Raw genomic sequence first — 57,671 nt, forward strand, 5'->3', positions numbered from 1 at the left:
GATAACCTGGGGTGGGCAATTTGAACAATTGCAATCGGCCTCTCAACGACTACAAATTGTAGTGCCTATTACCTTATTGGGCATTTTCCTACTGCTGTTTATGAGCTTTGGTAGAGTAAGAGATGCGCTTTTGGTGTTTAGCGGCATTCCTTTAGCATTAACAGGCGGTGTACTCGCCTTATGGTTACGGGGGATCCCCTTATCCATTTCCGCGGGAGTCGGGTTTATTGCCTTATCAGGAGTTGCGGTGCTAAACGGCTTGGTAATGATTACTTTTATCAATAAACTACACGAGCAAAAAAAAATGTATTTAAAAGACGCGGTATTGCAAGGCTCACTGGCGCGTCTTCGTCCGGTATTAATGACAGCCTTAGTGGCTTCTTTGGGCTTTGTACCAATGGCATTAGCGACCGGTACAGGCTCTGAAGTGCAACGGCCTTTAGCCACGGTGGTGATTGGCGGTATTATTTCTTCGACTTTCCTGACTTTGTTGGTATTGCCTGGTTTGTATTATGTGTTTCATGAGCGACGTAAAAAGCCATTGATGAAGAAATCAGGCGAGGAAACCTAATTTATGCTGAGAGATACACAGTTTGTAATATCTGAGTGTTTTAGAGTTAATAATTAGAATTATCTTAGTAATTTATAAAAAATCGAGGATTAAAAAATGGAACATATTAAATATGGATTTGGAAAAAAAGTATTATATTCTTTTGACGATACAGTAAAAAAAGTTACAGAAGGGCTTCAAAAAGAAGGATTTGGAGTCCTGACCACTATAGATGTATCAGCAACGCTGAAAAAAAAGTTAAATCAAGATATGCCTCCTTATCAAATTCTTGGTGCATGCAATCCTCAATTTGCTCATCATGCTTTAGCTAAGGAACCCTCTATAGGTTTGCTTCTACCTTGTAATGTAGTCGTACGTCAAGATAACCTTGGCAACGTATATGTTGAATTTATGGATCCTAAAGCAGTATTGGAATTAGTCAGCAATTCGGAGATAAATCATATTGCTCTTGAAGTGAAGGAACGACTCGAGAGAGTATTGAGTGCAATGTAATCAATAAATTACCTCACTAAGAAAATAAACACTGCTTAGATACGTCATTGCAGTCAATGTGGGAAATCATTATGACAACACCTTTAACCTTAACGACCTTTTTTGTTGCAGGGCTTGATTGTCCTGCTGAAGAGCAATTAATTAGGCGACAATTACAAACAATTCCGGAAATCGAAAAGATGGATTTTAACTTCATTGCCGAAGAAGTGACGATTCATCATCGTTTAAATACGATTGAGCCACTCCAGAGACAAATTGAAGCATTGGGCATGAGTGTTCGCACCAAAAGCAGCACTAAAAGTGATAGCCCAAAAGAGGCCAATGATTTTTCTTGGTGGTGGCTTGCTGTAGCTGGATTGTTGGCTCTTTTCTCGGAAGTGCTCTCCTATTTATTTGGGACCGAGAAGTCAGTTTGGGTAGCGGCATTGGCATTAGTGGCTATGGCCATAAGTGGACCGCCTACCTTCAAAAAGGGTTGGCTTGCTCTGCGCACGAAAGCCTTGAATATCAACAGCTTGATGATGATTGCAATAACAGGTGCCATACTCATCGGCGAATGGCCGGAAGCGGCGATGGTCACCGTGTTATTTGCATTGGCTGAGCGTATTGAACGCTACTCATTGGATAAAGCACGATTAGCCATTCGAAGCCTGATGCAGATTGCACCGGATGAAGCAACCGTCAAAACGACGGAAGGAAAATGGCAAAAATTAGCGGTCGAGAACATCAAGTCAGGTGCAATTATCCTGGTTAAGCCAGGTGAGCGGATTGCCTTGGACGGCGTTATTGTGAGTGGCCAAAGTAGCGTTAATCAAGCGCCCATTACTGGTGAGTCGATGCCTGTGAGCAAACAAACAGGAGACAGTGTGTTTGCCGGTACGCTCAATGAGCGAGGCTCCTTTGAAGTGAAGGTGACCAAAGAATCAGGCGATACCCTGTTGGCTAAAATTGGCAAAGCAATAGAACAAGCACAAGCAGAGCGGGCACCAACCCAGCGATTTGTTGATGAGTTCGCCAAATATTACACGCCAATCATGGTGCTCATTGCAGTAGCCGTTGCTCTGATTCCACCAATTGCATTGGGGTATCCTTTTTATGATTGGCTGTATAAGGCACTCACCTTGCTTGTAATCGCTTGCCCTTGTGCGTTGGTTATTTCAACGCCTGTGACCGTAGTAAGTGGCTTGGCAGCGGCAGCTCATCACGGACTTCTTATCAAGGGCGGAAGTTATTTAGAAATCGGCTATCAGTTAAAACTCATTGCGCTGGATAAAACGGGAACACTGACTGAAGGAAAGCCGGTGGTCACGGATTTTATTGCCTATGAAAGCACGCAAACCAAAGGTGATTTACTGCTCTTGGCAGCCAGTTTAGACAGTCACTCCGAACATCCTGTTGCCCACGCTTTGGTCGAATACTGGCGAGAAGAACAACCAACGGGGTCGTTATTGACGGTGAGTCGGTTTGAAGCAATTCCTGGTCGGGGCGTCATGGGGAGCGTCAATAATGAGCAGTATTTTGTTGGGAATCATCAGCTGGCTGAAGACAATGGGGTGTGTAATTCCGGTATCGAAAAACAACTTGCTCAGTTAGAGCAAGAAGGAAAGACCACAGTTATTTTAAGTAATGACACAACCGTGTTGGCTATTTTTGCAGTAGCGGATACCCTTCGTTCAACCAGCCAATTAGCCATCCAATCCTTGCATCAACGTGGCATCAAAACAGCCATGTTAACTGGAGATAATGCCGTCACCGCTGCCGCTATTGCCAAAGAGGTGGGAATTGATGAAGTCAATGCCAATATCTTGCCTACAGAGAAGCTGAATGCCATGAACGCCCTGTTGGCTCATTACCACACCGTGGGTATGGTTGGTGATGGCATTAATGATGCCCCTGCACTTGCAAAGGCAACGATTAGTTTCGCGATGGGAAAAGGGACTGATACCGCACTTGAAACAGCGGATGTGGCCCTGATGAACGATAATTTAGCGATGCTGTCTTTTTTTATCGATTTAAGTCATAAAACAGCTCGGGTGCTACGTCAAAATATCAGTTTATCGATTGCTATCAAGGTTGTTTTTTTCATCTTGGCTTTGGCTGGGTTGGCGACACTTTGGATGGCGGTTTTTGCCGATATGGGAGCAAGTCTCATTGTTGTTGCGAATGGTTTGCGATTGTTGAATTTTCAAAATAAAAACACCAGTTAAAATGGTAAGAGGTTGTTTCCTATCATGCCTCTGGAGAGATTCATTTAGGGTTTCGTTAAGCAGGACATCATAGGATTCAGTATGTTATGATGACCGATGCAACGATTTTTATTTGTGGAAATGGAGATGTAAATGAACCCTATCGGATTTAAAACAATTTTTGTTTTTATTGGCTTACTCATTTTAGGATGCGGTTTAATGTCTTGTAATAAAACAACCCCTGCCGAGACTCATCCTGAAGGAGCTTATGAGGGTGGTTTTGGTGGTGATGGTGGCCATATACACCAAAATGGATAACAAGGGATTTTATAATCTACTCAGGGATGAATAATGGAACTCAATGCATGGTTTATAGGCGTTTTGGGTGTATTTGTTATTCTGTTAATTGGCCTCATGTTTCTCTTTAGAAAAAAGAGGCATTTGCGATTTGTCATCGCCCTATTCATTTTCCTCATCTTAGGAGCGATTTTTTTGCATGGTGTTTCCTTTACGTTGCATTAGAGTGTGTGGCAGGGATTTTTAATTAAAAAATGGATGCACGGTACCGTAATAAGGATGTGTATGAGGCGGATGCTATTACTGTTTTTATTTTTAACGGGATTATAATCATTTATCTCAATGAAAAATAAAATGAAGCAGTTTTTCTAGAGATAAGGAAAGGATTAAAATGGCCTTGTAACAGATGGCCTTATGTTTAAAATTTATTTTACCGATGAAGGGTAACCTTACATTACTCGTTGCCTCAGTTAAATCAGATACCTGTGCATGGAATTGTTTGGTTACATGGACCGTTATATCTGGTTTATAAATGGCTTGCCGGAATACAAGGCCAAACCGATTCTGATAAAAAGACGTTTGGATTTATCGATCATCAAATACACCAAGCCTTGTGGAGATTGGTTCATCGTAGACGCCCGAGAAAAAGTACAGCATGGAGGGAAAAGAAGTACTTTCGCTCTCAGGGTGCACGAGATTGGATATTTACTGCGAGAAACCCAAATAAAGATAGCAAAAGCACCTATATGGATTTATTTTTAATGAGTTCTGTTGCTATTAGAAGACATACCAAAATAAGGGTAGAGGCAACACCCTATGTTCCAGCCTATACAGAATATTTTAAGAAGCGCCAGCGCTACTTGAAACTATAGCGGCTAGAAACAAGGGATAAAGCATCAACCTCCTTATTATCATCAAATGAAGTAGACTGGATGGTTGGGTCAACCAAAGTTGGCCTTGCGAAGGCTTGAGCGGAGTGCGGCTAAAGTCGCATGCTCCGTTCTTATGGGACGGGGCTACAGTAATGTAGTCCTGTTACCAGATAGGACCCTGGATTTTTTAATAATTTATCTGCAGGTCATCATTTTCAAATAATGGAGTTTGCTTAATTTCTAAATTTCTTTGTTGTAATTGGTCAATTTTCACATAGGGACAATAATATGCATTAGCTATTACGGAATGGATATTAATAGTTGTTAAGTTTTTTGATCCCCTTACATATCTCTTATGAAATTCCCTTGGTGTATGTGTTACAAGAACGATAACATTTGCTCCTAACTTCGCGCCTTCATTTTTTAAAAAATTATTATCATCTTTTTCTAGATCTTTTAAAGAGGAGCGGATATCCATAACTTCATGTACATTTGGATTTTTAATAATCCCTAAGAAACGGCAATTTCCTGTAGGATAGGAAAAATACAAGTTAACATTTTTCGCATCTTCATTTACTTGACGTAATCCTCCACAGCCCGAATTCAAAAGAAGAATCATAAAGCTAATTATTAAATAAACAATTTTCATATCTATAATTCCTTTTATTTAGCGTGCTTTTAACATACCCATATAAGACTATTACTTACTTTGATTACGAATAAAAGTATTAATTGTAAAAATATAAAATTAATGTCGCTTTCAATTGAGTAAAATAAATTCACCATTTTGCATAGTGATGGCTAAGATGCATACCTGATTTGCGAGCTAAAGTCACTTGTCACCTGCTATCATATTTTCGGCTACTTCTTCCTCTTGTTTTTGATAGGTGGTAATAATCTGCTTAAAATAATTAATCCGCTATTGCAATAAATTGCTTTAAGGTATTTAAATGGCTTAATAAACCATTGACTATAGTCCATAGTCAAGAAAGTGATCATTACTACCAAGCAAGGAAAGAAATAGCTAAAGTTCCTCAAAGTGTCATTATTTAGCATCCCCATACAAGAATAGATATCCCCTGAACTGAATGGGTAGGTTAAATATTCTGCTATTATTGTATGTATCTGATTGATTATCTACTTATATAATGCCAAGGATATAGGCCATGAATGGACTAGAAAAGCAATGCTGTCCCAAGAAAATCCTATTAACTCAGCAGGAAGAATCTTCAGAAGGTTTAGATTCTTGTTGTGCACCCAGTGATGCAGACGCTACTGATAATGCCTTTGCTTTTTTCGGTCAGTTATTTCAAGCAAACCTTGCTAAATGGACTGCGGGGATAAGTCCTGCAGCGCTAGGCTCGTCCTATTCCACATGGCTTTGGCAATTGGCACAATCTCCAGAAGTATTATGGGAACTGGCCTTTTATCCTGTCTTTCATGCTAATGATTGCATTAATAATATCATTTGTGTCGATCGTGCTGCTGGTGGCAAAGACGTACGTTTCAAAAAAGACAGTTGGCAGCCTATGCCTTGGCGCTTATATGCGGAAGGATTTTTGCAGGTAGAGGATTGGTGGCGACGTGCCACAACCAAAGTTCCTGGGCTACCCAGCCAAGTGGAACGCACCGTTTCATTCTGGGCACGCCAATATCTTGATGCCCTGTCCCCTTCCAATTGTGTTTGGTCTAACCCTGATTTGTTTCATGAAGCCATTCGCACTGGGGGACTTAATCTCATTCAAGGCAGCCAAATCGCTATGGAAGACTCCTTAGAAAAGCTAACGGGCGCACCACCTACAGGCTCTGAACATTTTATCCCGGGCAAAGACGTGGCGATTACCCCAGGACGAGTGGTGTTTCAAAATCATTTAATCGAATTGATTCAATACGAAGCTCTGACTAAAACCGTGTATAAAGAGCCCATACTGGTTCTCCCTGCCTGGATTATGAAATATTATATTTTGGATTTATCGCCTCATAATTCCTTGGTGAAGTGGCTCGTAAGGCAAGGCCATACCGTATTCATCATTTCTTGGCGTAACCCCGACAAAGAGGATCGTGATTTAGGAATGGATGATTATTATCGCCAAGGCGCCATGGCTGCGATTGATGCGGTATCAGCCACTCTGCCTCAAACAAAAATTAATCTGATGGGCTATTGTTTAGGTGGCACACTAGCCATGATTACGGCGGCCGCGATGAGTAGAGATAAGGATGAACGCTTAAATAGCCTCACCCTTCTTGCAGCCCAAGGGGATTTTACTGAAGCCGGGGAATTAATGCTTTTTGTTACTGAAAGCCAAGTGGCTTTCCTTAAAAACATGATGGGAGAACAAGGGTATCTTGATACCAAACAAATGGCCGGTTCCTTTCAAATGTTGCGTGCCTACGATTTAATTTGGTCCAAAATGGTTCAAGACTACATGCACGGGATGCGGCGTGGGATGATTGACTTAACCGCTTGGAATGCGGATGCCACGCGGATGCCTTATAAAATGCACAGCGAATACCTTGAAAAACTGTTTTTAAACAATGATTTTGCAGAAGGCCGTTATACCGTGGAAGGAAAGCCGGTGGCTGCTGAAAACATTCAGTTGCCCGTCTTTGCAGTCAGTACTGAAAAAGACCATGTGGCGCCTTGGCAGTCTGTTTATAAAATCCACCTGATGACGGAGGGTGACATTACCTTCGTCCTCACCGGTGGCGGACATAATGCAGGGATTGTGAGTGAACCGGGTCATCCGGGGCGTTCTTATCGGGTTCATGAGAGCAAGAAAGGTGATGCTTATCTCAATCCTGAGAGTTGGCTCGCGATTGCAGAAAAACAAGAAGACTCCTGGTGGCAAGAATGGCATGATTGGTTAGTGCAACAGTCCACCAAAAAACGCGTTCCTGCGTTGGTCATAAATGCCTCACTACCCGCTGCACCAGGTACTTATGTACTGCAGAAATAAAAGGGAAGAAAAATGGACAAGGAGTTTCTTGAGAATGTGACTTTTGATGAGCTTACGGTAGGCCGGCAGGCGAGTCTAAGTAAAACACTCACTCAAGACGACATCAATTTATTTGCTGCCATGTCGGGTGATGTGAATCCTGCTCATATGGATCCGGTGTTTGCCCAAAGCGATATTTTTCATGGTATTGTGGGTCATGGCATGTGGTCTGGCTCGCTGATTTCAACACTTCTTGGTACTATTATACCTGGTCCAGGCACCATTTATCTTAAACAGGACATTCAATTTAAAAAGCCAGTGCGTTTAGGGGATACGCTCACCATCACCATCATCGTCAAGGATAAGGGTGCCAATAAGCCCCGTGTGATTTTTAATTGCAAGGGTGTGAATCAGCACGGAGAAACGGTCATCGAGGGCTTAGCAACCGTGCTTGCGCCAACGAAAAAAGTACGGGTTGCACGAACTCATTTACCGTCTATAGAAATACATAACCACGATCGCTTCGAGGCGATAATCAAAGCGTGTCGCTGTATGGGCGCTGTTCGCACGGCCATTGTGCATCCGGTTAGTATGAGTGTCATGGAAGCGGTGAACGATGCGGTAAACGCAGGACTCATTATTCCCATTTTAATTGGCCCTTTGGTCAAGATGAAAACTGCAGCTTTGGAAGCAAGTATTGATTTATCACAGTGGGAAACGATTGATACAGAACACAGCGATGCCGCAGCAAGCAAGGCTGCCGAATTGGCAGCTTCCGGCGAGATTGATGCCATCATGAAAGGCTCATTAAGCACTCATGAATTAATGGGGGCTATTGTACCCACCGCCTCGGGCTTACGCACGCAACATCGTGTGAGTCACGCCTACGTCATGGATATCCCTTCGTACCACAAACCACTCATCATTACAGATGCTGCGATTAATATTGCCCCTACTGCCACCGACAAAGCGGACATTTGCCAAAATGCCATTAATCTTTGGCGAGTATTGTTTGGCGAGGACAAGAAGCCCAAAGTAGCCATCCTTGCCGCCATCGAAACCGTCAACCCTAAGATGCAAGCCACTGTCGATGCCTCTATTTTATGCAAAATGGCTGACCGAGGACAGATAAATGATGGCATTCTTGACGGTCCCTTGGCTTTTGATAATGCGATTAACAAGGAGGCAGCCAAAGAAAAAGGGATTATTTCTTCTGTGGCAGGCGATCCGGATATTCTTTTGGTTCCTGAAATCGAGTCCGGGAATATTTTGGCCAAGCAATTGACTTTTTTAGGCCATGCGGATGCTGCCGGAATTGTTTTGGGTGCTCGTGTTCCATTCATTCTGGTGAGCCGAGCCGACTCACTTAGAACGAGGCTCTTCTCTTGCTCCCTGGCTGTTAAACTGGCGGCAGCTCGAAAGGAAGGACGAATCAAATGACCCAAGTACAAGAAGCCAGTATCCTTGTGATTAATGCAGGCTCTTCCAGTGTCAAATTTCAGCTTTTTTCAAGACAATTAAACCCACAACTGTTGGTTCAAGGGAAAGTATCTGATATTGGTAACAAGCCTTCATTTACAGCGATCGGTGCAATACCAAATCTCGGCAATACAGAGGTTGATAAAAAAAGCCTTTCTGATGAGTGTACGCATGAAGAAGCCTTACGTCTTATTTTGAACTGGATTGAGGTTTTGAGTGAACAATGGCAGGTGACTGCAGTTGCTCATCGCATTGTCCATGGCGGGACTCTCTTTAAAAACAGTGTGATAGTCAATCCACACGTCATGCAGAAATTATGGGCATTAGCTCCATTGGCTCCTTTACACCAACCCCATAATCTCAAAGCCATTGAATTCATCAGTACCCTGAAACCAGAGGCACTTCAAATTGCTTGTTTTGATACAGCGTTTCATGCCCATCATAAGGCTTTGTTCACCGAGTATGCATTGCCACAAAAGATAAGGGAACAAGGTGTTCGTCGTTATGGGTTTCATGGATTATCGTATGAATGGATTGTTCACACCTTGCGGCGGTATGAGCCTTCATTAGTTGAGGGACGGCTTATTGCGGCCCATCTTGGCAATGGAGCAAGTTTGTGTGCGATGCGTAATGGAGTAAGTATTGATACGACGATGGGCATGACTGCCTTGGATGGATTACCCATGGGAACTCGTTGTGGGAACCTTGATGCCGGCGCTGTAACGTTTATGATGCGTCATTTAGGCTTATCTACCGATGAGGTTGAGCGTCTTCTTTATAATGAATCTGGACTTCTTGGCTTATCAGGCTTAAGCAATGATGTGAAAATCTTGCAAGACAGTGAGGATACAAGGGCACAATTTGCATTAGATTATTTCTGCCTTAAAGCTGCCCAATTCATGGGGATGATGGCAGTAACCCTGGGTGGGATGGATGCCATCGTGTTTACGGGCGGTATTGGTGAGAACTCAGCCTTTGTGCGAAACACTATCTTGCGTCATTTGAAATTTCTTAAACCTTTTGAAACACGGGTTGTTACAGCTAACGAAGAGCGCATGATGGCAATTCATGCCATGTCACTTCTTGAGCGTCAAACGGGAGTAAAAGCTGATGGAGAATAAAAAAGGATTGATTGTTGGAATTGCCAATGAGTACTCCATCGCATGGGGTTGTACTAAAGCATTGCATGAAGCGGGCAGCGAATTGGCAATCACCTATCAAAATGAGAAAACCAGGGGCTATGTACAGCCTTTGGCTGAAAAAGTGTCATCTCCTATTGTTATGCCTTTGGACGTGACGGATAAGGAACAATTTGATGCCCTATTTCAGAAAATAAAAGACCGCTGGGGTCGTCTTGATTTTGTTATCCATGCGATTGCCTTTGCACCAAAAACTGATTTACAAGGTCGTGTTGTCGATTGCTCGAAAGACGGCTTCATGATGGCGATGGATATTTCTTGTCATTCGCTCATCCGATTGGCAAAAGCCGCTGAACCACTGATGGTCGATGGAGGGAGTATCATAACCATGAGTTATTATGGTGCCGAAAAAGTGGTCAAAAATTACAATCTCATGGGGCCTGTTAAAGCGGCTTTGGAAACCTCAGTACGCTATCTCGCCATGGAACTTGGCAGTAAAAAGATTCGAGTCAATGCCATTTCTCCAGGGCCAATAAGCACTCGTGCAGCCTCAGGTTTAGCTGATTTTGATACGCTGATGGAACAGGCAGCAAAGGAAGCGCCCTTGCATCAACTGGTTACAATAGAGGACATTGGTGAAACAGCCTCATTTTTGGTATCCGATAAAGCCGCCTCCATCACTGGTCAGACTCTTTATGTGGATAGCGGCTACAATATTAAGGGCTAATAAACCAAAAGTCATTTTTTCTTTAAAAGTATTCTTGGTCATTTAGTAATTACATGTATTGTCCACCATTGATATCAAAGTTAGCACCCGTGATAAAGCCACTTTGTTCATCAGCAAGAAAAGCAACGACCCGAGCAATTTCCTGAGGTTTGCCTAATCGCCCCACAGGAATTTGAGCGACAATGGCTTCTAAAACATCATCCCTCATCGCGGCAAGCATCTCCGTATTAATGTAGCCAGGGGAGACCGTGTTCACGGTAATTCCTTTCTTTGCGACTTCTTGCGCCAGGCTTTTGGTAAAACCATATAACGCCGATTTACTGGCGGCATAATTACATTGTCCGAACTGCCCTTTGCGCCCATTAATGGAGGAGATTGTGATAATACGCCCATAACCATTATCCAGCATGTTGGATAATACGGTTTTCGTCATATTAAAAACGCTATTTAAATTAGCATTAATGACTTCTTGCCATTGTTCCGGTGTCATTTTTTTCAAGCTGGCATCATGAGTAATGCCTGCATTATTAACTAGAACGTCAATTTTGCCGTACTTCTCTATCACCAAATCCGTTAATTTTTCACAATCATTGAAGGAAGAAATATCCGCATAGGCAATGTCGATATCAAATCCTTGCATGGATTGTTTTTTCTGCCATTCTCTTGCTAATTCGTGATGGCCATGTTTGAAGTAGCAAGCAATCACTTGATAATTGAGGTTTTGCATTTCTTGACATATGGCTGTTCCAATGCCACCAGTTCCTCCCGTTACTAAAGCAATTCGTTTGTTCACCTTCCTTCCTCCTTGATTTGGTTATTTAATTATTTAACGAGTTCAACGTCCTCTGCTTGCGGCCCTTTTTGTCCTTTGCCTACTTTAAATAGAACGGTTGCCCCTTCGGGAAGGGTTTTAAAACCGCTACTTTGTATAGCACTGAAATGGACAAAATAATCCTTGCCACTACTTTCAATAAAGCCAAAGCCCTTGCCTTCATTAAACCATTTTACTTTACCGCGAATTTTATTGGTCATTTTGGTTTCTTTTCTGATAATTTGAGTGCTTTATAGTGTCATGCTACATGATTCTCTGTGTCAATAGTCAGTATTTTAGCTCAGCAATCCTGGATTTTTTTATTCTTTCTAAGTCATGGGGTTTTAAAACCAAAAGACATAATCAAAAGAACTGAGGAGAATTATTGATTGTCGCATCCCTTTCTCAATTAATTGAATCAGAGGGCTTAGTTTCTTCTTCCATCTTCTTCAATGAAACAACTTTATCACACTGAATCTCAATCGTATTTGTTTTACGTGTTGATACACCCCAGCATCTTATCCTTTTTCCATCAATATTCATTGATAGGATATGAATAATCAAATTTTTTCCATAAGTGTTGTCTATCTTAATATCTTGAGTATTACTTGTTTTTGTAGTAATTCTCCCAATTGAATTTCCATTACGATGGAACTCTATTAATATCTCGATATTGGATAAAGATACATTTTTTATTTTGGAATCTTTATGATATTTAATATGATAGGATTCCTTGCCTGCATAGGCGTTTATTGCTGTGAAGAAAAAAATAACAATAAGAACAACCTTAAAAAAGCTCATTTTTTCTATTTTAGACAGTCTGATATGCTTCATGTGAGTCATGCCCCCTTATTTTTTTGATATTCCAATAAAAATTTTCATGTTCCCCAGTTCTATAAAATTAATATTAATCCTTCTTCTGCATACATATAATCCCTCCAAGTTTAGACTACACAAAACAAATTTTTGAGGGGCAATGAACGTAAGTCTGATTCAGAGTATCCTTTGACAATATATAACCCAATCATTAATGCATCGTATTCTACTCCTCTGTTCTGCGTCACTGCAATTTTGTGCAGTGACGCAGAAAACCAACCTTGATTTTACCGGGTAAAATCAAAACATTAGCGCATTTTGTCCTGGCGCCCGTCTGGCGTCAGGACAAAATTCTCTTCTTCAAACCCTTGCGCAGCAAGCACCGCTTTGGTACTTTTTAATGAAGCACAACTGAAGAGCTGGTGTGATTCCAGCGAAACGTATCCAACGTCTTGTGCAAAGCCACTTCATTCCCTAACTCTGTGGCTAGACGTTCAGTCGGGAAAACCATCTAGGAATCTCTGCCATCCGGCAGGGCAACTCCCTCGGGAGTTTAAGTCAATTTATTTCAATTTGACCATGGACTTGTGACAAGGCCCATTGTCTTGTCGTTTTTATTAATCAGCAAAATAAGGAGAAATAACCACTAGAAAAACTGTAATAATCGGCGAGATCGTTTGCCTTATAACGATTGTTTTGCCCCCCAACTTCGAGCTTTATGGCTTTTGCCAGGTTTCATTTTTGAGTGAGCCGCTCGACCAACACTAAACCAGAAACAGGGCAAATGAATTTTCGGATTGGATGATGAGACAATATTCCTTAAGACAAACTGCTAATCGGTACTTTCAGCTTGATAACCGAGGCAGCTATCAAGAAAAGAAAAAGCGTGCTTACGTCATACAAAAAATGATTGATGATTTATTTTGCATTGGTGATGTGCCTACCTCATGGCAAGTCATGAAATCAGAGCATATTCAAAAGCTGGTTGAATATTGGAAAAAAGACCGTGTCAAAGACGCCACGATTATGCGTTACATGACAATTATCAGAAATTATTTACAGGATATTGATTGTCAAATACTCAATATTGATAACAAATCCTTGCAATTGCAAAGAAAAAAGCCAAAACGCCAACGATTAAAATGGCAACCTAACCTCTGGGAATCATTCTCTGATAGGACACCACGTATCATCATGGCACTGCAAACACAATTTGGCCTAACTTTTAGTGAAGCAATACATATTAGGCCAGGTATCCATATTAAAGAACATAAACTCTCGCTCACACGCGAGATCACTTTTAACTCGGTGGATAGAACCATTCCTATCAGAAATGAAATCCAAAAAAATATTCTGTCTGATTTAGAACAACTAACCAATAGGCAAAGCCTGGTACATTTTTTTAGCTACAAACGCATCAAGCTAGATTGGAATCATGCACTGGTAGACCACAGCATCCCAATAAAAAAATCCTGGCGTTATTTATATGCAAGACAGATGTACGAATACTTACTACCGATTCTGGGCAACTACCAAACCTGTTTAGTATTACATGATGAACTGGGAATAAAATCCCGCAACACACTATGGGCATACCTCCATGAGTAAATCAAAGCTGAAAAGCGCATTATTTTCGATCAATGAATGTGTCAAAGAGTTAGGCGTATATTCCCATGCCAGCAAAGCCGACACACGCCATATCTTAAATCGCTGCATTAAGGATCTACATGACCAGGGTTTTATGGTTGCTCATGTTAAAGGGCTAAAATCAAAACACATTTATGTGTTAGTAGAGCACTGGAAAAAACTGGGTAAAAACCCCGCTACTATCAAAAATTACATGTCTAAACTAAGGAAGTTATCTATCTGGCTCAATAAACCAGAATTGATCAAGCCGAGCAATGATCATTATCAAATTGACAAGCGGAATTATGTGCCAACACATAACAAAGCCATCACTAACGTAGATTTCTCAAAATGCGAAAATCCAATGATACGTCTATCTCTTGAGGCCCAATGCCTCTTTGGTTTACGCCGTGAAGAGTCAATGAAATTAGTTATCAGTGATGCTTGGAGAGGGGACCGTCTAATATTAAAATCCAGCTGGACAAAAGGCGGTATTGGGAGATCCATAGATATCACCAACGATGAACAAAAAGAATGGCTAGAAAAAGCGATTAAGCAAGTACCTCATGGTCGATCATTGATCCCCAAAGGCAAAACCTATAAACAATATTTAAGGCAATACCAAACTGAAACAGAAAAGCTGGGACTTAAAAAGTGCCATGGTCTGCGTCATGCCTATGCTCAAAAAAGATATCATGAAATCACGAGTCAGCTTTCTCCAGATAAACAGTCATTAAAATGTCCAATTGAGGGTGGAAAATCATCTAAATATTTGTCTCAATCAGAAAAAGCAATAGATCGTGAAGCCCGTGGAATTATAAGTAGAGACCTCGGCCACTCCAGAGTATCCATAACCAAAATTTATTTAGGCTGACACTTTTTGTTTTTTTAGCTTTTCAATACACAATTTCATTTTATAATGTGGCACTGGATGCCATGAAGCTAGAAATTCTCCAATAATTTCAAAACCAACCTTTTTATAAACATGAACCGCACGCTCATTAGAGATCTCAGGATCAATAAGCACTATTTTTGCATCAGAAAATTGACTTAAAATAAACTCATGAATCATCCATACTGATAATCCCTTACCGATATAATCCAATCTGCAAATGAATAAATCTAGAGTAACTGCACCATCAAGATATTCTTCTGATTTCTCTATTTCAGAAGTAATTAAATAAGCGAATGGGATTTCATTATCATAGGCTATCCAATGAGTAGCCCACGATTCCCCATCACTTAAAAATTGATCAATGTCTTTAATCGTATTACTTAGACCATCACCATGAAGCCATTCATTAATATGTGGCTGATGAATCCACGCCAGAACAAGTTCATGTTGAGATTTATTCATTGGTCTGAAACAAAAACGCAACTCATTTGAGGAGGCTTTAATCATCTAAATAATACTCAAATAACGGGGAGCTAATCTTTGAATTGTATCACTTATCAGAAAACTGTGTATTAATAAATTTTCAAATAAGTTCATTTACTATCATTTGGAAAAAGCGCTTGATTTCCAGTTCTGGCTTGATAATCTAAAAGCAACACAACTGAAGAGTCAGTGCGATTCTGACGAAACCTACAGGTCTTGTGATATGCCATCTTGTTCCCTAATTCCATGGCAAAGCGTTTAGCAGGGAAACCCCATCAGGAGTTGTCTTTACGGCCTTGCGCCCGAGGAGTGCTTCGAGCACATCATCATTAATAACCAGGTAAATCAACCGATGTTTCGGTGATCTTTTTGCATAACCCAATTGGGATTAATAGTCCCTTTGGGGCTAATCCTCCCTATTTCCAAGGAGCCTATAATGCAACAACTGGAACCAGCACAATTTGAGATCGAACATTTGCTGTTTGAGCTGAATTGTTGTGTCAATGATTTAAGTCGCCACCGACTGCAAATCAATCCCCATGATATTCAGCAAGCAGAGTTAAGTATGCACAAACTGGAATCTCTGATTTCTTTTGTCAAACTGTTTGATACTCAACGAATCGCTTGTTGATTGAAACGATTTAAGTCTTATCTGCATAACAGAAAACCATCTGCCTATGCGGATGTTTTTCTGTTATGCGCTCACATTTAACAAATAACAGGAGAATACAATGACTGCATCTTTAAACCGCGTTCAATTAATCGGCAATTTAGGGGCTGATCCTAAAAGCATCACCGGAAAAGACGGACAATCTTTTGTCACAGCCACTTTAGCAACCAATGAGTCATTCAAACAGAATGATGAATGGCAAACCAGAGTGGAATGGTATCAGCTAGTGCTTTTTGGAAAGCTGACTAAAGTGACTGAATATTTAAAGAAAGGGGCGCAAGTATACCTTGAAGGCAAACTACGTTCTAATCAATGGACTGACAATGAAGGTAAAGCGCGTCAAGCCTTAAGCATTGTTGTCAGCCATATTCAGCTACTCAGCACACCCAAATCTACTGATGAATCAAGCAGCAAAACCGCAGAACAGCACATGGCTCAGATGCGAGAAATACTGCAACCCGATTCAGAAGAACTACCGTTTTGATCATACCCTACCACGGGAGCAAGCTCCTGTGTGGGATTGCCCCCTTAACACAAGGAGATAATCCCATGGACACCCCTTCAATCTACGTTGCCTGTTTAGCCTCTTACAATAACTCCATATTGTATGGTGTTTGGATAGATGCCACGCAAAGCGAAGATGACATCATAGAAGAAATCTGGGAAATGCTGGATAACAGCCCTGAACCCAATGCTGAAGAATATGCCATACATGATTATGAAGGATTCGGCAGCATCAAAATCCATGAGTACGAATCAATATGCAATATTGTGGAGTACACCTCATTTATCCAAGAACACGGGGAGCTGGGTTTAGCTCTTCTCTCTGACTATTCGATAGATGATGCACAAACTATGTTGGAGGAGCATTACCAAGGTTGTTATGATTCAGAGGTTGATTTTTCCAGGCAGTTATTTGATGACTGTTATGCCCATCAATTGCCGGATAGTTTGATCTGCTATTTTGATTATGAAGCTTTTGCTCGTGATCTTTTTATTAGTGATTATTGTTCGGTAGAGTTTGGTGGACAGGCATATATTTTTTCAAGCTATTAAGCCCCTCTTTGGGGCTTCTTTTCTACTAGTTTAAACTCTAAAACCACTTTGAAACTTCTATTAGGTTTTAAACAAGTATTATAGCCCGTTGATTCAATGTTACAATAATCGATTATTTAACTCAAAATGAACTGAAATGGGTTCTGGTGTATTTATAATTTTATCCGCAATACTCCATGCAACATGGAATACATTTGCCAAACGCAATTCAACTCCCTATTACGAAGTATTGGGAATTATGAGTTTTGCAACTGTATTCTCGCTTCTATTTATTCCTCTTTTCTCTGGTCCATTGTTTGAAACATCTGATTCCTTTTTATGGGCACTAACCTCCGGTTTATTTGAAGGAGGCTATATAATCACATTAGCTATCAGTTTTAGTCAGTCTTCGCTTGGGAAAGCCTACATTATTATGCGAGGTAGCGCCATGGTAATTGTCTGGTTTATCTCAGCATGCTTCCTTGGTGAAAATATAAATTTATTTAGTGTCATTGGTGTATCCTCTGTTCTTTTTGGATTGATACTAACAAGCCAAACTTTTAACCCTGATCAATCAAGACAACTGTTATTTCCTGTTCTATGTGGCATCTGCATTGCTGGTTATCATTTATGCTACGGTCGTTCTTTAGCATATGGTGCAAACCCAGCTGCGCTCTTTTCTGCAGCTTTATGGATTGCTTTGCCTTGTGTTTTTCTTTTGATGAAGAAAAAACAAAGACAAATATTCAAAGAACAAGTTAAATCCAATTGGAAAATGACTTCTCTAGGAGGAATTATAAGTGCATTATCTTTCTTGCTATTTTTAATTGGATTGCGTCATGCTGAAGCTGGTCTAGCCCTTACTCTTCGTAATACCTCAGTGGTATTTGCGCAAATATTTGCTTATTTTATTGGTGAAAAGATTTCCCAATATCAGTGGATTGGAGCTTTACTGGTAGCTTTTGGTGCTAGCTTAATATATCCATACTAAAAGTGCATGAGTCCATTGATCGTTTGTCATCCATAAGTTGACAAAAAATTCCCTTAAAATACTCTATAGAGTTATTAGCACTAGCGCTTAGCTGTAGTAAATAAGTATTTTCATTATCCCACCACAGAGCATCATGTGGCCCATAACAATTATTAACACTGGCAATGTATATATTGCTGGAAATCATATCACTCTTCGGGTTTAGGACAGTTAAATTAAAATTACTGTATCCACTAAATGAATTCATATTTGGCAATCTAGAAAGTGCTGGCTTCTTTATTGGGAAAGAGGCTTTATTGAAAACACGAAACCATGCAATTTGGTTTTTCTTTTCATTCTTCGGAAACATAACAAATTGAATTTCTTCTACTTGATTTTCATTACCATAAATAATTTGGCTATCTGGAATAAAGTCTAAGTTAAGATGGTTTAAATACTTAGTATAGGAATCCGGCCTGCTACTTCTAAGGATATTATGCATTGGCCATCTTAAATTCCATAAACTTGAAGGTGGTTTATATTCATTTCTATTAATGCACGCATTTTCTACGCAGTTGTTGTAGCGTGACCAATACGATAGTTCAAAAAAGCTCTTTTCTAAGATTTCACTTGATGATGAAAGAGGAGAAAAAAATTTACAAAGATCTAAGAACTCCTCATCCTTCAAATTTCCTTCAAGTAAACGAAGTTCAATATTAGTTCCATGGGATAAAAAACTTAACGTTTTAGATTTCGAATAATCATAACCAATCCAACAAATACTTTCCTGATTCAAAACGTGGGGTTTCATTTCCCAAACCCAATGATCGTATAAAGCAGCATGATCTAATGTTGATAAAGGCCCAAAATCATACAAAAATTGCTTACATCTTAAGAGAGCATTTTTATACTTAACAAAGTAGTAATAAGAGGAGAAATGAGCAGAACACCAAGCAGACCATTTTTTAAATTGATAATGACTTGGTTGTTCATTATAAGGAACATCTTCTTCCCTAAGTATAGGGTTATATAAAGTAACTTCATCCGTATGAGGTATCAAAATAACAAAATTTACTTTTTCTTGAGCCTGTGTAGGGGATATTTCGTGCACTAAATTCATTTCTTAATTCCAAGCATATTAAGATTGGGGGTTGTCTATAATTTGGTGGGGCTCAAACTAATAATTATAAATGAATGGTCTTTTCAGCCCCCCTTTCACTTCCTGTATTTTGTCATTACTCATAAAAAAACCAGTTATCGATGCCCGTACATGATTTCCTGCTGCATTTTCTACTTTTTTTATACAATGCAAAATATTATTTTTAAAAATAACCAATCGATTAGGTTTCGGTACGATATAATAGCCTATTCCATCGCCAATATAGTTATTCAACTCTGAGCTATTAAGGTGGAACCCTGCTTTTTTCATCTCATTATTAATTAAAGAGACTTCAGGATATTCAAATTCTTGCTGGTGTATAGGATTAATTAATAATTCGGCTCCCCAATTCATATCCCAATTAGGATGACAGTAATAAACATACGCGCCTGAGATTTTATATTTTCCGTCGGTATGCCAAGAAAGTCCTGAACCCCTTGGGTAAAGGTAGGGCCTAGCATAGAAAAAGTCCCAATCTCTATCTTTAAACCCTATTAAATGAGAAAACTCCGCAGAGCCCACAATTAGTGCCTGTATAAATAAATCAATTGTTGTATCGGTAGGGTAAATTTGCTCTGTAGTGCAGGGTTCAGGCCTTGAATGAGAAATAGTAACGTTACCCCACAGAGGAGCGCCATCCTCGAGACTAAAAGCATTTATCCATCTAGAAGAATGAACAAACTTAAATTTTTCAGTTTGAATAAAATTCCAAATTTTTTCAAAAGGGGATGGCTCTAAGAAATCATCGATTACTGCAAACACATCATTGTTTAAGATTAATTTCATACTACTTCTACAGCAAAATATCAGATGGAATACTTTTTCTCTTCTTTAGTTACCAAGGCATATACTCATCTTTATCTTCTTCTGCATCGATTCTATTAATATAAAATTCTTTCATCACATCTCCTTGTTCAAAATTATTTTTTAGCAGAGTGCCGATTATAAATTCAATAGATGAAAGTGGCAATTGAATTGAGGAGCTATTTTTTTTACACACTAGCCTATGGAAAATTTTGAAAGTGTAGCCAGAAGTGTAGCCAAGAATTCATGCTAGGGGATGTGGATTCGTTATAACCCTTGATGAGACTGGTCGGGACGGAAGGATTTGAACCTTCGACCACTAGCACCCCATGCTAGTACGCTACCAGGCTGCGCTACGCCCCGATTGGATGCGAATAATAACTTGTCTTAAGGGAAATAACAAGAATTTGAGTCTTTTTTGAGAAAATAGTTACCTCAATCTTGTCAGATCTATTGTTATCAATTTAAAACTGATAACAATAGATCATAGCATAATTTAAGGTTTCTGAGACTCTTTAATGTTTACACCTAAGAAATGTTGGGTGAATTCGTAATCTTTGGTTTGTAAATTATTACCACTGCATACTGGGCTTGCCCATTTATCAGCGCAGGGTTTATCTCTGCCGATAGACCACATGGATAAGCCGCCCAGTTTTTTGCTTTGGGCAAATTGGAGCAAAGCGTCGACGTTTGCTAACGTAAATTGTTCTGTGTTTACATCGTTCACGCCAATCATCGGTGTGACGATGATTTTTTGCCATAAGGCTTCTGCTTGTGCTTCTGGGTACATGGTTTGCAATAGCTCATGTAATGCTATTGCTGCAGAAATAGCGTAATTTCCCATATCCTCACTGTAAGCAGGACCATAATCCATAGCCATGATGTTAACTTGATAATTAAGTTTGGCTTTTTTTGCTGCTTCCAGTATTTCTTTTCCCTGAGAGGTTAATCCTTCGGGCATGGTAGGTAAAGTAAAGCTTATTTGAATTTTTGGATATTTTTGTTGAAACACGTTTAATGCAGCCATAAGCTTGTTAATGTCCGTCGTTCCATTTTCAATATCAAAATCCAAGCTTTTAGCTTGATAAGTAGCGGTTACTTGTTCGAATATAGTGACTAGCTGTTTTTGATCACAATTGGATGAAATGTCAGTACCATTAGCGCCACCAAAAGAAACGGCAATATCAATACCATTTTGCACCAACTTGTCTGTTAAACGTTTACCCCATTGACTATCGGTACTATAAGTAGCTTGTCCACCCCATGCTGGCTGACAAGTACCACTATCCGTAATAAATGCCAAATGATAGCCTTTTATACCATTGGCGACTGCAATAGCTGTTAAATCCATCGGCTCCATACTTTGAGTTTCTGGTTCCCAATGAATATTGATTGTTATATCAGCATAAGGGCTAAATGGAATTTTTTCAGGGGTTGCATAAACGACGGCGACAAAAAAAATCCCTAACGTGAGCATGGACAATAGAAGTTTTTTCATAATAAAGATTACGCAAGCAAATGATCATAAATAATACCACTCAATAATAAATAACACAAACAGAATAATTTAAAAGCAAATCAACCCGCAAATTAATTAATCCTTAATCTTTTAGTATTAAAATTAAACTATGTAGATGTGATGAGTTTTTATTATGAGTAAATATAAACTACCTCCTTTGGTTCTCTTTGAAAGCCATGCCGATCGTTCTGTAACTGACTTTTTAATAAGGAATCTCGATTATCTAAGAGAAGTAGGTTATACCAAAATTTGCTTTGAACTTCCTAAAGGATTAGCGTTAGCAGCAGTAATACAACAAATGCGTATGGCAATCATGTTGCAATCTTCAAAGGTTTCGTCAATGGATTTTAAGCAATCCAATTTTCAGATAGAAGTTGAAAAGTTACGTAGCGTGGCAAGTAAACAGCAGCTTTTCCTGGAAATTGAAGAAAAAGGACTTCGTTTTAAAGCCATTGATATGCCCGTCGAAAAGCAAATGGAGTATGGCTTAAATTCTAAAAAAAGAAATCAAATGCTGACTCAAGGAACCATTGAAACAGCGGAAGAAGCAGATGGGGGAGTTATTCTTGTCACGGGATTTGGACATAATGTTTTACAAGAAATGATTGCCCATTATGACTCAGGGCATGCTGACCAGTACTTGTGGTTTCATCTCCATAATCCTAATTATGAAACAGAAGCCCATAAAGAGCTTGTGAGGGATTATGAGAAACGTGGCTATGAAAACTGCTTCCCGTTAGGTGTTTCTATTCTCGATGTAAGCACCGATACAAAAATCGAAGAAATAGATACGCAAATAAAAGAAGCTATCAGCAAAAATTGCTACAATTATGTGGCTGAAGAAGTTGATACATCGACAGCAAGTATTCTTAAGCAATTGCTTGGACCAAACGTTTCCGCCCATTTGCGAACTGATGGTCAGCACCATGTTGATGCAATTATCCCTCTGCCAGGTGCAGATTCTGAAATAAGCCGGGGTGATTTTCTAAGAGAGCTGAGCAATACGTTAAAAGGTATTTCTTATGAGGTAGAAAAAGGGAGCGCGATTATTCGTGACATAAACGATAAACCAGTGGCAGAGCAGCTTTCTTCACTAAAATCTAGTAAATTATAAATTTATTTCTACTAAGGGTGGGGGGATGGATGTGTTTCCTCAGCAATTTCATCCTCCTCACCATCTTCCCCTGTGGTTTGATAACCAGGAACACCATCGCCTAACAAATCAACCTCATCACCACCACGAAATTGATTCTGATTAAATTCATCCGTAGAATCTTCCAATTCTAATTCATCTGCAAAATCCAATTCGGGTTTAATTAAAGTATCTACCGTTTCCTTTTCCAAATCACTCATCACTCATCTCTTTTCTTTATTTACTCTAAATTAATTATAGATGGATGAAACTATTTTTACTTTGAAGAAACTAAATTAAGGGTAAAAAAACAGTTAAGGGTATATTCTTAACTGTTTTTTTATAATTTAACCGAAGGCATTAATCCCAGTAATATGTCGTCCTAATACAAGCGTATGAACATTATCAGTACCTTCGTAGGTAAAGACTGACTCCAGATTAAGCATGTGCCGAATGACATGATACTCGAGACTAATACCATTTCCACCCAATAAATTGCGGCATTTGCGAGCAATCTCTAAAGCCTCTCGACAAGCATTCCCTTTAGCAAGAGAAATCATGACAGGTGTTTCACGTTGCTGATCTTTTAAGCGACCAATCTGCAAGTTTAGACACTGAGCTTTAAGAATTTCCGTATACATCATGGCCAAATCTTTCTGAATTAATTGAAAAGAGGCCAATGGCTTCTCGAATTGTTTACGTTCAAGTAAATAATCACGTGTAATGTCAAAACAAGCCATGGCAGCTCCCATTGCGCCCCAGGCGATACCATAACGCGCTTGGCTTAAACAACTTAACGCAGCCCCCAATCCTTTATCACTGCCCGGCAGTAAATTTTCATCGGGGACAAAGACATCTTCCAATACTAATTCACCCGTAATTGAAGCACGCAGGGACATTTTTTGTTTAATTTCAGGACAACTAAAACCTTTGAATTCTTTTTCAACAATAAAACCACGTATGCCCGCTTCCGTTTTAGCCCACACAATTGCCACATCGGCGATGGGGGCATTGGTAATCCACATTTTAGAACCATTCAACCGCCAACCACCGTTTACCTTCTTGGCATTGGTGCGCATACTAGCCGGATCGGAACCTGAATCAGGTTCAGTCAAGCCGAAACAACCAATGATTTTACCCGCAGCCATTGCCGGCAATAAACGTTTTCTTTGTTCTTCATTGCCGTAACGGAAAATAGGATACATACAAAGGGAACTTTGCACGGACACGAAGCTGCGTAAACCGCTATCCCCTCTCTCCAGTTCCTGGCATACCAACCCATAAGCGACATAAGAGGCCTCAGCCCCACCGTATTCAGCTGGCAGGGTTAAACCTAACAGCCCCAAATCGGCTGATTTTTGGATTAATTGACGAGGAAATTCGGCATGCTCGAAGGCCTCAGCCATTAAAGGTACTACATCTTGACTTACAAAACGCGAAACGCTATCGCGAATCATGCGCTCGTCATCGTGCAATTGTTCGTCAAGAAATAACAAATCGTCCACGTTCCTTCTCCCTTTTCACTGAATGCAATGCCAAAACGGCTGCAATAATTGAATCTCGGCTAGGTAATAAATATTGCCAGGCAGTTCCCAATGGTATAAAACAATCCTCGCCGGTAATCCGTTTAATTTTCAGACGGTTTGGTGCTTGCTCCATTAATAAGGTCATTAAACCTTCACTCACTGAACCACTCCGGCGTCCCTCATCGACGATTAAAACACGCTTTGCTTTTGCAACTTCGCGAATGATCGCGTCTGCAGGTAAAGGATTTAGCCAACGTAAATCAACAAGTTTTACATCGATGCTATGTTGCTCTTTCAAAATTTTGGCGGCCTGGCATGATAAATAATAACCATTGGCATAACTTAAAATAACTGTCTCACCCTCACCACGAACCCCCACTTCACCAGCTTCAACTGTTTTATCATTGGATGGATATTCAAAAAGCCAACCATTATCCCCTGTCTCATGTAAATCCTTCGTCATATAAAGCGCGATAGGTTCTAAAAAGACAACAACACGACCTTCCTGATGCGCAAGTTTCATGCAAGTGCGAAGCATCATAGCCGCATCAGGCCCATTGGAAGGACAGGCAACTAACACCCCTGGTAAGTCACGAAGCACCGCAATGGAATTATCATTGTGGAAATGACCCCCGAACCCTTTTTGATACGCCAATGAAGCAATGCGTATTACCATTGGATTTTGATATTGACCATTGGAGAAAAAAGATAGCGTGGAGGCTTCGCCACGTAATTGATCCTCGGCATTATGTAAATATGCTAAAAACTGAATTTCCGGCACCGGTAAAAAGCCATTATGAGATAACCCAATGGCAGTGCCTAAGATTGTTGTTTCATCAAGCAGGGAATCAAATACCCTTCGCTGGCCAAAACGCGCTTGTAAATCGGCAGTCACACGATAGACGCCCCCTTTTTTTCCTACATCCTCCCCAAACACTAACATGTTAGGGTATTGCATCATCAAATCCGTTAAGGCGAAATTAATGTTTTGACAAAGGTTACGTTTCATACCGAGCTGATTATAGCTATTACCAAACACTTTCTGTCGCCTTACTTCATCAGCAGGCAAATAAACACGCTTATTGCGAATTTTTGGCAAAATGGAAGACATGACTTCGCTTGCACTACTCATTTTAGGAAGACGAATCGCTTCTGTCGCTTTTGCTTCAATGAGAGCACGATTATCCTGATACAAATCAATCATGGCCTTTAAACCCATCCACCCTTCACGGTATAGAATCGCAGCAGTATACAGTAAGGGATCATTCGCTTCCCGCTGCTCAATTTCAATTTGAGTATTGTATTGTGACTCAATATCAGAGCCGGCATGTCCTAATAAACGCACACACTTCATGTGTAAAAAGACAGGTTGCTTTTTTATTCTGGCCAAATATTCAGCTTCCTGGGTTTTCTCATAAATATCCGCAATATTTAATCCGTCGCAACTTATATAATGCAAACCAGGTCGTTCTTTTATGGAGTGTTCTATCCAGTTTTGAGGGGTTGGAACCGAAATTCCAATACCATTGTCTTCGCAAATTAAAATTAAAGGTAAAGGGTAGGGTTGCGAGGCAATCCAGGCACATGCATTCAAGGTTGTCTGTGCACTGGCATGATTAGTTGAAGCATCGCCAAAAGAACATAAAATAACGGCATCAACGGGCAATTTACTGTTAATTGCTAATTCTTTCGCTCGAGTAATCGACAATGCTGCCCCTAATGCTTTTGGTAAATGAGACGCAATGGTTGAAGTTTGGGGAGGAATAGTTAAAGGGACGCTTCCAAAAACCTTATGGCGCCCCCCTGCAATGGGATCATCGGCAGCAGCCACTAAAGATAATAAAATATCTCTCACACCGTCAGTGCTCGAGAGTTGTTTTGCACGCTGTACGTAAAAAGCCCCACTGCGATAATGTAAAAAGGCCATATCGCTAGTTCTAAAAATTTTACCAAAGACAGCGTTGCCTTCATGACCGCTACTACCAATCGTGTAGTAAGACAAACCTTTTTCTTTCAATTGCCGGGCAATAAGGTCTAACAATCGGGATTTAATCTGTGAATCAAATAACTCTATGACCGTTTTTTTATCCAGTCCCACTTCTATAGGTCTGGTTGCCGTGCGCAAGAGAGGAAAATTACCTTCTTTTATTCGGCTAATGAATTGTTCATCGACTACGCTCGCTCTATCTAGCATCTTAAACACCCTGTCTTAGTAGCACTTCATCAAGTGTTTTAACTGATGAATGCATTTAGTCTCCCCATCTCGGGGTGATATCCTTTCTGGTCATTCGTTTTAAGCTTGAATTGCCTGGCATCAGCCTTCGGGCTATGACCTGAACATGTATTTTCTGTCGACAGATATCAAGAAATCGATAGCTTTGCCGATACAGTGGGCATCAGTATAGTGAAATGCCTCAATAAATGACAAGCAAATTAACTTACTCAAGGAAGTAATATGGCTATTGATATGCCAGGTAATATGCCGATGGTGAGACTTGAGCCCATGCAAGAGCTAAAACTCACCAAGCCAACCACGGAACTTTACGTAGGGCAACTATTAAAAACTGTGGTCGTAAAAGCATTAAGCGAAAATCAAGTACTGATTAATATCAACGGCCAAAACATTAATGCCCGTACTTCACATCATATCAATCCAGGTGAATTATTGCGGGTAAAAGTAGTACAGACGAAGGGAGAAACCGTTTTACAGATCTTGCGTGCTCCGCCAGAATACAGCTTACTGCACAAGGCGCTTATGCAAACATTGCCTAAACAGGCATCACCCGCTTTTTTATTAGCAAGTCTAAGTGAGCTTAACTCCTTTTCCAACTTACCACCCATGATTAGCCAACAAATCCAACATTTACTGGCCAGTTTCTCACCTTTGGCTCATTTACCACAGCAGTTAGCACAAGCCATAGGTTATAGTGGGTTATTTTTAGAAAACACATTGGCCAACTGGCGTAAGACAGATTCTAGGGAGCCCTTGACGAAAGATTTTAAAGGACAATGTATTAAGTTACGCGGATTACTCAATGAACAGCTGGGGACGTCTTCGGTAAAAGCAGCCTTCTATGAACCAGAGACTTTTCCTCTACTTAGCAACATTCCACAACCGCAGCGAAATTTAACCCCCGTCTCCTTTACAGGCCAAACAGTAGAACATATTTTAGCAATGCTGCACGAACAAACCACACAAACATTAGCTCGCATTGAAACGAACCAACTGCTACATTTGCTTCACTCTCAAGGTGAATCTTATCGCTTGCTATTTGAACTACCTATCCATACGTTATTAGGTTTGGAAGTTATTCCTTTGAAAATTGAAGAACACCGCCCACAACAAGCATCAAAGACTGCTAAATTAAGTTGGTCTATGAGCTTTGCCATACATCTTAGTCATCTTGGGGATATACAAGCCAAAGTAAAATTACAAGATACTGCCCTTGACATTCAAATTAATGCTGATAAAAAAGAAACTGTTGATTATTTGACCGACCAACAACAAACCTTCACCAATTTACTGGAACCATTGGGATTAACACTTAACTTATGGAATGTAGATTTCGGCTTACTGACTGAAGAAATGGATATCAGTAATCTTCATTTGTTGGATATAAAAATATGAGCAAAGACAAAACCAAAGCGGTGGCCTTGCACTATGATGGCAAATCAGCCCCTAAGGTGACTGCAAAAGGAGAAGGCTTTATTGCAGAGCAAATTATTAAAGTTGCTAAAGAGCATGGTATCCCTTTGCAGCAAAATGAACAATTAACCGAACTTCTCGCTCAAGTGGAATTAAATAAAGAAATCCCGCGAAGCCTGTATGTTGCTGTCGCCCAATTGCTGACTTTTCTCTATTATATCAACGAGAAAAAGCCCCAGGATTATCAATAACTGGCAAAAGATGTTCAAATATTCTACAATTCAGTTACCTGAGCAAGACTTGAGGTAAATTATGAAAGGGATAACATTAGTACCGATGTCAGTCATTTTGACAGCTTGTGGTTTTACCAATACTGACGTGGTTGAATACCGAAAAGTCAGTGTTACTCCCGTTGTTACAACTCGTGTTGTATCTACCCCTGTTTATACAAATCGCTGCTGCAAAACGGTCGTTGCACCAAGAAGATGTTGCCCAACAGCTACTACCGCTGTGGTTACCACACCAAGTTGCTGTGGCAGTGTCGTTACGACCCCCGTAGTAACAACACCGGTTGTCTATGATTCAGTGAACATCGTAGACACTGAACCGGTTGATGTAACAACCACAACCGTAGAATATTATTAAAAGTAGCTTTAAGCTCGCAACTTCAAGATTGCTTTTATGGAATCTTGATGGGCGTTATACCGAATTAGCGAAGCTTATCGCGCACCGAAGCTAACTTGTGGAGCTGCTTTAGCTGTAATTAGTTGTGTGAATGTTTCAGGCAAATTTGTTTCCTTATTATGTGCTTGCATGACTGAACTATGTTGTTGCGATAAGCAATCTAAATAGCCTGTTTCAGCATAATTCGTATTCAATTCGGAGATGACCCCCGGATCATCTTCATTATCTGTTGCTTGCACTTTAGAAGGACCCCCTTGATCTTCCATGCTCACTGCCGCCACAGCGCCTTGTAAATTGTATTTATTATAGGCAATATCCAATTTTTCCTGAACAGCAGCAAGAGTAGCATTCCCGGAAACATAATCAGTTAATGCTTCAATGACTGCTTTTTTATCAGCAGGCAGTCTTGTCGGGCTTGCAGAGTCAATGCTTCTTAAAAGTCCTACACGGCCTGCTACTGCCTGTTCTCGTTCATTAGCACTTTTACAACCAGCGATAGAGACTGGCTCAATGAACACAGAAAGTGCTTGCGCAAGCATGCCAAATTGTTTACGTTGATGCTCATCATTGGCCATCATTTTAAATAAAGTTTGCACAGCTAGTGATTGCAAATCAGCTGCAGGCGCTATAGAACCCGTGCCTTTCCACAATGCTTTCTGGGCAGTTAAGAATTCCATCGTTTCTTTACCTTGTTGGGAATCTTTAAAATAATGATCTCCATCGCGTGCTTGAGGTAAAAACGATAGATAGGAGGCATGGGCAGTTCGGTAAGCAGAGGTAACACTGTCCCTTAGCATCGGTGAAAAAGATGCCGAATGATAACTTAAGGTAGCTAATAACGCTAAATCCGTCATTACTGCAGCTTCGCGCGTGGCGCCATCTGAGGCACCGTAACTCAATTCATTGGTATGTTGATTAACCGGTATATTTTGCACATAGACTAATGCATTCATCTTTCCACTTTCCAATTGCGCTAAGTTGTATAAGTGAGATCCTTTTAAAATTCGCGCCGCACTGGCACGCTGTTTATTCGCCGATTCAAAAAAACTGTTGTCGTAAGCTTTGGTGTGCAGAGATGTTAGCAGATTATAAATAACAGGACCTTGGTAAGTTTGATTTTTAGCCGTTAATAATCGATGAACATAACCAAGCTTGTCGCGAACATCCTCTACTGCTTTTTTATGGGACCCTGATTTAATCGCCATAGAAGGAATTCGTGCCTCGATCGTAGGATTATCATGTGCAGTTACAGTTTGGCGAACGGGATCATAATGGCAACGAGTAATTACTCGGATAGCTACTTTATCATGACCATATTGCTTATCATGAGCCGTTTCATTGGTAGCGCTAATGAGTATAGAGCTTTCATTGTCCGCATCCGTTCTTAAATAATCCCAGCCTGTTGCCGTTGTGCTGGTAAAGGAATGTTTATTCAAACCTTTTGTCAGTAATACGCTTAAATTAGCAATTGACTGGTGATCGCGCCCTTCCATTATTTTATCAACGAGTAGTTCGCGTGAACGTTTAGCCAACTCAACCCGTGCTTTATCCAATTTTTTATTTAAGCCAACATAATCAATAGTAGTACCGGTAGCTGATGCTTTTAACACACTCGCAAATTCATCCAACGTCATCGTATTAATTGCTTGCATTAACTCAAGACGCGCGTCTTCCGTGAGTAAAGCAACTTTGGCATTTTTTTCCAGGGCCCGCAGACTCAAAGAAACATGCATCATAAGCTCTTCTTGCAGCGCGATGACGCTAGAGCGTCGGGAAGAGGCAAAGAAGTTATCCAAAAGCACATCCATACCACGGGTGCTATCCATCCTGGCTTTAAATTTATCTTTAAGATTAGGGACCTTCTCAATATCGATATTACACCAGGTAACGGGAGTCACCTCACTACCAAGCAGACTGGTTAAATCGTCTTTTGTTCCTTCTCTTCCCGTGATTAATCGATAAATTTCAGCATAATTTGCATCATTTAATGTAAGCGCAAGAATGACATGTCCCTGAGGGTCAAAAATGAGTTTTTTTGCTTCAGTGCGTTGGGCTATTTCCAACGCTTTGGTTACTAAATAATTCTGATAAACCGCTTCTGCTGTCTTCTGTTTCTTTGCCAAATCCCTTTGAGAGAATTGGACCATAGATTGGTAGTGATGAATGGTTTTTTCAATTTGACGTCCAACCAATGACTGGGTGGCTTGCTCGGGATGTTGGAGTACTTGGCTCACTTTTTCCTTAAGTCCTGGTTGAATGTGGTGTTCAAAAAACTTTTCTTTTTCATGTTCCTGCTTAAGATCATAAAGAGCATAAAGAGCATCTTCATGGGATTTGAGCAGATTATTTTTTATAAATTCAATGTCTTCATCGTTATTGGTCAAATTTGCCCGTTTATATAATTCAAAGATCAAACCGGCCGCCCGTGAATTATGTTTACCGCTCCATTTGGCAAATAAAGCATCTTTATTTACACGTTGCATGTGTTTATTCAGTATCTGTACCGTCAATCCATTTCGGTTGATATCATCCATTAAATTACTGAAAAAATTGCTTTTATAAGCATTGGGTTTTTCTGCCAGATATTTTTTTATTGCTTTAAGAGCAGGGTCTGCTTGATGAAAAGCAATCAGTACCTCTTCCCGATCTTTCAAATGGTCATAAATTGTAGTTTCAAGATGTCTATAGGAAGTACTGCTTTCAGCATCTTCGTTAAGGGCATTTGCTCGTTGATCAGGAGCTTGTAGTAACGAAAATAAAACAGTTTTTTGTTCAGCTTGCTGGTGTAAAAAGAGAGGTGTTTGATTAATACTCTCTTTGATTTCTTGCAAGGTATCTTCACCAATAAAGGGCTGTATTTGTCTTTGTAAACTGACAGGAAGACTAAAAAATTTTTCTGGATTCTCTTTAACTAGTGCAGCAGCCAATAAAGGATGTGAATAGATGACGTTATCCAGTAGCTCCTGCTTATCGTGCACGATATCCAGTATTATTTGTATAAATTCTAATGTTTTATTGTTTTCAGTGTCTTGCAAGAGTAAATAGGAGCATAATTCATGGAGCAGAAAAGAAAAAAATTCAGGCGCCTTCCCCCACAGTAAAATTAATTTATCGTCCAGGTGAGGTAATGCCTTATCATTTTCATAAAATTTTATGAGACTTTGCGCCAGGGAAAGATTCGGATAATTAATACCCAATAATTCTTTAAACTCATGCTCGAGGTGTTGTCTTTCAACGCTTGATGTTGGGTGACTTTGCCACTGACGATAAAGAGATCCTGCTAATTTTTTTTTATCTTCCTCAGAAATACCCTTCGTCACAATGTTTTCTAATGAAAAATCTTCCTTCGATACCCCAAGATGTTCATACAGCTTGGCAATCCACCTAGCTGCCTGTGAATTGGCTGATCTATCCTTTTTGCGCGCCCACCAAAACAGGCTTATCAGTTCCTTATCGGTTAAACTTGCTAATTTTTCGGTTAAAGCCGCAACAGAGAGCTTATCGTTTTCAAGTAACTGGATAATGTCGTTAAAAAAACTCTTTTTCATCGCATCTTCGACAGAGTTTCCTTTATTGGCGACATAGGTTCGTAAATCTAAAAGCAAAGCCATTATGCAGTACCCGAATTAAGCCGTTAATTATAAAGTATAGAACTTTGCTTAAGAGAGTATTATTTGCGCATTTAGAAAGATAAAATTTACAATACTGTTACATTTTCAAAATAAAAAATGATCTATTTATTCAATGAATAAGTCCGTATGATAGAACTTTTTAATTTTCCGGTGAAATAACGTTTAATCTAGAGACTTACTAAAGTCTGAGCAATTACCCAATAAATTGTTAATTTTTGTGCACATTAAGTATGAAAGGGATCAGGAGACAATAATGTGGCTAGTCTTTGCAATTACAGCAGCACTTTTATGGGGGTTAAATTATTCGCTTGCGGAAAAAGTACTTCAGAGTATATCTCCAGTCACCTTATTAGCCTTGGAAATGTTAGTTGGCGCTATTGTTTTTTTACTGATGTCTTATTTCACCACATTTAAAAAAGACATAGCCCTTCTTATGACGGACTCCAATTTGCTGTGGCTCACTATTCTTGAAGTCATTATTGTTCTTGCAGCAAGTTTTTTTATTGTCTACTCGATACAATTTAAAAATGCAACCTTAGCAGGTATTGTCGAATTAATTTATCCCTTATTTATTATCCTTTTCACCTGGCTTCTTTTCGGAGAAAACCACATTGATGCATCCGTGATAATTGGGGGCACTCTCATTTTTGTTGGTGTTGCTTTTATAAGCATCTCTTAACTGGAAGCTTCGATAAGTTGCGGCAATCGCAAAGGAGTACCGCATCTTCTCTGATTAACTAACAGCTTCCCGTATGGTCCAAACTCTTTGTGTTTTATCAGAATCTGTTTTTTCCATCCATAGCACCAGTGGTTTGACCCCCACACCTGTCGGTATTAGTTTCGATGACAAAGCCACAGCAAAGGAGTATTTATTTCTTAAGTTTTTAAGTGCATTTAATACGCGGCTTGCATCAGCCTGATTATCTTTAAGGACCAATTCATTCCCGCGATAAATGACGGTTACCAATTGTCCTTTCAGCGCTTCTTTGACGACCGTCTCTAATCGGCGCCAACGAGCTTGTCTTCCGCGCTGTACTTCAGCCTGGGTAGGATTTTGCTGGAATTTTAAACGACCATGAGGGGAAAATACTTTTGCCCAAGTATTATTACCTGGTTTTTGTTGTAGAAAATAGGTACACAATGCATCTACCACGTAACGATATTTTCCAGCAACTGAGGATTTAGTCCCTGGGACATGGTTAACAAAGATTGCAAAAGCCAACGTATGTGCATTAGCGGTGTAAAGATATCCTGAAAGGCTGACTATACCTTTCATAGTCCCCGTTTTAGCACGTACGAGATCTTGTTGGGCAGGACCTTTGAAGCGTTTCTGTAATGTTCCATCACGACCGGAAACTGGCAGCGCCGCAATATATTCATACGATAATGGGAATTTATCATGTAGAAAACGTAATAAACCAACGGTTTGTCGAGGCGTCAACAAATCATGGCGGGACAAACCCGACCCATCGGTCAAAATAGCATTTTTCAGCTCAATACCTGTTTGTTGTTGAATGAATTTTTTAACAATGGATTGTGCATCTGCCCAATTCACCGGTGAGCCCTGTAGTTTCTCTGCCGCATGCAAGAAGAGACTATCTGCATAAAGGTTATCAGAAGGCTTCAGCGTATCCGCCATGAGTTGTGAAATCGGTTTGGAGGATTCCGTGGCAATTAATAAAGAACCTGCAGGTGCCTTACCCAATACTACACTGCCTTCCAGCACAATGTTTGCTTCAGCAAGCTGATGCTTTATTAAACCTTGCGCAAAAAGCAAGGGATTGCGAATTGCCATTTGTTGTTGTACTGCCCATTGCCCTACCGTGACACAACCATTTACAGTGACATGGTTTTGCTGATCCATGGTAAAGCCAACACCACAACGACTACCTCTAGCCCTAGTTTTTACCTGATTATCAATCACCATACTGTGGCTGGCATCATTCGATTCAATAATAGCCGGTTCTTCAGCTTTAGCAGAAGGATTGACCGTTATTGTTAAACGATTGGTGTCAATCATTAAAGGTGCAATAGGTGCACCATAGCTATAAACTAAATCTTCGGCCATCCACCCTGGAGGATAAGGATTAACAGAAGCATGACTGCTATCGATATAAACATTGCCTTGAATGCGATTGATGTGCCAATTTTTCAAACCAGCAATAAGACTTGCAAGCCGTTCATGATTAAAGGAAGGGTCACCTGAAAGATGTAAGTACAGTGAACCCTTTAAGACACCTTGTTTCAATTGCGAGGCATTTGTACTTAACTGATTTCGAAAACGATAGTCTGGGCCTAACACCATCAGTGCCGCTGCATCAGAAAATAACTTCATATTGCTTGCAGGAACAAAAGTGCGATTTGAGTTTCGGTGATAAAGGGTAGCACCGGTTGTTAAATCAACCACTTCTACCCCTATATTAAGTGAAGGAGAAACTTGATTGATTAATTTATCTGCACCGCTTTGAAAGCTGGCATAGGAAGATGCCGCTACCAAGGTTAACAATGTACCTGACAACATCCTTTTCATCAATTTAGTTTTCCTCACATTGAATTGTAGAAAGAGATGTTAATCATAACGCAAGCCCATGCGCTCCAGAAGTCCCGCCAGCGTATCATTATCAAAAAATTTTACTTGCAGCCATCCGCCACTCCCTTCATTAGCTACAATTTGTACAGGAGCGCCTATTTGCTCTGCTATTTTGGCTTCTAAACGCTCAATATCCCGATCCCGTTGTGGACTGCGCAACACTTCTCCCTCTTTTATTTTTTTAACCTGTTTTTCCAGATAACGTACCGACCATTCGTTTTCGATAATCTGCTGTACAAAAAAATGTTGCTGCTCACTGGTTAAGCCAACCAACATTTTTGCATGTCCCATGGAAAGTTGACCTGACTTCACACGCTCCTGGATAGCAGGACTTAATGTTAACAAGCGCAAAATATTGGCAATATGACTACGGGATTTCCCTACCAATACCGCTATTTCATCTTGCTGAAAACGAAATTCTTCCAGCAGCCGGCGATATCCTTCAGCTTCTTCGATTAAATTTAAATTTTCTCGTTGGATATTTTCAATTAACGTCACGGCGGCCGCTTGTTCATCAGTATATTCACCGATTAAGCAAGGAAGCTCTGGTAATCTAGCCAGCATAGCAGCACGCCACCGTCGCTCTCCAGCAATGATTTCAAAGCTGTCTTTTGACAATTCCCGAACCACCAAAGGCTCGATTAATCCCTGTGAAGCAATGGAGTCAGCTAACTCTTGCAAAGCATTCTCTTCAAAATATTTCCTGGGCTGATAACGGCCTGGTTTTAAAAACTCGATGGGGATTAATTTGAATACTCTTTTCATGCAATCAAAAACACTAACCTCGGATGCTATATTCTTTCATAAGTTCGAAGTGGCGTCATCATGAACAGATAAGGCATCTATGCTTTATATTGCATAATAATTTATAGTAATTTTGAGTCTCAATTATTTCTTGCCAGCACTTCTCAACAGAACTATATTCTATTTTTACCTTGTCCCCCAAGAATAGACGATGACCAAAATAGCGCTTTATTTGGCAGGTGGTGGAGCCCGAGGAGCCTATCAGGCAGGGGCTCTCAAAGCAATCAGCACCATTTTGAACTCTAAAAAAATTCCCTTCCACATGCTGACTGGGGCCAGTGTTGGCAGTATAAATACCGCCGTACTTGCTGAAAATGCGCTTGACTTTCCTGCAGCCACTAATAAGTTAAGTGAACTGTGGGGAGAGATTACTTGTAAGCAAATTTTTAAAACCAGCTATTATGCATTCAGTAAAACCTACATGCGTAATATGAAAACTCTCTTTTTTAGACAGCGCCTGTTAGGGCATATCCTTGATACATCCCCTCTTCGTGGGTATCTCAATACCAATATTAATTTTCAAAATGTAGAGGCTGCAATTAAAAAGCAGCATCTGGAAACCATTGAGATCATCAGCAACTGTTATGAAACTCAAAAAACCATTTCCTTCTACCAGCATCACAGCGAACATTTTAAGGATTGGAATTTCCCACTGCATGTTAGTCAACGAGTCAATTTGGAAATGGAATATTTTCTAGCGTCTACCGCATTGCCCTTATTCTTTCCTCCTTCAAAAATAGATGGTTTCCATTATGGGGACGGCCATTTGGGATTGGAAGCCCCTCTACGTGGCGCTATCCACTGTCAAGCAGATAAAATTCTAGTAATAGGGAATCGCCAGTTAAAAAAGGGGGAGCCTGAAAAAATAAAGGACAGCGACATTGATTTCTCACGCGTTCTAGGGGGCATGATCAATGGGTTATTTTTAGATAATCTTGATCGGGATATTGAAATGATTAACCACATGAACAATATTTCCTGCTTGTTACCTCCGGAGAAGAAACAGCAATCCCCCTGGCGAACAGTGGACATCCTTCATTTAAGGCCCAGCGTGGATATAGCCCCGATTGCTCAATCCCATTATTACGGCATTCCCTTTTTTTTACGTCTTCTGCTTAATTTTCTGGGTGCTAAACGGCATTCCGGTGATTTACTGAGCTTTCTTTTATTTGAAAAAGAGTTTACACGCGAATTAATTAAACTAGGCTATAATGACACAATGGCAATGCAGGATACTATTTCGACTTTTTTTGATGGATAGAATACTAAACAGTATACTACTGTTTTAGCCTATACTATTAATAGTTTTCTTTAGTATTGGAGTCACTTGTGTTTTTTCTAAAAAAGAAAGCCCAAACAGAATATAACTGTACTGAATTTGATATTTTTGAGAACAAAATCCATCATATTTCTTATAGCGCGAAAAGACAGTTTTCTCAAAGAAGCTATGAGGAACCCTACTTGTGGACCTCTAATCTTACCGCCTGCGTTGGTGTGGGTTTACGCTCTCAAGAGGGTAAACACTCAAGGATTGAATTATATCATTCGGCCAGTGAGCATTATTTAGAAAATATAGAAATTGATGAAGCTTTAAATGACAAGAATGAATTCGTTAGTATGTTATATTATTTTTTAAACCAAGTAACAGACACGCGGCATTTAAAAATATATGTGGCCTGTGATCCACTACACAGTAATCCATCAAGGGATACAAAATACATTCATAATGGAGTGAATAAGTGCATTGATTATATCAATAAAAGCCAATCTAAATCACTTAAAAAGATAGGCTTTTCCCAAGTTGAAGCCCGTAAGGTAGAGGCAGGAACTTTCTATATTACCGCAACAGGCAAGGCAGGCACGCTTGAAGATGCACTTTCAGAATCACTACATAAGATTCAAGGGTTATTTGCGGATGTGAAATTGGCTGACTCAGAATTATATACAGCATACTTGCAGTTAACTCAGGAAAGGGGAGAACTAGATTCATTTGGTGCTAAGAAAGTTTTTTTTGAAACATTGCAAGATTTAGCATCTACTTATTTATCAGAAGCACATGTTCCCAAACATCAAACAGCGGAACAACTAGCAATTAAACTTGTTTCTTGGGATTTATTTCTTAATGGGCCAGATAGCCAGTTGTTTAATAACTGGCAGGAAAAACATACAAGCATTCAATATGAAGCACCGCCCCCTTATGTTTAACCCGCGTGGATTTTAATTCTATATCATTTGATGAGAACTTAACCACTCATCAATTTCTGAATCAATTTTTTTAATTAATTGTGTGGATGTGGAGTTGTGCTTGGATAATTTTGAGAAAAATGCCATATGAGAATGCCCTGGTGCTTCTAAAGAAGGGGTATTCTTTTCAAGTGCAGAAATTTCCTTTTTTAGTTGTTTTAAACCACCCTTTAAATAATCCAAAGACAGTTTTCCTTCTGCAAAACGTTTATCAAACTCTTCTAATTTATTTTTTGCACTCTGGGATTGGCTCGCTAAAATAGCCAAAGAAGTCTTTATAGTTTGATATTCCTCTTGAATGTCAAGTGATGTATAAGCATCAATAATTTGTTGATAATAATTTTCATCCTGTTCAGGTTGCAATGTAACAAGACAAACACCCGGTGGTAATTGAATATTTGATTGTGCAGTTAGGCAGAAATATTTCTGAATTTTGGCAGCGCCTCCTGTGTCAAGTTGATTTAAAACCCCAGGTATCACCTGATTCAAATCGTCGCTCTCCGACAAAAAACAACGTTGTCCTACTGTAATTCGTTGCTCTTCTAATTCCCGCCGTAATTGAATGTATTCTTTTGTCGCTCTTTGGGCAGTATCAATTAGCCATACTTCATCAAATAATTTTAACGTTATTATAAAAGAACGATCGTACCTTTTTTGTTCTGGCTTTTGTTCAATTTGCATACTTTTGTCTATGGATTTTTCAGTCGTTGTTTGAAAGTCCGCAGGACTTGGATGAAAAGAATAAAACCGTTTGAACGGAGCAGTTAATAGATGGATAAAATAAGAAGCAAATGTGGGTTGCACCGTTAGTTGCTCATCCTTTGCAGTAAAATCAGCGACTGCCTCAGTTAAACTTTCTTTCGTTAAATTTTTTGCTTCGTTTAAATAGCGTAAATATTCATTGACAGAAAAAAGACCAATTTTTCTAAATGGTTTTGGAAGTAAATTGGAAAGTGAACCTTGTATTTTTTCAAAAAATAGAATTGCTTCTTCCGTGGAAGGACGATCCTTGGGATCTTTATGCACCATACAAGAAAAACAATAAGAATAAAGTTTCTTGTAAAGTTCAGGATCCTTCATTACAGATTGCGTAGGCTCGTTTAAATGGAGCAAGTAAAAAAAAGTCGCACCCAGTGCATAAATATCGGATGCTTCACTATATTCTTTTTTATTTTCTATTTCAGGTGCGGTATAACCTTTGGAATAGATAAATTTTTCTTTGGGATGATTGAGAAGCGTGCGTTTTTTCCTGGAGGCACCAAAATCAATAATCGTTGCTTTATTCGTAGCAAAACAATAAAAAATATTGTCTAGCTTAAGATCTTTATGAACAATCCCTTTGTCTTTAATTTTTTTATAAGCTTTAAGGACCTGCAGAATAATTTCAATCCATTTATTCGCAGCTAATAAATAATTGCCTTTATATAATTCTGCCAGTGACACTCCTTCAGCAAGGTGCATTAAAAGGTTTGCTTGTTCAGGTACCCACCAAGTACCACCACCGTGTGCGTGTTGTTTTTTCTGAAGCTCAATGAATGAATTGTTTTTGGCAACATGTCGCTCAAGATAACCTAATGCCAAGTCTACTTTTTGCAAAATCAGGTACTCAGTGTTTTTTTTATCTGGAACAGTTAATTTTAAAACAGCCCAGTCGCCAGTTTTGATGTTTTGTACCAATTTAACATAGCCAAATCCTCCTGCACCTAAATCAGCATTTCGCTTGAGTCCGTAATAAACTGCATAATAATTGTTATCAAAGGCAATAATATCGTAAGGCGTATCTAATTCATTTTTCTTAAATCGTCGGGCAAATTGCCCTTTTTTCGGTAGTGAGTCTTTAATACGCTCAATTTTGCTAATTGTTTTAGCAACAGATTCATTGCTTAGTAACTTGCCATCCAGGGAGAGATCATCCAAATTAACCTTTTTCGGGGCAGAAGGAAGACTAATTTCAGAAATGGTTGGAAATGGCATTTAAAACTCCCTATTTAAATTAAAGACCCGACTAAACAACTAGCAATCCATTTTGAACAGTATACAATGCATTCTCCCTTAACTAGACTACAGATTTTCTATAGTAGGGACAAGGTCATCTGCTTATTAGTAAAAATCAAACCATTGAGAGAAAAATTTCTTCTACATCCAGGAAATTACATATGTCAAATGAAGAAAAATTTACAGGACTAACTATTGAAACCCTTGTGCTAGTTGCCGTTTGGGAGAATCCTTTTGTTTTTCAAGGATGCTTCAAAATTACCAACCTACTTGGAAACACCCCAGTTCTCTTTTTCTTTAGATGCAATTCTCTTTATGAGGCACAAACAGATATCCTTGATCATGATTTTTCACCTGAGCAATATAAGTTTACCCATTTATATAACGAAAGAGGCCTTATTCAGCTTAATACCCTAAATCAGGTACAAGAAAATGCTCTCTACTTATTGAAATATGCACTCCATGTGACCTTAAAAGAAATGTTGTCCAGCAGAAAACTGCATTTTACCGCGATAGATGACATGGCAATGCACGCATTCATTAACAAAATTCAACCAATTTTGAACCAAGACTTACGCTTACCTGAAGAAGAGCATATTGGATTTGCGGTGGCCATGGATTTTTGTCCAGAAGAAGAAACGGGGTTACTGGCAGCTTTAACGTTATTGAGACAGTTAAAAATCTAAATTTGTATGTTAATTGATCTGAAGTTTATTATCTGATAGAGGTAAAGAAACATCTGTAGACCTTGCTCCATGGGCAAAAAAACCCGCCAAGGATAAACCAGAAGGACGTTTATTTATTTGACGCGAAACTTCGTTTGACAATACTTGATTGTCTTTCAGAAAGTCTTCAGTCATTGCTTTTATGTAACTGTCATTTGAATGCAAAATACGTACTACATAACTTGCAGCCTGCTGCAAGTGAGTCGGTGAACCTTTTTCAGCAAGACTCTTAGCCATATCAAGCATCGCATTTGTCAAACCTTGATCAATTGCTTTTTTCATCCAATTTAAAAAAAGCTCTGAATTTTTCGGATATATTTTTGCCAGACGATAAGCTGCAACAGCACTTCCAGCAAGTGCTTCAACCTTAAGGTGTCTAAGTAAATTTACAGTGTCAGTTTTGTATTGATAATCCTCATAAGCGCGTGTTGCAACTGCAAACTTATGTAACTGTTTAGTCATAAAAATTAATCACATTATTGGTTAAGAAAACTAAACAATAGATGAACTAAATTAAGTCATTATTAAGAAAGTGTGAGTTTACGCAATTTTTACGTTTTATCGTAAAGATACCACCCAATATGAAAAAGGCTATGCGCCCCTATCGCAGCAACTAACCCAAATTGCCAAAAAATCCACCCAAACAAAATGGCTTGCCAACTATTTAATAAGAGCATGCTGTAAATAAAGCGTCGGCTTGATTGGCAACCTGCAGCCAAATAAGCAGGAAGCTGGCCAAGGGCAATAACAATACCACTCAAAAGGATGGCTACCCAGATAATTAAGGCACTTTTAGTTCTTGAAAAAAGAATAGAAAAAAAAGTTAATACATTCAGTAATCCCCAACGAGCAATAACCTCTTCAACGACACCCCCATAAAGAATACAACCATCAATACCCAATACGGCTCTTACTTTACGCATGATGTGAAAGGTTTTTTCATCAAGCATGCTACGCACAAAGCCGTAATAGAAAATAAGAAAGACAATCAAGCCACCGACCGTTGTTAAAAAAACGGGTAATAGCATTTCCTGAACTTGGGAAAAACTCGCCCTTCCTTCTAGTAAAGCTTCTAAAATTGGCGCATTTAAACCTGTTTTTAAAGACAATACGCTACCAGCAAAGGTCATTAACAAAACCATAAACAACGTTTGCCCCATTGCCAACCGGCTAATGCGTCTTTTTAGGACTTCGCTATTGTCAGGAAGTAATAAATTAATCAGGCGTGGTACAGCTATAAACACACCCGGCAAAGACAAACAGACTAATACAATGACTAGAGGCCAATTAATTTGCATAATTATTCCTTCCTCAGCACACTATAAAAAAATCCATCTCCACCGTTTTCTTTAGGAAAAATTTGCCACCCAAAACCTGTATTGTATCCCCAAGGTTTACTCTCCGTCATTACGGTACAATCTGTTTGATCGGCTAAAAATTTTGCAATCTGTTGCTCATTTTCTTCCTTCATGATCGAGCAAGTAGCATAAACTAATAAACCACCCGGAGAAAGCAAAGGCCATAAATGTTTTAATAAATTTAATTGTAATTGCACAATAGTTGCAATTTCTTCTTCTGTTCTTAACAATTTAATATCAGGATGACGTCGAATAACACCGGTTGCTGAACAGGGGGCATCAAGAAGGATTCTGTCAAATGGCTTGCCATCCCACCAGGATGAGGGTTTTAGCGCATCTGCCTGAATGAGGGTAGCTTGTAATTGTAAACGTGTTAAATTTTCTTTTACACGCTGCAAGCGTTTTTCATCAACATCCAAAGCCACACAAGCATCCAAATGAGGTTCTATTTCCAAGATATGGCAAGTTTTACCACCGGGGGCACAACAGGCGTCGAGTACCCTTAACCCAGGCTTTAAAGATAGTAAAGATGCGGCCAACTGTGCCGACTCATCCTGGATGGAAACATCCCCCTCCATAAATCCAGGCAGAGTATAGACATCACAAGGGGTTTCCAGCCGTATCCCGTCCACCGAGTAATGATGTGGATAAGCTTCAATCCCCGCTTGTTGTAGCCGCTGCAAATAACGTTCTCTTATTGTATGGCGCGTATTAACCCGCAAGCTCATCGGGGGGTGGATATCATTGGCCAGTAAAATTTCTTGCCACTTTTGCGGCCAATCCTTTTGCAATCGCTGCAAGAACCAGCCTGGATGACCATACATAAAGCCATCATCATTTTGTAAAAGGACTAATAAATGCTGTTGCTCACGACAAAATCGGCGTAACACAGCATTCACCAATCCTTTGGCCCAATTTTTTTTTAGTTGAGCTAACAAATTAACTGTTTCTTTAACCACTGCATAATCAGGTTTCTGCATAAACTGTAACTGGTACAATCCCATGAGTAAAACAAGCCACACATCAATTGCTTTAGGTTGTTTGTCCAAAAGCTTGCCAGTCATGGCTTCTAAACGGAAATACTGCCGACAAACGCCAAAACAAAGTTCTTTAGTAAATGGACTTATGTCTTCTGTTGTTTGCAAGTAACGAGTAAGTGGTTTTTTTTCTTGCATTACCTTTGTTAAGATGTGTAGTGCCTGTAAGCGTTCATTTTTTTTCATTGTAAAACAAGATTTACGTAAAGTTGGGGGCGGTTGGCATTTAACCAATCGGCAATTTTCATTACTTTTGAACCTGGAAATTGAATACATTCAACCATAATGGCATCTTTAGCAGTAGCAACTAACATGCCTTGCCTATCAAGCTTAAGAACCGTTCCGGGAACTGCTTGTCCCACATAGTCAACCACATGAGACCGATAAATACGTACTGTTTCCTTCCCTGTGCTTGTATAAGCTATGGGCCATGGGTTATAGGCTCTAATTTGATTATGAATTTCATAGGCTGTTTTAGACCAATTAATAAGGGCATCTTCTTTATGAATTTTACTGGCATAAGTTGCGTCTACACTATTTTGTACTTTGGGCTGGGCTTGTCCCTGTTCCAATGCATCCAGCGTCGATAACAAAGGCTCTACTGCCAGTTTTGCAAGTCTGTTATGCAGCGTTTCTGCTGTATCATCGGATAAAATGGGACAGCATGCTTGTGCGAGCATGTCGCCTGTATCCATACCCACGTCCATTTGCATGATAGTTACACCTGTTTCAGTATCTCCGTGAAGTATGGCATGCTGTATAGGTGAAGCACCACGCCAGCGGGGCAACAAGGAAGCATGCACATTGATACATCCAAATTTGGGGATGGTAAGCACGTTACGCGGCAAAATAAGACCATAGGCAATCACTACCATCACATCAGGTTTTAAGGTCGCCAGCATAGTCACTGTTTCCTCACTACGAAAGTTTAGGGGTTGATAGACTGGTATATGTTGTGATAATGCCCAATTTTTTACTGCTGAGGGTTGTAATTTACGGCCCCGACCAGCTGGCCTGTCAGGTTGAGTATATACCGCTATTAACTCGTGAGATGACTTAAACAAGGCATCAAGACAAGGTAATGTAAATTCTGGGGTGCCAGCAAATACAATGTTCAATTTTACTCCTCGCTAAAACAATAAGGATTTAAGATCAGCTACTTACGAGCCTTATTACGTTTGTATTTATCGAGTTTTCTTCTCGCCATAGCGCGTTTCAGTGGGGAAAGTAAATCAACAAACAATTTGCCATTCAAATGATCAATTTCATGTTGGAAACACTCACATAGCAACCCTTCGGCGGTCATTTCAAACGGTTTACCCATGCGATCTTGGGCACGAATGGTTACTTTTCTAGCACGCACCACCGTATCATAAGCACCAGGCACTGATAAGCAACCTTCCTGATATTCCATTTCACCCTCAGAGGCTATAATTTCAGGGTTTGCCAAAACTAACTGATTTGTTTTATCTCCAATTACGTCGACCACCGACAGACGCAAACTAACACCTATTTGTGGCGCAGCAAGACCAACACCATTCGCGTTATACATCGTCTCGAACATGTCTTCAATTAGAGTTTGTAAATTTTCATCAAACTGTGTAACAGGCTTTGCAACAAGCCTTAATCGCTCATCGGGTAAATAAAGAATTTTACGTATAGCCATAACTATCTATTTAATACAAATAATGCGTGATATTATCTCCTACACCTCGTATTGCTGCAAGATGCCATATTCAGGATCTCATAGGCTATTCCTACATACCTCTTGCAGTTAAATTGGATTGTTAGCTTTATGGAAAATAAGTCATATCTACTCGCTCTAAATAAAATACCATCCATAGGTCCCCGTACCATTGCGAAATTATTACAAAAGTGGCCAAATCTAGAAGAATTATTTTGCTTGACCCAGCAACAAATGGAACAGGCAGGCCTTTCCCCTCGCATGGCTCAATCCATTAAATCTTTTAATTTTAAAGAAATTGAAGCAGATTTGCATTGGTCAGAAAAAAACCATCATTATTTAATTTCGATTGAAGAAGCCCATTATCCTGCCTTGCTTAAAGAAATTGCTGATCCTCCCATGATTATTTATGCCCGAGGTGATCTGGCATGCTTTAAACAACCTGCCATTGCTATAGTAGGCAGTCGAAAACCTTCTGTTACTGGCTGCGAAACAGCTCACCGCTTTGCAATGGAATTGGCAACTTATCCATTAACCATTGTTAGTGGCTTGGCTTTAGGTATTGATGCCCAAGCCCATGAAGGTTGCCTGCAAGCAAAGGGTAAAACCGTGGCGGTTTTGGGAACAGGTATTGATTGTCTTTATCCACGGCAACATCAACTATTAGCAGAAAAAATTGCCCATACAGGCCTGTTATTAAGTGAGTTTCCCTTAAAAACTCCACCAATAGCTGGACATTTTCCACGCAGAAATCGTATAATAAGCGGTTTATCCTTAGCCACTTTGGTAGTTGAGGCGGCAGTCCAGAGTGGTTCGCTCATTACCGCTCGATTCGCTCTAGAGCAAAATCGGGATGTATTGGCTGTCCCGGGCTCTATTCTGAACCCGCAAGCCAGAGGTTGTCATTATCTTTTGCAACAAGGAGCAAAATTAGTGACATCAATACAGGATATTTTGGAGGAGTTAAATCTGGATAGTAAGCAAGTCAACCAAACTAACGCAACACTATCCCTTGCCACGGATAACAAAAACCTAGTAAAGTGCATTGGCTTTGAAATTACAACCGTAGATCAAATCATGGCACGAAGCGGGTTAGGTATTGAAGAGGTAGTCAGTTCCCTGGCTACATTAGAATTAAAGGGGCTTGTGAAAGCAATTCCCGGTGGCTACATGAGGTGTGCGTAATGAAAGATAGCTTGTTTGAAATGTTAATGAATTTTTTTGAAAAAAGCCTGGCACAATTAAAAGAAAGCCAAACAGTAGGTGTGAACACTGACGATGACGAGTCTCTCGACAACTCAAGTTTGGAAAGTCGTACCCTGTATCTTAAAGATGCAAAAAACAAATCCATGCGTATTTTTATTGAAGATGAGCAACGAAAATTTACCAAAGCAAGTTATCAGTTCCTAACACGGCTTATTCTTTGGGGTATCATTGCCCAGGATACAATGGAAATAATTATTAATCAGCTTTTATTTTCCGAATCCCGTTTTGTAACGTTACAGGAAACAAAATGGACAATTCGCAACACTTTGGCCGATAACCTTGATGCTAATCAACTTGCTTTTCTTGATCTTGTGCTATACCAAAAAGAAGACAAACTAGCCTTACATTAATTTTTATTACACAAGGAAAGGTTAATTTTTTATGAGCAAACACTTGGTTATCGTGGAATCACCCGCGAAAGCTAAAACCATACAAAAATATTTAGGCAAAGATTATGACGTTTTGGCCTCTTATGGCCATGTGCGAGATTTGGCTCCACGCAAGGGTTCAGTGAATCCTGACCAACATTTTGCCATGAATTACAAACCCATTGAAAAAAATTTGCGGCACATAGAATCCATTGCTAAAGCGCTAAAAAAATCTGATTCTCTCTTGCTCGCCACTGACCCTGATCGCGAAGGCGAGGCCATTTCCTGGCATGTGTATGAATTAATGAAAGAACGAAATTTATTAGACAATAAAGACGTTCATCGTATTTTTTTTAATGAAATTACAAAATCAGCCATTCAGGAGGCCATCAATAACCCGCGCTCCATTTCCATGGATTTGGTCAATGCTCAACAGGCACGGCGCGCACTTGATTATCTCGTAGGTTTTAACTTATCGCCCTTGTTATGGAAGAAAATTCGCCGAGGCTTATCCGCCGGGCGTGTACAAAGCCCAGCTTTAAGACTGATTGTCGAGCGCGAAGAAGAAATAGAACGGTTCGTAGCCCAGGAATACTGGCGTATTATCGCACTGTGCGAACATAGCAGTAGCGCATTTGAAGCAAGGCTTACACATTTCGCCCAAGAAAAACTGCAACAATTTACCATAAATGAGTCAACAAGAGCCCATCAAATCAGAGATAGCCTGCTTCAGCAAGCCCAGGGTGCTCTACTGGTTGACAATATTGAGAAGAAACAGCGCAAACGTAAACCAGCCTCTCCTTTTATCACGTCCACCCTACAACAGGAAGCAGCCCGAAAACTTGGTTTTACTGCTCGCAAAACAATGATGATAGCCCAGCAGCTGTATGAGGGAATTGATATCGGTACAGGCACAACGGGTTTAATTAGCTACATGCGTACTGACTCCGTTAACTTAGCCAATGAAGCCATTGACGAAATCCGCAGCTTTATCCATGAGCGTTATGGCAAAGACAATTATCCGAGTAGCCCTCGCCTGTATAAAACAAAATCTAAAAACGCGCAGGAAGCCCATGAGGCCATTCGTCCTACGTCAGTTAGGCGTACCCCGGAAATGGTCCAACAAGCATTAACCACCGACCAGCTTAAGCTATATAGTTTAGTCTGGAAACGTACGATTGCATGTCAAATGTCAGATGCCATCATTGATACTGTCGCTGTCGATTTAGTTTGTGGCCAAGGCAATATTTTTCGTGCCACAGGCTCTACAATCATTTTTCCAGGTTTTTTATCCGTTTATGAAGAAGGACGCGATGACGTTCAGGATGATGAACAAAATGCCCTGTTGCCTTCATTAAAAGTGGGTGACAAAATTAGTCTGAAAGATATTGTTGCAAATCAACATTTCACTGAACCACCTCCTCGTTATTCAGAGGCTTCCCTGGTTAAGGCTTTGGAAGAATACGATATTGGTCGCCCTTCAACCTACGCCACGATTATCCACACGCTACAACAACGTGAATATGTCATAGTCGACAAAAAACGCTTTGTACCTACTGACGTAGGTCGCATAGTAAATCGTTTTTTAACAGGTCATTTTACTCGTTATGTTGACTATAAGTTTACCGCTGAGCTGGAAGATACCCTGGATGCTATATCACGCGGTGAACGGGAATGGGTCCCTGTTTTGGAAGAGTTTTGGAAACCTTTTATCAGTCAAATTGAAAATACAGACACTCAAGTTCAACGCAAAGACATTACCACTGAAACGCTTGAAGAAGCCTGTCCTAAATGTGGGAAGCCTTTAGCCATTCGTCTTGGAAAACGAGGCCGGTTTATCGGTTGTACTGGCTATCCTGAATGTGATTATACTCAGGATTTAAATACACAAGAGAGTGAAAAACCTGAAGCAGATGTGGTAGAAGGTCGTGTTTGTCCGGAGTGTGCAAACCCTCTGCATATTAAAACAGGTCGTTATGGTCGCTTTATCGGCTGTAGTAATTATCCACAATGCAAGTACATAGAGCCTATTGAAAAACCCGCTGACACAGGGGTGGAATGTCCTAAGTGCCACAGCGCCACCATACTGAAACGCAAATCCCGTAAAGGTAAAATATTTTATTCTTGTGGCGCTTATCCTAAATGTGACTATGCGCTTTGGAATGAACCTATCGACAAACCATGCCCCAAATGCGCCTGGCCTTTATTAACTGTTAAGGAAACCAAACGTTCTGGCCGACAAATTATTTGCCCACATGAAGGATGTGGTTATACTGCAAGCGAGGAAGGGTAGCTTTCTCGCAAAGCAAGTAGTTTATAAAAACTTCGAGAATTGATAACTTTAATCAATCCTAAGCACCTCTACATATTGGGTTCATATTGCTCGCTTAATACTTCACTCTCTAACTGACTATCCTTAGGGAAAAAAGAATAAGCGGGATAACTCGCTTGAGAATAAATGATATCCGTGCTTTCCTCATCGCTTTCTGAGTCATCCTGGTGGTAACGATTCATTTCTTGTACAAAGATTGATGAAGAAGCCAAACTGAAGTCTTGTTCTAGTTCGTCAGTCATTAACTGTTGCCACTGTTGGTGTCTATTTTTTAATAATTGTATTAACGCATTAACGGAAAATTGTTCGGGAGCAATTTTTGAGAATTCTTCAGTTATAGAATTAATCACTTCTGGATCCTGGTTAAACTTTATAAGTTTAGTCATCATTACTTTTTGATGGGTGTAATAATCGGAGGTAACCACTTCCCTTATAATGGATTCAAAAACATCAAAAGAAGTAGCACCGACTAAACGAATCATTGATTTTTTTTCATTCTGAAAATTTTTTGAGGCAACATAATCACGAGGAAGGTTATCTTCACTTACACCAAAGAAATGTTCTTCTACAATATAAGGAATTCTTTTTAGAGCCAGTAATAAATCAGGAGACTCCATCATTTTAAAATCCAAAGCTTCTGCCATGTCTAATCCGAACGACAATTTATCGTGTTCGTTAGTGGAAGTACCATAATTTCCAGAGTGGGTATCCGATTGACATAAAAAATACCAAATAACCCACACGCTGGCTAACCCATAAAATTTTTCGTATTCATCTGAATTTTTAAACTGGGGGCATCCTGTAACAAAGTTTCTTATTTTTCGGCTGGCAATATAAAATTCATCCTTTTCCTTAACGATTTCCATTTCAGGGCCATAACCCATGAGCCGTTTGAATATTTTTGCACAAGCTAACTCGATTTGAGCTGCATATTCACTTCTTCGATACAAAAGATAATATTCGTTTTCGAAATTTTTGGCTTTTTCACATAAAAAATTGGGAGTGGCAGTGTAGCCGTAATTTAAACCTTCCTCTTTATTTCCAAAAACAAGGTTAATATTAGAGAAATCTGCAAATGTTTTATAAGTCATGATATAGACAAAATGTTCTTAATTGTCGCAATAATACCAGAAAAAAACAAAATATTCATTAGTATGGCAATATGCTTTATATTGAAGTGAGTGATAGGTTTATAGTGCAGAGAGAAGAAAATTTTTTAAATCACTGCATTGAGGCAGGAATTTTTTTTAAAATCTCTTCAATCGGCAAACCCATCACATTGTAATAAGATCCATCTATTTCTTTAACAAAGGAATGTCGTACTTGTTGAATACCATACCCACCGGCCTTATCAAAAGGATCGCCTGACTCGATGTAGTCTTGGATTTGTTGTTTTGTTAATGGGTGAAACGTAACCCTAGTGACTGCATAATTTATTGACCATCGTTGTTCTGGTAAAAAAACCAGTGCATACCCCGTATAAACTTCATGCGTATTGCCGCTTAGCATGCCAAGCATTCTATAGGCATCTTCCTTGTTGCGAGGTTTTTCTAGAATATGATGTTGGTAGACCACAGTAGTATCTGCTGCCAGAATTAAATCGGTAGCACCTGCTCCAATCTGGGGTAAGACAGCTTGTGCTTTTTCTCGGGCAAGTCTTGTGACATAGGCTTCAGGCTCCTCGCCGTTTTGTTGAATTTCCTCAATATTGGCGGGTATGACTTTGGCAGTTAATCCATGCTCTTGTAATATTTGCAGGCGTCTTGGTGATGCACTGGCGAGAACCATTTTTATAGGGTTGGATTTCATAATTATCGTTTGATCAAAAAATAATTTGACCCTTAAACATGTATTTAAGCTTTTTAATAAGCGATTATAACTTTATTATTTTATATGAACTACTTTTTTATTAGACTTGATAATACAGGAAAATTTAAAAGAAAATTATGAAGAGCATTAGCATATTTCTAATGACGATATTGGTTCAATCTATTATTTTGGCAATTGTTTTTATTGGTTTTTTGCTTGACCCATTACTAGGGTTATGGGTTGTGGGAATATATTTTTTTGGGGCAGGTACATTTTTAATGTACCAATTTATTAAAAATTTAAATTTAAAAAATTGTTCTTTTTAAGGCATGTTACAATTCCTTCTCACGAGCGACTTGTTATGCCTTGTTCGACCTGGCCACAGATTTATCTCCATCGCCAACCTACCGTGCTTATGCACGGTATCCAGCGAATCGGTTAATTATTTCAACAGTAACCAACATTCGGTCAACAGTTCTGTTTCAGCAACTTCATGATCAAAATTGTAATAACAGAATACGCAAGGCAAATCACCCAGCTCTTCATTTGAGTTGGGTAACCAATCACGATACAAACCATAAACCGTATCAGCAATGGTGTCACGCGTTCCTTTATGTACGGCTACTGCATAGCGACCTGCGAGTAAACGCTTTTCGATGACCTCTCCTTCCAATTTTATCTGTTCCGGGACAGTAATGCAGAGGTCAAGACGAAACTCCGAGGGAGGCGTTGTTTTTGGATCATCATAGGCAAAGGCAAACGCCTCTCCGGCTTTAGGCTTTAAGTTCATCGCTTGGGATTTTGCCCAGTTAACCAGCCGATTAACACTTTCTCCTACTTTTTGTGGAACACCACGATGCTCCAAAACAGCCAAACGCCTTTCTTTCATTGTTTTAATAACTACATTCATTGTGAGATTACCTTGTTGAGGCAAACGATAAGGGGGTTTTTCCCAAACTTGCCAACTTGATTGCAATCTAAATTCAGTTGGCGTCATACCACTGCTTTGTTTAAAAGCACGTGTAAAGGATTCATGGGATTCAAACCCCGCATTGATTGCGATTTCAATAATGGGTTTATTCTTATCAACAATTAATTGATGCGCAGCCCGTTTTAGGCGAATCCACCGAATGTATTGCTGTAAAGATACACCTGTATAAGCTGTAAATATTCGATGAAAATGATATTTAGAAAAGCAAGCTATCTCACTTAATTGGGCTAGGGTGAGTTTATCATCCAGATGTTTACCAACATACTCAATGACTTTTTCTAATTGACATTCATAGTTCATGCTATCATCCACACATCGTTATTTACATTCACAATGTTAATTCATTAGAAAAGCAGTCATTTGACTATTATTGCTAATTTAAAAATTTTCTTGCTCGATGAAGAATCCTCTAGGGATACAGTATAAATGTCATTTTTCCTATTGATCCCTTGTTTACCTTGAATAAAACGTTTTTATTTCATTGATGACTAACTTAATATCACTCTTTGACACATCAAGGTGGGTAACCAATCGTACAAGGCCTTGTTTATTGGAGCTTTTCGGCAATAAAATTCCTTTTTGTAGCAAAAACGACTGTAATTCTGCGTATTGTTTTTTGAACCTAAGAAATAAAATATTGGTTTGTAGAGAAGCTTTATCAATCTCAATCTCGTCTAATTCAGCTAAACCACTAGCCAGAAAAAAGGCATTTTCGTGGTCTTCACTCAAGCGCTCTATATTATTTTTTACAGCATAAATTCCTGCGGCAGCCAAAATACCGGCCTGTCTCATCCCACCTCCCAACACTTTTCGCCAACGCCTTGCCCGTTTAATAAATTCTTTACTACCGCAAAGGACTGAACCAATAGGTGCCCCCAATCCTTTCGACAAACAGATGGAAATCGAATCAAAATTCTGACTAATTGTTTGCAAGGGAACCTGCAGTTTCACACTCGCGTTAAAAACTCTAGTCCCATCCAAATGACTTTTTAATTGATGATCCCGGCAAAAAGAGGGAATTTTTTGTAAATACGCTAATGGCAAGACCTTACCGTCCGTTGTATTTTCAAGACAAAGCAATTTGGTACGAGGGTGGTGATCGTCTAAAGGTTTAATCATGCACGCGACTTTGTCCAAAGGAAGACAGCCCTCTTCATCGAAATCTATTGGCTGCGGTTGGATACTTCCCAATACGGCAGCACCACCTCCTTCCCAACGATAGGTATGTGCTGTTTGGCCTACAATGTATTCATCACCACGCTCACAATGCGCCATTAACCCCATTAAATTTGATTGTGTTCCTGAGGGAGCAAACACTGCTGCTTCCATACCAGCATTATCAGCTATCAATGCTTCCAAATGCTTCACTGTAGGGTCTTCTCCCCATACATCGTCACCTACTTCGGCATTCATCATCACTTGCAGCATATCCTTACTGGGTTTAGTCATTGTATCGCTACGCAAATCTATTTTTTTCATAATCACTCGCCTCAGCATAAATTGTCTTTAATACAGGCATTGTTAGCTTGATTAACTCAATCGCCTGTAACGTATTTTGGGCGTCTTCATAACACCCTTTTTCCAGGCTATAGTTATACCAAAGAAGCCAACTATGGAAACACATTTCCCAAAGATTGTTATCCGTCCGAGGTAATTTACCTTTTTGCTGAAGATAACCTAGCAAAGTAGCCTGGAAAAGTTCCTTATCGAATTGACAATTTGCCAAACCGGAACAATTGGTCGCCAAGCCTATTAATTCTATGAAAGGATGAATAAAACCTGCACTTTCCCAATCAATCAAATGAGGTTTTGTTACTGTTTTCCAAATAATATTCTGCAAATGCATATCGCGATGGCTAATTATCCAGTTTGCTTTATCATATTCATGAAGTTCATTGCAACGTTGTACTAACAATTTAAGCCAGACAGGATAAATGTATTGGTTTGGCAAATGAATAAGAGGGAATCCTCGTCCTTCTGGGTGGGTTAATGATAACCCGTGCAACTTGGCGAGTAACCCTCCTAACTTCATTGCCTGCTTTTTTTTAACAGCAACCACTGATTTGCCACTACAATAAGGAACGATTAGATAGCGATAGTTGTCCTGCTGATTGCTATTCCCTAACTTTAAGGGGGCAAACGTACAATTCAACTCCTGAGCTACATAGGTAGCAATATCTTCTGTGAAAGCTAATTGGATTTGTTTTATTGCTCCAAGCCAAGTGTAGTTATTAAGAATTTTACAAACCCACTTGCTTCCATCGTAAAGCTCGATTAAATCTGTTTGATGCTGCTGACCACCTTTTAACGAAACAATCGAATGTATAGGATGTTTAAAAAATTGCCCCGACCAATGCTGGTTATTCATGCATAAGCTGTTCTATGTAACGTCTGCAAGTGAGTGGTTTGTCCAAAAAATTCATCACATGACGAGTTCCACCTGTTCCTGTAATAACCAAAGAACCGTAACGAAGAAGACTTCCTAATACCGACTGGCGGATATCAATGGATTCAATTTTGGATAAAGGAATATCAATTGTTTGTCTTACTAACATCCCAGTGCGCAAAATTACTTGTTTGTTCTTAATGGTTAACGAGGAAAAATGGTAAGTTACCCATGTCATTAGTGTCCAAATTAGGGCAACAAAAAGAAACATTAATGCAACTTCTTTCAATTGATTAATTTGTGCACCTAAAAAAATAGCAAAACAAGCCAGTGCCACCGGCCAGAAGAATAAAATCCAATGCAGTCTCGCAAAATATACGACATTTCTGTCCGTCATTATCATCCTTCATCACTCTAATTAAAAAACCTTCTTATCATATTGCAGATACTGATAGCTGTCATCAATTACTATCACCAAAAAACGACGCTTCGTCCCAGGTATTCCTTTGTAATTTTTAGAAGCTTAATTTTAAGAAATTTGATATTCTTTAAATTTTCTTGTTCAAGAATACTAATGCGCCGCATCAATCGCTGTTTGAATCCGAAACTAATGGAAATTTGTCTGACTTCCATGGAGTTGGAAGGATTAAATACGATGATTAAAAATTATTTACCACCGCATTTAGCCAAACACTGCAAAGTAGGGAGTTTTATCAAGGGTTCATTATCAATAACTATTAGCAATGCCGCCTTTGCAACGGAATTACGTTATAGTGTCCCTGAGCTACGAGATCGATTGAGAAAGGAAGCTGGACTTTATTATTTAACGGGAATTAAAATTTTAATCGAAGCCCCCTCTGCACAGCTTTCTTCAAATACTAAAACCACAAAAACAGCCACGTTATCTTCCAATAGCCGACAGGCAATCCATTCCGCTAGCCAACAATGTAACTACGAGCCCCTAAAGGAAGCTTTGCAAAAATTAGCTAATTTAGCGGTTGACCATCCAGACATGATTAACTCGTAAGGATCACAAGACAATTTTAACAGCTGTTATATAACAAATGTGTGCGGGGTATGCATGCATCATCATGTTGAGACCTCTTGTCTTAGTGAATAAGACAATAACTAAAAAAAAGAGGGTTTAAGGCTAGTTCAAATTTTCAGCAAAAGGATATTTTATAAAAAATTTAAACTTTCCCTCGATTTTTTATTGATAAATTTAGATCAAAAACAGCCGCTTTCTTTTCAAAAAGAGTTGACTCTATCGTGGCAATAACATTAATAGTTATATTAATTTTTTCTTTCGGTTGTAAAGACTTAAGACTGGCAGAGATAAGATCTCCATCGCGGCAACAAAAAATAACTTCAGAAGAGGGCTTTTTTAAAAATTTTATTTGAGCTGCAGCAAAGCAAAAGTCATAATTATTAGGCATTTTTTGAATATGAAACCATGCCAATAATCCACCGGTCAGATCAGCCCCTACAGCAAGTGCTCCAAATCCCATGGAACCTAAGTGGCTTTTGGTATGATCATTAAGCGGCAATCTGATTTGGCAGGCTTTCTCTGTGATGAAGTCTATTTTTGGTTGGCAAAAGGCTATTAAAGGTGATTTTTTTTCTAACTTTTTGAGTAAATATTTTTTAATATCACTGGAGTTGAAGTCCATTATTGCCCCTGTTTACATCTATATTTAAATCTTTTCTTATTTGTTCAAGATTTGTTTCCCATAAACCGCTCCAGTCAATGGTAAATAATAGTTTGGCTTTTTTCCCTTGAGCATACCCTAATAAAATTGCTTCAATCGACTTATCTAAAGGAATTGTTCCATCAATGGCCACAGATAACATTCCAGCAGCAATATGGACCCCGGGAGGCAAATAGGTTGGCAGCTGAGCGATTGTGAAGCTAGCCACAATTGCCTCACCAATAAAATCTGTATCTGCACCGAGAATAACGTGATAAATATCATGCGTTTCAATCATTCTTATGCAAACATAATTATAAATTCCACACATTTTGTAATAAGGAGAGGCAAAAACAAAAGGCTTTATCTCATTTTCCCTAAGAAATTTATAATATTGAAATCCCAGAGTATCTTGCGGTAATTTCTCGAATTTTTCTAAATCTGGATTGCTTAATACCCTTTTATCAATTGTTGATTTTATTTCATTATTTTTTAAGAGTTCAGACACCATATTTTTTGAATAATCTTTATTTAAATGGGTTAAAAAATACATTCTATTGACATTTTTAAGGCTTTTATGATCATGAGTTATGAATCTAAATAAGCCAAAAAAGCCATAAAGTTGATATATTAATTTTATTGATATCAGCCTAATTCTTAATTTTTTTATCGCGCGACGGTAATGCCTCATTATGAGCAACAATTGAACACTTTGGATAATTATAGCAAAATTTAAAAACAAATTACTGGACTTTTTTTTGACGTAGGAAAGGAAAATTTTATAAATTGATATTATTTAGTTCAAGTACACCAAATATGGCCATCCCATAGGGGACTATAATTCTAAATGAATAGAAGCTATCTCTTAACTCTCTCAATCAAGCTTCGACAGGCAAAAAATCCGCTTCAGTAACCACAGTAGGTTGATAATTTTCTGCATCAAAATAGGTATATTCCCAAGCATCTTGCCGCACCATTAATTCCCGCAAGAGACGATTGTTTAGGCCGTGACCCGATTTATGTCCTTCAAAGGCACCAATTAAGCCGCAACCTAAAAGATATAGATCACCAATAGCATCCAGAACTTTATGCGTTACGAATTCAGACTCAAAGCGCAAGCCATCCTCATTAAGGATACGGTAGTCGTCAACGACAATTGCATTATCTAAACTACCACCTTTCGCTAAATCATTTTCACGCAATTTCTCATAGTCCGAGAGAAAACCAAAAGTTCGCGCCCGACATACTTCTTTCACGTAAGAAGTGGCAGAAAAATCAAAAGTGGCCATCTGTGGTTTATCATTGAAAACCGGATGATCGAAATCAATAGTAAAGGAAACTTTATAACCATTATGCGGAAGAAACTGTACGTATTTGCCATCATCTTCAACCCGAATTGGCTTTAATATGCGAATAAATCGCTTGGCTGCACTTTGCTCACGGATACCAGCAGATTGAATGAGAAATACGAAAGGCGCAGCACTACCATCCATGATAGGGATTTCAGGCGCATTAATATCTACATAAGCATTATCAATGCCTAAGCCTGCAAAGGCCGAAAGCAAATGCTCAACTGTAGCAACTTTAACACCATCGCGTTGTAATGAAGTACAAAGCATTGTATCACCAACATGATCATACAAAGCAGGGATTTCCACTACAGGATTCAAGTCAGTACGTCTGAAAACAATACCTGTGTTTATTGGAGCGGGACGCAGGGTGAGTAAAACTTTTTCTCCGGAATGTAAACCTACACCTGTTGCTTGAATGACTTTCTTTGGAGTTCTTTGTTTTATCATTCAGTAATCACCTTTTTGATATCCCATTTTTAAGCGCAATAAACTGCCAAATCATATCAACAATTTATTGTTTAGTCTAATCTTTTTAATGCTGTTTAGTGCTAATCCAGTCATTCTGGCCAAAGTCAGAATGACGTGGTTATCTCTAAATCAGTGCTACAAAAAACTAAACCAAAAGGATTACTCAACGCTTTCTTCTTGCCGTCGTAAGAAGGCAGGAATATCTAGATAATCAACATCCGGTATTGAAGATTCTGTCGTTGATTTTGGAGTTACAGCAGCCTGTTTACGCATGACGGCAGGTCTATCAAATTGTTGATAGTCAAATGTGCCATCACTACGGGTTGTTTCTGCTACCCGCGTCTTAGGTGTGGCAATAGTTTGCTGTTGATGACGGCCACGATGATCACCAAGGCCGGTTACAATAACAGTAACGCGCATCTCATCTGTCATCTCAGGATCAATGACCGTACCAACGACGACTGTTG

At 39.5% G+C, this 57,671-nt stretch carries 57 protein-coding genes and 1 tRNA gene (2 of these 58 only partly in view); 27 read left to right on the plus strand and 31 right to left on the minus strand.

Going from position 1 to position 57,671, the window contains the following annotated elements:
• The 5 genes from Ljam_RS07615 to Ljam_RS14940 all read left to right on the plus strand — a co-directional run.
• On the plus strand, nucleotides 1-571 hold the final stretch of the coding sequence (locus Ljam_RS07615; protein ID WP_014842613.1) for an efflux RND transporter permease subunit. Its footprint begins 2,582 nt before the window's first position; 571 of the gene's 3,153 nt are visible here — the last part of the coding sequence; its start codon lies off the left edge, out of view; the stop codon is at nucleotides 569-571.
• Nucleotides 572-667: 96 nt separating this feature from the next.
• Complete coding sequence (locus tag Ljam_RS07620; protein WP_014842614.1) at nucleotides 668-1,063, plus strand: DUF302 domain-containing protein; 396 nt, start codon at nucleotides 668-670, stop codon at nucleotides 1,061-1,063.
• 71 nt (nucleotides 1,064-1,134) lie between these two features.
• Nucleotides 1,135-3,270 (plus strand): heavy metal translocating P-type ATPase, encoded by a 2,136-nt coding sequence (locus Ljam_RS07625; protein WP_014842615.1) that lies wholly within the window; start codon nucleotides 1,135-1,137, stop codon nucleotides 3,268-3,270.
• 132 nt (nucleotides 3,271-3,402) lie between these two features.
• The gene (locus tag Ljam_RS15370; RefSeq protein WP_014842616.1) at nucleotides 3,403-3,567 is read left to right on the plus strand and encodes a hypothetical protein; all 165 of its coding nucleotides are present in this window, start codon (nucleotides 3,403-3,405) and stop codon (nucleotides 3,565-3,567) included.
• Nucleotides 3,568-4,031: 464 nt separating this feature from the next.
• Nucleotides 4,032-4,418: a group II intron maturase-specific domain-containing protein gene (locus tag Ljam_RS14940; protein WP_061393961.1), complete on the plus strand. Its 387-nt coding sequence runs from the start codon at nucleotides 4,032-4,034 to the stop codon at nucleotides 4,416-4,418.
• A gap of 187 nt (nucleotides 4,419-4,605) precedes the next feature.
• On the opposite strand, the gene Ljam_RS07635 is transcribed toward Ljam_RS14940, so the two are convergent.
• On the minus strand, nucleotides 4,606-5,067 hold the full coding sequence (locus tag Ljam_RS07635) for a DUF4156 domain-containing protein (protein WP_014842618.1): 462 nt from the start codon (nucleotides 5,065-5,067) through the stop codon (nucleotides 4,606-4,608).
• Between the two features lie 517 nt (nucleotides 5,068-5,584).
• Here Ljam_RS07635 and Ljam_RS07640 point away from each other — a divergent pair.
• The 4 genes from Ljam_RS07640 to fabI are packed head-to-tail and all read left to right on the plus strand — an operon-like array spanning nucleotide 5,585 to nucleotide 10,699.
• Nucleotides 5,585-7,375: a PHA/PHB synthase family protein gene (locus Ljam_RS07640; RefSeq protein ID WP_014842619.1), complete on the plus strand. Its 1,791-nt coding sequence runs from the start codon at nucleotides 5,585-5,587 to the stop codon at nucleotides 7,373-7,375.
• A 12-nt stretch (nucleotides 7,376-7,387) separates the two neighbouring features.
• Nucleotides 7,388-8,794 (plus strand): bifunctional enoyl-CoA hydratase/phosphate acetyltransferase, encoded by a 1,407-nt coding sequence (locus Ljam_RS07645; RefSeq protein ID WP_014842620.1) that lies wholly within the window; start codon nucleotides 7,388-7,390, stop codon nucleotides 8,792-8,794.
• Nucleotides 8,791-9,954 carry an acetate/propionate family kinase gene (locus Ljam_RS07650; RefSeq protein WP_014842621.1) on the plus strand — a complete coding sequence of 388 codons (1,164 nt, stop codon included), beginning with the start codon at nucleotides 8,791-8,793 and terminating at the stop codon, nucleotides 9,952-9,954. Before Ljam_RS07645 ends, Ljam_RS07650 begins: the two co-directional genes overlap by 4 nt.
• Complete coding sequence (gene fabI / locus Ljam_RS07655) at nucleotides 9,944-10,699, plus strand: enoyl-ACP reductase FabI (protein WP_014842622.1); 756 nt, start codon at nucleotides 9,944-9,946, stop codon at nucleotides 10,697-10,699. The genes Ljam_RS07650 and fabI overlap by 11 nt, the downstream gene beginning before the upstream one ends.
• 49 nt (nucleotides 10,700-10,748) lie before the next feature.
• Here fabI and phbB read toward each other — a convergent pair whose 3' ends face one another.
• From phbB to Ljam_RS07670, 3 genes are all read right to left on the minus strand, one after another.
• Entirely contained in the window at nucleotides 10,749-11,492 is a 744-nt protein-coding gene (gene phbB / locus Ljam_RS07660; protein WP_014842623.1) for an acetoacetyl-CoA reductase, read from the minus strand.
• A gap of 29 nt (nucleotides 11,493-11,521) precedes the next feature.
• Entirely contained in the window at nucleotides 11,522-11,731 is a 210-nt protein-coding gene (locus tag Ljam_RS07665; protein WP_010652810.1) for a cold-shock protein, read from the minus strand.
• Between the two features lie 184 nt (nucleotides 11,732-11,915).
• Complete coding sequence (locus Ljam_RS07670; RefSeq protein WP_014842624.1) at nucleotides 11,916-12,344, minus strand: hypothetical protein; 429 nt, start codon at nucleotides 12,342-12,344, stop codon at nucleotides 11,916-11,918.
• Between the two features lie 786 nt (nucleotides 12,345-13,130).
• Between Ljam_RS07670 and Ljam_RS07675 the strand changes: the two genes are divergently transcribed.
• On the plus strand, nucleotides 13,131-13,934 hold the full coding sequence (locus Ljam_RS07675) for an integrase (protein ID WP_014842625.1): 804 nt from the start codon (nucleotides 13,131-13,133) through the stop codon (nucleotides 13,932-13,934).
• Entirely contained in the window at nucleotides 13,927-14,826 is a 900-nt protein-coding gene (locus Ljam_RS07680) for a phage integrase N-terminal domain-containing protein (RefSeq protein WP_014842626.1), read from the plus strand. Before Ljam_RS07675 ends, Ljam_RS07680 begins: the two co-directional genes overlap by 8 nt.
• Here Ljam_RS07680 and Ljam_RS07685 read toward each other — a convergent pair.
• On the minus strand, nucleotides 14,818-15,354 hold the full coding sequence (locus tag Ljam_RS07685) for a GNAT family N-acetyltransferase (RefSeq protein WP_014842627.1): 537 nt from the start codon (nucleotides 15,352-15,354) through the stop codon (nucleotides 14,818-14,820). The two genes, Ljam_RS07680 and Ljam_RS07685, sit on opposite strands and share 9 nt — an antisense overlap.
• A gap of 412 nt (nucleotides 15,355-15,766) precedes the next feature.
• Here Ljam_RS07685 and Ljam_RS07690 point away from each other — a divergent pair, with 412 nt between their 5' ends.
• From Ljam_RS07690 to Ljam_RS07705, 4 genes are all read left to right on the plus strand, one after another.
• Entirely contained in the window at nucleotides 15,767-15,961 is a 195-nt protein-coding gene (locus tag Ljam_RS07690) for a hypothetical protein (protein WP_014842628.1), read from the plus strand.
• 100 nt (nucleotides 15,962-16,061) lie between these two features.
• Nucleotides 16,062-16,484 carry a single-stranded DNA-binding protein gene (locus Ljam_RS07695; RefSeq protein WP_014842629.1) on the plus strand — a complete coding sequence of 141 codons (423 nt, stop codon included), beginning with the start codon at nucleotides 16,062-16,064 and terminating at the stop codon, nucleotides 16,482-16,484.
• Between the two features lie 65 nt (nucleotides 16,485-16,549).
• On the plus strand, nucleotides 16,550-17,056 hold the full coding sequence (locus Ljam_RS07700) for an antirestriction protein ArdA (protein ID WP_014842630.1): 507 nt from the start codon (nucleotides 16,550-16,552) through the stop codon (nucleotides 17,054-17,056).
• A 136-nt stretch (nucleotides 17,057-17,192) separates the two neighbouring features.
• Nucleotides 17,193-18,026 carry an EamA family transporter gene (locus tag Ljam_RS07705; protein ID WP_014842631.1) on the plus strand — a complete coding sequence of 278 codons (834 nt, stop codon included), beginning with the start codon at nucleotides 17,193-17,195 and terminating at the stop codon, nucleotides 18,024-18,026.
• On the opposite strand, the gene Ljam_RS07710 is transcribed toward Ljam_RS07705, so the two are convergent.
• From Ljam_RS07710 to Ljam_RS07725, 4 genes are all read right to left on the minus strand, one after another.
• The gene (locus Ljam_RS07710) at nucleotides 18,004-19,125 is read right to left on the minus strand and encodes a hypothetical protein (protein ID WP_014842632.1); all 1,122 of its coding nucleotides are present in this window, start codon (nucleotides 19,123-19,125) and stop codon (nucleotides 18,004-18,006) included. The genes Ljam_RS07705 and Ljam_RS07710 overlap by 23 nt on opposite strands.
• Nucleotides 19,126-19,182: 57 nt before the next feature.
• A complete protein-coding gene (locus Ljam_RS07715) occupies nucleotides 19,183-19,950 on the minus strand; it encodes a 2OG-Fe(II) oxygenase (protein ID WP_014842633.1) in 768 nt (255 codons plus the stop codon).
• 304 nt (nucleotides 19,951-20,254) lie between these two features.
• Nucleotides 20,255-20,331, minus strand: a tRNA-Pro gene (locus tag Ljam_RS07720).
• A gap of 133 nt (nucleotides 20,332-20,464) precedes the next feature.
• Nucleotides 20,465-21,466, minus strand: a complete 1,002-nt coding sequence (locus tag Ljam_RS07725) for a chitinase (protein WP_058449476.1) — start codon at nucleotides 21,464-21,466, stop codon at nucleotides 20,465-20,467.
• A gap of 154 nt (nucleotides 21,467-21,620) precedes the next feature.
• Between Ljam_RS07725 and Ljam_RS07730 the strand changes: the two genes are divergently transcribed.
• A complete protein-coding gene (locus Ljam_RS07730) occupies nucleotides 21,621-22,601 on the plus strand; it encodes a hypothetical protein (RefSeq protein ID WP_058449477.1) in 981 nt (326 codons plus the stop codon).
• An 11-nt stretch (nucleotides 22,602-22,612) separates the two neighbouring features.
• Here the strand turns inward: Ljam_RS07730 and Ljam_RS07735 are convergent, their stop codons facing one another.
• From Ljam_RS07735 to Ljam_RS07745, 3 genes are all read right to left on the minus strand, one after another.
• Entirely contained in the window at nucleotides 22,613-22,840 is a 228-nt protein-coding gene (locus Ljam_RS07735; protein ID WP_058449478.1) for a hypothetical protein, read from the minus strand.
• A gap of 126 nt (nucleotides 22,841-22,966) precedes the next feature.
• Nucleotides 22,967-24,124 (minus strand): acyl-CoA dehydrogenase family protein, encoded by a 1,158-nt coding sequence (locus tag Ljam_RS07740; protein WP_058449479.1) that lies wholly within the window; start codon nucleotides 24,122-24,124, stop codon nucleotides 22,967-22,969.
• Entirely contained in the window at nucleotides 24,102-26,339 is a 2,238-nt protein-coding gene (locus Ljam_RS07745; RefSeq protein ID WP_058449480.1) for a thiamine pyrophosphate-dependent enzyme, read from the minus strand. The genes Ljam_RS07740 and Ljam_RS07745 overlap by 23 nt, the downstream gene beginning before the upstream one ends.
• 261 nt (nucleotides 26,340-26,600) lie before the next feature.
• Between Ljam_RS07745 and fliK the strand changes: the two genes are divergently transcribed.
• The 3 genes from fliK to Ljam_RS15200 all read left to right on the plus strand — a co-directional run bounded on the left by fliK (nucleotide 26,601) and on the right by Ljam_RS15200 (nucleotide 28,436).
• Nucleotides 26,601-27,773, plus strand: coding sequence for a flagellar hook-length control protein FliK (fliK, locus tag Ljam_RS07750; RefSeq protein WP_058449481.1), 1,173 nt, complete (start codon nucleotides 26,601-26,603; stop codon nucleotides 27,771-27,773).
• Nucleotides 27,770-28,042, plus strand: a complete 273-nt coding sequence (locus Ljam_RS07755) for an EscU/YscU/HrcU family type III secretion system export apparatus switch protein (RefSeq protein WP_058449482.1) — start codon at nucleotides 27,770-27,772, stop codon at nucleotides 28,040-28,042. Before fliK ends, Ljam_RS07755 begins: the two co-directional genes overlap by 4 nt.
• 61 nt (nucleotides 28,043-28,103) lie before the next feature.
• The gene (locus tag Ljam_RS15200; RefSeq protein WP_131762329.1) at nucleotides 28,104-28,436 is read left to right on the plus strand and encodes a hypothetical protein; all 333 of its coding nucleotides are present in this window, start codon (nucleotides 28,104-28,106) and stop codon (nucleotides 28,434-28,436) included.
• A gap of 74 nt (nucleotides 28,437-28,510) precedes the next feature.
• Here the strand turns inward: Ljam_RS15200 and Ljam_RS07760 are convergent, their stop codons facing one another.
• Nucleotides 28,511-32,086 carry a hypothetical protein gene (locus tag Ljam_RS07760; protein ID WP_058449483.1) on the minus strand — a complete coding sequence of 1,192 codons (3,576 nt, stop codon included), beginning with the start codon at nucleotides 32,084-32,086 and terminating at the stop codon, nucleotides 28,511-28,513.
• 274 nt (nucleotides 32,087-32,360) lie between these two features.
• Here Ljam_RS07760 and Ljam_RS07765 point away from each other — a divergent pair, with 274 nt between their 5' ends.
• The gene (locus tag Ljam_RS07765; protein WP_058449484.1) at nucleotides 32,361-32,786 is read left to right on the plus strand and encodes a DMT family transporter; all 426 of its coding nucleotides are present in this window, start codon (nucleotides 32,361-32,363) and stop codon (nucleotides 32,784-32,786) included.
• 54 nt (nucleotides 32,787-32,840) lie between these two features.
• Here the strand turns inward: Ljam_RS07765 and dacB are convergent, their stop codons facing one another.
• The gene (dacB, locus tag Ljam_RS07770; protein WP_058449485.1) at nucleotides 32,841-34,637 is read right to left on the minus strand and encodes a D-alanyl-D-alanine carboxypeptidase/D-alanyl-D-alanine endopeptidase; all 1,797 of its coding nucleotides are present in this window, start codon (nucleotides 34,635-34,637) and stop codon (nucleotides 32,841-32,843) included.
• Nucleotides 34,638-34,676: 39 nt separating this feature from the next.
• A complete protein-coding gene (locus Ljam_RS07775) occupies nucleotides 34,677-35,462 on the minus strand; it encodes a ParB/RepB/Spo0J family partition protein (RefSeq protein ID WP_058449486.1) in 786 nt (261 codons plus the stop codon).
• A 190-nt stretch (nucleotides 35,463-35,652) separates the two neighbouring features.
• On the opposite strand from Ljam_RS07775, the gene Ljam_RS07780 reads away from it, so the two are divergent.
• Both Ljam_RS07780 and Ljam_RS07785 read left to right on the plus strand, forming a co-directional pair.
• On the plus strand, nucleotides 35,653-36,762 hold the full coding sequence (locus tag Ljam_RS07780; protein ID WP_058449487.1) for a patatin-like phospholipase family protein: 1,110 nt from the start codon (nucleotides 35,653-35,655) through the stop codon (nucleotides 36,760-36,762).
• Between the two features lie 68 nt (nucleotides 36,763-36,830).
• Nucleotides 36,831-37,706: a hypothetical protein gene (locus Ljam_RS07785; protein ID WP_058449488.1), complete on the plus strand. Its 876-nt coding sequence runs from the start codon at nucleotides 36,831-36,833 to the stop codon at nucleotides 37,704-37,706.
• 18 nt (nucleotides 37,707-37,724) lie between these two features.
• Here Ljam_RS07785 and Ljam_RS07790 read toward each other — a convergent pair whose 3' ends face one another.
• Nucleotides 37,725-39,719, minus strand: a complete 1,995-nt coding sequence (locus Ljam_RS07790) for a protein kinase family protein (protein ID WP_058449489.1) — start codon at nucleotides 39,717-39,719, stop codon at nucleotides 37,725-37,727.
• Nucleotides 39,720-39,901: 182 nt separating this feature from the next.
• On the opposite strand from Ljam_RS07790, the gene Ljam_RS07795 reads away from it, so the two are divergent.
• The gene (locus Ljam_RS07795) at nucleotides 39,902-40,426 is read left to right on the plus strand and encodes a hypothetical protein (RefSeq protein ID WP_058449490.1); all 525 of its coding nucleotides are present in this window, start codon (nucleotides 39,902-39,904) and stop codon (nucleotides 40,424-40,426) included.
• Between the two features lie 9 nt (nucleotides 40,427-40,435).
• On the opposite strand, the gene Ljam_RS07800 is transcribed toward Ljam_RS07795, so the two are convergent.
• From Ljam_RS07800 to def, 5 genes are all read right to left on the minus strand, one after another.
• Nucleotides 40,436-40,927 (minus strand): SEL1-like repeat protein, encoded by a 492-nt coding sequence (locus Ljam_RS07800; protein ID WP_058449491.1) that lies wholly within the window; start codon nucleotides 40,925-40,927, stop codon nucleotides 40,436-40,438.
• 89 nt (nucleotides 40,928-41,016) lie between these two features.
• Nucleotides 41,017-41,763, minus strand: a complete 747-nt coding sequence (locus Ljam_RS07805) for a CPBP family intramembrane metalloprotease (RefSeq protein WP_058449492.1) — start codon at nucleotides 41,761-41,763, stop codon at nucleotides 41,017-41,019.
• 2 nt (nucleotides 41,764-41,765) lie between these two features.
• Nucleotides 41,766-43,046 (minus strand): 16S rRNA (cytosine(967)-C(5))-methyltransferase RsmB, encoded by a 1,281-nt coding sequence (gene rsmB / locus Ljam_RS07810; RefSeq protein ID WP_058449493.1) that lies wholly within the window; start codon nucleotides 43,044-43,046, stop codon nucleotides 41,766-41,768.
• Nucleotides 43,043-43,978, minus strand: a complete 936-nt coding sequence (fmt, locus tag Ljam_RS07815) for a methionyl-tRNA formyltransferase (protein ID WP_058449494.1) — start codon at nucleotides 43,976-43,978, stop codon at nucleotides 43,043-43,045. The genes rsmB and fmt overlap by 4 nt, the downstream gene beginning before the upstream one ends.
• Nucleotides 43,979-44,016: 38 nt before the next feature.
• The gene (def, locus tag Ljam_RS07820; RefSeq protein WP_058449495.1) at nucleotides 44,017-44,526 is read right to left on the minus strand and encodes a peptide deformylase; all 510 of its coding nucleotides are present in this window, start codon (nucleotides 44,524-44,526) and stop codon (nucleotides 44,017-44,019) included.
• 129 nt (nucleotides 44,527-44,655) lie between these two features.
• On the opposite strand from def, the gene dprA reads away from it, so the two are divergent.
• From dprA to topA, 3 genes are read left to right on the plus strand one after another with little or no spacing between them, the layout of a single operon-like run.
• Nucleotides 44,656-45,729: a DNA-processing protein DprA gene (gene dprA, locus Ljam_RS07825; protein WP_058449496.1), complete on the plus strand. Its 1,074-nt coding sequence runs from the start codon at nucleotides 44,656-44,658 to the stop codon at nucleotides 45,727-45,729.
• Nucleotides 45,729-46,160: a DUF494 family protein gene (locus Ljam_RS07830; RefSeq protein ID WP_058449497.1), complete on the plus strand. Its 432-nt coding sequence runs from the start codon at nucleotides 45,729-45,731 to the stop codon at nucleotides 46,158-46,160. The genes dprA and Ljam_RS07830 overlap by 1 nt, the downstream gene beginning before the upstream one ends.
• Before the next feature lie 31 nt (nucleotides 46,161-46,191).
• Complete coding sequence (topA, locus tag Ljam_RS07835) at nucleotides 46,192-48,471, plus strand: type I DNA topoisomerase (protein ID WP_058449498.1); 2,280 nt, start codon at nucleotides 46,192-46,194, stop codon at nucleotides 48,469-48,471.
• Nucleotides 48,472-48,539: 68 nt separating this feature from the next.
• Here the strand turns inward: topA and Ljam_RS07840 are convergent, their stop codons facing one another.
• The 6 genes from Ljam_RS07840 to Ljam_RS07870 all read right to left on the minus strand — a co-directional run bounded on the left by Ljam_RS07840 (nucleotide 48,540) and on the right by Ljam_RS07870 (nucleotide 54,093).
• Nucleotides 48,540-49,601, minus strand: coding sequence for a hypothetical protein (locus tag Ljam_RS07840; protein ID WP_058449499.1), 1,062 nt, complete (start codon nucleotides 49,599-49,601; stop codon nucleotides 48,540-48,542).
• A gap of 130 nt (nucleotides 49,602-49,731) precedes the next feature.
• A complete protein-coding gene (locus Ljam_RS07845) occupies nucleotides 49,732-50,319 on the minus strand; it encodes a Maf family protein (protein ID WP_058449500.1) in 588 nt (195 codons plus the stop codon).
• 442 nt (nucleotides 50,320-50,761) lie between these two features.
• Nucleotides 50,762-51,610: an AraC family transcriptional regulator gene (locus tag Ljam_RS07855; protein ID WP_058449502.1), complete on the minus strand. Its 849-nt coding sequence runs from the start codon at nucleotides 51,608-51,610 to the stop codon at nucleotides 50,762-50,764.
• Between the two features lie 153 nt (nucleotides 51,611-51,763).
• A complete protein-coding gene (gene ltaE / locus Ljam_RS07860; RefSeq protein ID WP_058449503.1) occupies nucleotides 51,764-52,789 on the minus strand; it encodes a low-specificity L-threonine aldolase in 1,026 nt (341 codons plus the stop codon).
• Nucleotides 52,767-53,678 (minus strand): phosphotransferase, encoded by a 912-nt coding sequence (locus Ljam_RS07865; protein ID WP_058449504.1) that lies wholly within the window; start codon nucleotides 53,676-53,678, stop codon nucleotides 52,767-52,769. The genes ltaE and Ljam_RS07865 overlap by 23 nt, the downstream gene beginning before the upstream one ends.
• Nucleotides 53,671-54,093 carry a PH domain-containing protein gene (locus tag Ljam_RS07870; protein ID WP_131762331.1) on the minus strand — a complete coding sequence of 141 codons (423 nt, stop codon included), beginning with the start codon at nucleotides 54,091-54,093 and terminating at the stop codon, nucleotides 53,671-53,673. The genes Ljam_RS07865 and Ljam_RS07870 overlap by 8 nt, the downstream gene beginning before the upstream one ends.
• A 177-nt stretch (nucleotides 54,094-54,270) precedes the next feature.
• Between Ljam_RS07870 and Ljam_RS07875 the strand changes: the two genes are divergently transcribed.
• Nucleotides 54,271-54,723, plus strand: a complete 453-nt coding sequence (locus Ljam_RS07875; RefSeq protein WP_058449506.1) for a DciA family protein — start codon at nucleotides 54,271-54,273, stop codon at nucleotides 54,721-54,723.
• 163 nt (nucleotides 54,724-54,886) lie between these two features.
• Here Ljam_RS07875 and Ljam_RS07880 read toward each other — a convergent pair whose 3' ends face one another.
• The 4 genes from Ljam_RS07880 to ftsZ all read right to left on the minus strand — a co-directional run.
• Nucleotides 54,887-55,366, minus strand: coding sequence for a hypothetical protein (locus Ljam_RS07880; RefSeq protein ID WP_058449507.1), 480 nt, complete (start codon nucleotides 55,364-55,366; stop codon nucleotides 54,887-54,889).
• Nucleotides 55,347-55,937: a Coq4 family protein gene (locus Ljam_RS07885; protein ID WP_162262918.1), complete on the minus strand. Its 591-nt coding sequence runs from the start codon at nucleotides 55,935-55,937 to the stop codon at nucleotides 55,347-55,349. Before Ljam_RS07885 ends, Ljam_RS07880 begins: the two co-directional genes overlap by 20 nt.
• 325 nt (nucleotides 55,938-56,262) lie before the next feature.
• Complete coding sequence (gene lpxC / locus Ljam_RS07890; RefSeq protein WP_058449509.1) at nucleotides 56,263-57,183, minus strand: UDP-3-O-acyl-N-acetylglucosamine deacetylase; 921 nt, start codon at nucleotides 57,181-57,183, stop codon at nucleotides 56,263-56,265.
• A 180-nt stretch (nucleotides 57,184-57,363) separates the two neighbouring features.
• Nucleotides 57,364-57,671 carry the end of a cell division protein FtsZ gene (gene ftsZ / locus Ljam_RS07895; protein WP_058449510.1) on the minus strand. It continues 871 nt past the right edge of the window, so 308 of the gene's 1,179 nt are visible here — the last part of the coding sequence; its start codon lies beyond the right edge, outside the window; it ends in the stop codon at nucleotides 57,364-57,366.

The organism is Legionella jamestowniensis (assembly GCF_001467745.1).
GTDB lineage: Bacteria > Pseudomonadota > Gammaproteobacteria > Legionellales > Legionellaceae > Tatlockia > Tatlockia jamestowniensis.

What these genes read in the sequence shown, in the direction of transcription:
- Ljam_RS07620 (WP_014842614.1), top strand. Translation starts at nt 668, where the DNA reads ATGGAACATATTAAATATGGATTTGGAAAAAAAGTATTATATTCTTTT.
- Ljam_RS07625 (WP_014842615.1), top strand. Translation starts at nt 1,135, where the DNA reads ATGACAACACCTTTAACCTTAACGACCTTTTTTGTTGCAGGGCTTGAT.
- Ljam_RS15370 (WP_014842616.1), top strand. Translation starts at nt 3,403, where the DNA reads ATGAACCCTATCGGATTTAAAACAATTTTTGTTTTTATTGGCTTACTC.
- Ljam_RS07635 (WP_014842618.1), bottom strand. Translation starts at nt 5,067, where the DNA reads ATGAAAATTGTTTATTTAATAATTAGCTTTATGATTCTTCTTTTGAAT.
- Ljam_RS07640 (WP_014842619.1), top strand. Translation starts at nt 5,585, where the DNA reads ATGAATGGACTAGAAAAGCAATGCTGTCCCAAGAAAATCCTATTAACT.
- Ljam_RS07645 (WP_014842620.1), top strand. Translation starts at nt 7,388, where the DNA reads ATGGACAAGGAGTTTCTTGAGAATGTGACTTTTGATGAGCTTACGGTA.
- Ljam_RS07650 (WP_014842621.1), top strand. Translation starts at nt 8,791, where the DNA reads ATGACCCAAGTACAAGAAGCCAGTATCCTTGTGATTAATGCAGGCTCT.
- fabI (WP_014842622.1), top strand. Translation starts at nt 9,944, where the DNA reads ATGGAGAATAAAAAAGGATTGATTGTTGGAATTGCCAATGAGTACTCC.
- Ljam_RS07665 (WP_010652810.1), bottom strand. Translation starts at nt 11,731, where the DNA reads ATGACCAATAAAATTCGCGGTAAAGTAAAATGGTTTAATGAAGGCAAG.
- Ljam_RS07670 (WP_014842624.1), bottom strand. Translation starts at nt 12,344, where the DNA reads ATGAAGCATATCAGACTGTCTAAAATAGAAAAAATGAGCTTTTTTAAG.
- Ljam_RS07675 (WP_014842625.1), top strand. Translation starts at nt 13,131, where the DNA reads ATGAGACAATATTCCTTAAGACAAACTGCTAATCGGTACTTTCAGCTT.
- Ljam_RS07680 (WP_014842626.1), top strand. Translation starts at nt 13,927, where the DNA reads ATGAGTAAATCAAAGCTGAAAAGCGCATTATTTTCGATCAATGAATGT.
- Ljam_RS07685 (WP_014842627.1), bottom strand. Translation starts at nt 15,354, where the DNA reads ATGATTAAAGCCTCCTCAAATGAGTTGCGTTTTTGTTTCAGACCAATG.
- Ljam_RS07690 (WP_014842628.1), top strand. Translation starts at nt 15,767, where the DNA reads ATGCAACAACTGGAACCAGCACAATTTGAGATCGAACATTTGCTGTTT.
- Ljam_RS07695 (WP_014842629.1), top strand. Translation starts at nt 16,062, where the DNA reads ATGACTGCATCTTTAAACCGCGTTCAATTAATCGGCAATTTAGGGGCT.
- Ljam_RS07700 (WP_014842630.1), top strand. Translation starts at nt 16,550, where the DNA reads ATGGACACCCCTTCAATCTACGTTGCCTGTTTAGCCTCTTACAATAAC.
- Ljam_RS07705 (WP_014842631.1), top strand. Translation starts at nt 17,193, where the DNA reads ATGGGTTCTGGTGTATTTATAATTTTATCCGCAATACTCCATGCAACA.
- Ljam_RS07710 (WP_014842632.1), bottom strand. Translation starts at nt 19,125, where the DNA reads ATGAATTTAGTGCACGAAATATCCCCTACACAGGCTCAAGAAAAAGTA.
- Ljam_RS07715 (WP_014842633.1), bottom strand. Translation starts at nt 19,950, where the DNA reads ATGAAATTAATCTTAAACAATGATGTGTTTGCAGTAATCGATGATTTC.
- Ljam_RS07725 (WP_058449476.1), bottom strand. Translation starts at nt 21,466, where the DNA reads ATGAAAAAACTTCTATTGTCCATGCTCACGTTAGGGATTTTTTTTGTC.
- Ljam_RS07730 (WP_058449477.1), top strand. Translation starts at nt 21,621, where the DNA reads ATGAGTAAATATAAACTACCTCCTTTGGTTCTCTTTGAAAGCCATGCC.
- Ljam_RS07735 (WP_058449478.1), bottom strand. Translation starts at nt 22,840, where the DNA reads ATGAGTGATTTGGAAAAGGAAACGGTAGATACTTTAATTAAACCCGAA.
- Ljam_RS07745 (WP_058449480.1), bottom strand. Translation starts at nt 26,339, where the DNA reads ATGCTAGATAGAGCGAGCGTAGTCGATGAACAATTCATTAGCCGAATA.
- fliK (WP_058449481.1), top strand. Translation starts at nt 26,601, where the DNA reads ATGGCTATTGATATGCCAGGTAATATGCCGATGGTGAGACTTGAGCCC.
- Ljam_RS07755 (WP_058449482.1), top strand. Translation starts at nt 27,770, where the DNA reads ATGAGCAAAGACAAAACCAAAGCGGTGGCCTTGCACTATGATGGCAAA.
- Ljam_RS15200 (WP_131762329.1), top strand. Translation starts at nt 28,104, where the DNA reads ATGAAAGGGATAACATTAGTACCGATGTCAGTCATTTTGACAGCTTGT.
- Ljam_RS07760 (WP_058449483.1), bottom strand. Translation starts at nt 32,086, where the DNA reads ATGGCTTTGCTTTTAGATTTACGAACCTATGTCGCCAATAAAGGAAAC.
- Ljam_RS07765 (WP_058449484.1), top strand. Translation starts at nt 32,361, where the DNA reads ATGTGGCTAGTCTTTGCAATTACAGCAGCACTTTTATGGGGGTTAAAT.
- dacB (WP_058449485.1), bottom strand. Translation starts at nt 34,637, where the DNA reads ATGAAAAGGATGTTGTCAGGTACATTGTTAACCTTGGTAGCGGCATCT.
- Ljam_RS07775 (WP_058449486.1), bottom strand. Translation starts at nt 35,462, where the DNA reads ATGAAAAGAGTATTCAAATTAATCCCCATCGAGTTTTTAAAACCAGGC.
- Ljam_RS07780 (WP_058449487.1), top strand. Translation starts at nt 35,653, where the DNA reads ATGACCAAAATAGCGCTTTATTTGGCAGGTGGTGGAGCCCGAGGAGCC.
- Ljam_RS07790 (WP_058449489.1), bottom strand. Translation starts at nt 39,719, where the DNA reads ATGCCATTTCCAACCATTTCTGAAATTAGTCTTCCTTCTGCCCCGAAA.
- Ljam_RS07795 (WP_058449490.1), top strand. Translation starts at nt 39,902, where the DNA reads ATGTCAAATGAAGAAAAATTTACAGGACTAACTATTGAAACCCTTGTG.
- Ljam_RS07800 (WP_058449491.1), bottom strand. Translation starts at nt 40,927, where the DNA reads ATGACTAAACAGTTACATAAGTTTGCAGTTGCAACACGCGCTTATGAG.
- Ljam_RS07805 (WP_058449492.1), bottom strand. Translation starts at nt 41,763, where the DNA reads ATGCAAATTAATTGGCCTCTAGTCATTGTATTAGTCTGTTTGTCTTTG.
- rsmB (WP_058449493.1), bottom strand. Translation starts at nt 43,046, where the DNA reads ATGAAAAAAAATGAACGCTTACAGGCACTACACATCTTAACAAAGGTA.
- def (WP_058449495.1), bottom strand. Translation starts at nt 44,526, where the DNA reads ATGGCTATACGTAAAATTCTTTATTTACCCGATGAGCGATTAAGGCTT.
- dprA (WP_058449496.1), top strand. Translation starts at nt 44,656, where the DNA reads ATGGAAAATAAGTCATATCTACTCGCTCTAAATAAAATACCATCCATA.
- Ljam_RS07830 (WP_058449497.1), top strand. Translation starts at nt 45,729, where the DNA reads ATGAAAGATAGCTTGTTTGAAATGTTAATGAATTTTTTTGAAAAAAGC.
- topA (WP_058449498.1), top strand. Translation starts at nt 46,192, where the DNA reads ATGAGCAAACACTTGGTTATCGTGGAATCACCCGCGAAAGCTAAAACC.
- Ljam_RS07840 (WP_058449499.1), bottom strand. Translation starts at nt 49,601, where the DNA reads ATGACTTATAAAACATTTGCAGATTTCTCTAATATTAACCTTGTTTTT.
- Ljam_RS07845 (WP_058449500.1), bottom strand. Translation starts at nt 50,319, where the DNA reads ATGAAATCCAACCCTATAAAAATGGTTCTCGCCAGTGCATCACCAAGA.
- Ljam_RS07855 (WP_058449502.1), bottom strand. Translation starts at nt 51,610, where the DNA reads ATGAACTATGAATGTCAATTAGAAAAAGTCATTGAGTATGTTGGTAAA.
- ltaE (WP_058449503.1), bottom strand. Translation starts at nt 52,789, where the DNA reads ATGAAAAAAATAGATTTGCGTAGCGATACAATGACTAAACCCAGTAAG.
- Ljam_RS07865 (WP_058449504.1), bottom strand. Translation starts at nt 53,678, where the DNA reads ATGAATAACCAGCATTGGTCGGGGCAATTTTTTAAACATCCTATACAT.
- Ljam_RS07870 (WP_131762331.1), bottom strand. Translation starts at nt 54,093, where the DNA reads ATGACGGACAGAAATGTCGTATATTTTGCGAGACTGCATTGGATTTTA.
- Ljam_RS07875 (WP_058449506.1), top strand. Translation starts at nt 54,271, where the DNA reads ATGCGCCGCATCAATCGCTGTTTGAATCCGAAACTAATGGAAATTTGT.
- Ljam_RS07880 (WP_058449507.1), bottom strand. Translation starts at nt 55,366, where the DNA reads ATGGACTTCAACTCCAGTGATATTAAAAAATATTTACTCAAAAAGTTA.
- Ljam_RS07885 (WP_162262918.1), bottom strand. Translation starts at nt 55,937, where the DNA reads ATGTATTTTTTAACCCATTTAAATAAAGATTATTCAAAAAATATGGTG.
- lpxC (WP_058449509.1), bottom strand. Translation starts at nt 57,183, where the DNA reads ATGATAAAACAAAGAACTCCAAAGAAAGTCATTCAAGCAACAGGTGTA.